A 57,671-nucleotide genomic window follows, 5' to 3' on the forward strand; every position below is an offset into this window, starting at 1 on the left:
TTCTAGTAGATCACATTCTAGTACAATACCTAACTCTAAAAAAAGAAGCTGAAATCCTATTTTCCCCACTATTGTGCAAGAATGTGAAGCAGTTTTTGATAAAATCAAGAAATTTAGGTAATTCTGGTAGGACTCTTGCTCAAAAAACAGTTATGCATTTACACACCATATCATTAATAGCAAGCTGAGGTTTCCATAGTCCATTCTAATACAGTTCAATTGATCAAAAAATCCACAGAGAACATGCTAGTAAGGAACTTTTACATAATTCCAGAGAAACTCACTGAGTGTAAAATCGAACTAAGGATGAGTACATAATAAAGCACTATTGCAATATTATGTGAATTGATATGCTATATAAGTTACCTAAACACTATCTTTAAAAAAGCAAAGCGATTGTGGGTGATTATAGAAATTTTGATGCCTACATCTAATACACACTTCAGTTACTATAATATCCAATTTTTGATCGTGCTTTTCCACTGGCAAATCTTTGTAGTACTGTTTCTCGTAAGCAATACCTATGAATATTTTTCCAAGAGGCTGTAATTCTCTTATTACAGCATCATACCAACCACTACCAAAACCCAATCTATTAAAATGATCATCGAAAGCAATAACAGGAGTGATTATTGCATCAGGAACTATGTTTTTATCCTCTTTACTCCACTCTTTAAATCTTAGTAGTTTATTTTTATCAGGAATTGCTATTTTATAGCCTAAGTTAAGCAAATTATACATTAATGGTATAACATTTATTTCTTGATCAATTGGAATATAAGCTGCAATTGTTCTACCTCTAACATAGTTCAAGCTATAACGAAAGAGATTAATAAGAAAATTCGCTGCATAGCTAGAATAATTAGCATCAGTATTTTTTCTTATAGCCCTATACTGCTCTCTTATTTCCTTCTTCCGTTGTTTAACATCTTTGAACATGTTCTACCCACTTTGCAGTAAGTTTTTCTTGCAAACTGTTTTGCATCAAACGCTCGCTTAAAAAATCAAAATCAACAAACTCCATATTCTGGTCTTGATTACTGCAACTATAAATGAAACTTTCTTTTCCTGTTTCCGTATTTATATGCCTTTGCACGCATTGAGCACAAATTTCTTTCATCATACACTGCATAGGAGAATTAACTGACGATATTGCCACATGGCTGCACTTCAGATATGGCATTAAAACTGTTTTCCTGGCCTCATTTACAGCCTTCATCATTTTATCAGAACCAATAACAATAATTTTATCTATGTTACCTAAATTAATTACAGTATTGCCTAACATTCCACGTTGATAAGAAATGATTGCGTCAACTATATTGCCATGAAAGGATCTGTCTTGGTCTCTTCTTATTTTTATCAATCCCTCTTCACACGCCCAAACTACTATACTTGATGCAAGCTCTACAAGTGCTTGCTTAAATACATCATTTAATTTTTTATAGCCAGCAAAGTATAAAACCTTATTCTTCTTTTCAAGAAATGCCTTCCCTATCGAAAACAACACAGCATTTCCAACCCCTCCACCGATTAGCATTATGCTTTTCATATTTTTACTTCCACTTTCTTACACATATGTAACCCGGAAAAGGAGGGATTCGAACCCCCGACATATTTTTATATGTGCACGCTTTCCAAGCGTGTGCTTTAGACCACTCAGCCACTCTTCCATATTATTATATAATAAATACTGAAAATTATATCACCAAACAAATTTGGTCATAAAAAGCAGGTATATTCACCCAAAATCTGCCATCACGTTATAGATATAGATATTTTGTTACCGCAACTAGCACATCAAATATTTACCTTTGATGAAAATTAAGTATAGAGGCAAAGTAAATAATAAATTACTTTATCTTCATACTATTTCATTATAGCATCAGGTTCCATGTATTTTACTCACTACAAGAATTTAAATAACTATGTCATAATAGCATTACCACTAATTAAACCAGTATCTTCAAATCTTTTTTCATTTGTCGCTTTAATAATTACTTGTTTTATTAAACCATTAGCGTTAGCTTCACACATGTCACAGTAACTGCGTTCTGTATGAAAATGCAACTGGGTACCTACCCAATCCCAGTAACAACTAACTGTTCGCAGCACTTTAGAGATACCTGACTTAGGACTCATCGTTTTATTACTAAAACCTTTGTGATTCATAAAAATATCTCTCTACTTGCAGAGTTACACCTCTTTGATAAAAGACTTTCCCCTTTTATGCAATATACCACTGCTATTTAATACCTACTCAGCTTCCAACCATAAGTTTATCATTATACTACTGCCATAAACCTACTTAAAAACTTAGAAAGTAGATTACCAATACTCAAGTTTTCATCACAATCAATTTAGCTCACTATTTTTCGCTAACATTATCAATTTTTGATACGTAGTAATACTAATAGCTCCTAGCTAAGTGGTTTTTCAAGGAGTTTATGTGGAACTCCATTATAATAGGTAAAATTTGAAAATGACAGTAAATAAGGTGCTACTCGTAACACAAAACCATATAAACTCTACTGTAGAGGTAGCATATTAAATACCACATAGTTTAACAAAAAAGGTCACTGTAAAGAAATGGAATAGTGTAGTAACATAAAAGTATAAGAAAGTTAAATATCAATATTATGTACATTGAGTGCATTTTTCTTGATAAAATCACGTCGGGGTTCAACCATATCACCCATTAACACTGAGAATATACTATCTGCTTCTTCACAATCTTTTATTTTAACTTTCAATAAAGTCCTGGTCTCTGGGTTGAGGGTAGTTTCCCAAAGTTGATCAGCATTCATTTCTCCAAGTCCTTTAAACCTTTGTAGAGTTATGCCCCTTTTCCCATGATCCATCATTGTTTTTACAAATGTACTAGGAGATTGAATCTTTATTTCAGTTTCTTGCGATTTTAAGAATGTATCACCATTAAATAAATCAATTATATCATCAAGAGAACTCAATATACTAAGTATTTCTTTGCTTTCAAGCAAGCTAAGTGGGAATATATATTTGTCTGCTAACCCTTGAAATAATCTACAAATACGAATTTCTTTACACTTTACTTCTACTTCCCAAGTATATTTGCTATAAATCAACTCTAAATATTTTACTATCTCATTAGTAGATGATAAAGCATTTCTTTTGCTTAAAATTAGCAGAGATTCCAACAGATTTTGTGGTATCTCCCTGCCATAATTTCTGCTAATATTTGAAATACTAAGACATTTATTCAGAATAAAGCGCAAATCCCTATTTACACCTCTTAACGTTAATCTTTTTATTGCTGAATTTATTATATATTCTTCAAAAGTTTTATCATCCTTAATATAAGTATCTCTATCATTTTTTGTAACCTTGTAAAGAGGTGGTTGTGCTATATATAAGTAGCCACTTTCAATTATCTTACGCATATATCGGAAGAAAAATGTCAAGAGCAAAGTCCTAATATGTGAACCGTCAACGTCTGCATCTGTCATAATAATAATCTTATGGTATCTAGTTTTTTCAACATTAAAATTCTCATTCCCCACTCCAGCACCAATTGCTGTAACCAATGAACCAATTTCTGCAGACGAAAAGATACGATCAAGTCCTACACGCTCTACATTCAAAATCTTTCCTTTTAAAGCAAGTACTGCTTGCGTCTTTCGGTTACGACCCTGCTTTGCAGAGCCACCTGCAGAATTACCCTCTACTATAAATAATTCCGATAACTCAGGAATCTTTTCTTGACAATCTGCAAGTTTTCCAGGTAGAGTTGCAATTTCGATGCTGTTTTTATTTCTAACTAACTCTCGTGCTCTCCTTGCAGCTTCTCTACCTTTTGCCGATCTAATAACCCTTTCTACTATGCTTGCTGCCAATTTCGGATCAGTTTCAAGCATTGAACTCAATTTATCAAAAACTATGTTCTCTACAACTGTACGAGCCTCAGAACTGACTAACTTATCTTTTGTCTGTGAAGAAAACTTAGGATCAGGCATCTTGAGAGATAAAACGCAAGTTAACCCCTCTCTGATATCTTCTCCAGTTAGATTCACCTTTGCTTTTTTCAAAAATCCTTCATTGTTTGCATAGTTATTAATACACCTAGTTAATGCCGATCTAAGCCCAGCTAAATGGGTACCACCACTACGTTGTTTTATGTTATTTGTAAAGCATAGCATATTCTCGTAGTAAGAGTCATTCCACTCCATTGAAACCTCTACATTGATACCTAGATCTTTTGCATCACCCTTTATACTGGCAATCTCGGTAACACGTGTCTTGTTTTTATCTAAATACTTTACAAAATTTGCTGTGCCAAAATTACCTTCAGATTGCTTACTGCAGTTAAAATGAAATTCCATGTGTGGACTACTTCGTAAGTCGCGTAAAGTAATTTTGATGCTCGAATTTAAAAAGGCCAATTCTCTAATACGGCCTTCAAGAACAAGATAACTAAAATTAATGTTACTAAAAATTTCCGTTGATGGCATAAATGTTATCCTAGTTCCTCTTTTATTTATGTTTTCGCCTACTATCTTTAATGGTCTAACAGACTTGCCACCTTCAAAGCGCATAAAATACTCTTTCTTGTTGCGCCAGATAGTTAAATCTAGCCAGACAGATAATGCATTGACAACTGAAACTCCTACACCATGTAATCCTCCAGAAACTTTATAGCTATTGCTGTCAAACTTACCACCCGCATGTAGGTGGGTCATTATTACCTCTGCCGCTGATATTCCTTCCTCTTCATGAATATCAGTTGGAATGCCACGACCATTATCAGTCACGGATACTGAACCATCACTATTTATAGTGATTTCAATTTCATCACAATACCCTACTAAAGACTCATCTATCGCGTTGTCAATAACCTCATACACCATGTGATGCAGACCAGATCCATCATCAGTATCACCAATATACATACCAGGACGCTTTCTTACAGCATCAAGACCTCTTAGAATTTTTATCGTATCAGCATTATAGTTACTTTCCATAGAATTACTTTATTTATAAATTAATAATACATCTTTACATACCAATTGGCAACATTTTTGGAAGTGAAAGTAAGATCTTCAATCGCAGTAGATAAGCAAAACATACTAAATCATCTATATAAAATGATTTTATATATTATTCTAACATACAACGTTGATAAAATATTTCATCATATCCAAAAGCAAATGGCTAAAGAAAAATATAACTTACCTCGCCATTTTATTTTACTCTCCTTATTCTCCTAGCTTTACATAGAATAAATTACTCATATGCCTCTTAACTGCAATGCATGTCCCTCGCACCACCACTTAATGTGAAGTTAACTTTTCGCACTTTTCTGAAGTTTTTATATACTTGATCATATAAAGTGTGCTTCATGAAATAATTCTACAACTATTAGAACTCTTCTAATTCCTTGCTTAAAGAAACTACTAAGATTTTCTTAGCTATTCTAGAAACACTTTGCGTAATCACCACTTTTGTAATTCTCCTAATCTCCTATTGGTAAAATCAATGCAACCAATAAATGCAAATTAAACAAGCACTCAGAGAGTTTATTATAGTCGTTCTATAAAAATCTTAATCTTACGCTTTTCACTAACAGTATTGCCTTTTGACTTTCACTTTGTTAAGAACACTATTTGACTTTGATCCAGTATCTTACTTTCGACCTGATTGTAAACATCAGTATTTTGATAGTTTTCACATTTTTACCATCAATTGTGACACACAAGACATCAATTTCATCTCTATTTTATGACCAGTGAGAAGTTCCTAACTTAATCTTATTCTAAAGACTTTTGTATATATTCATTAAAAAATTTTATCTATTTCTTAGGAAAGCTACTAGCAGCAAGAAAGAATACTATAACATGATTAGTTATCAATTTATAAATTGAAGCACATCTACAAAAATTGTGTGTAGTCCATAAAATTAACACTACGTATGATTTTAATTCCCACGCTAGCATTTGATATGCTATTTTACTTTCAATTTTACTATTCCGCTAATTTTTTATCCAAGCAGCAATAAGCAAGAATCCACTTCTAAAATGCAGCTAAATTTCAGCTTATCACTTAAAATCACACCCTCAGCTGAGCTGTTCTAGCTAAACTTACCTATCTTTCACTTTGCTATAATATCAGGAAGTAAATTTAATATATAATTCACCAAGTTCACACTTAACCTTTATTAAGTTTTATAGCACCATTCCAACAAAAAATAAAGCTCAAGAGTTAAATAAACTAGGTTAAAATGAACTACTGCTTAGAGCTATACAGTGGATAAAACTCTTTAATAGTTCTAAATAAAATTTCCAGTGAATGGATATCAGACATGTTATGTCCTGCTGATTTTGTTAAGTGTACCTCAACATCAAGTGAATCAATTTTTTTAGCTATGTCTAATGAAGTGTTATAAGGGACATTTTTATCATTAATGCTATGCAACAAGCGCACAGGAGAATTTATACTTATTCTTTCTTTCTTTAAAAGAAGGTTCTTTCTACCATCTTCTATCAAATTCTTGGTTATTTTGTATGTACAACCCCCTGAAGTAAAATTAACAATACCTTTAGAGTCTAGCTCTTTCTTTTGCCTGTTAGATAATCGCTCGAATATTAAATTTTCAGTGAAATCAGGAGCAGTTGATATGCCAATCAACGCTGCAATTTTTTCTGGAAATTGGAGGACAGTAAGTAACATCATCCACCCTCCCATACTTGAACCTATAACTATTTGCTTACCGTTAGTTAACTCATGAATAACCCTAGCACAATTTTTTCGCCAATCACTTATTGTGTAGTCAATAAAATTACCACTTGAACAACCGTGACCAAAATAATCGAACAGTACAAGCGCTATATTGTTTTCTTGGCAAAATTTATAAATAGCAGTTGCCTTAGCTCCATTCATACTGGATGCAAACCCACCAAAAAATACTATAGAAGCCTTTTCCCCTTGCAACTTCCTGTACGCTATATACTTACCATCCTCATAGAAAAGTTTGCAGTAAGTCATGTTACTTTGGTAAATCAATCGGATCATCACTTAATTGCCGTAAATAGCTAATTAAATCAGCAATTTCCTCTGGATCAGAAATGCCAGCAAATGCCATGCGTGTACCTTTTATATAAGCTTTTGGACTTTTTAGAAAGGCAAACAGCTCACTATACCCCCATTTTCCACCTTTTTCAAGCATTGCTTTTGAATAATTAAATGAGTTATCAAAATGCGCTTTTTTACTTCCAACTATATTCCACAAGTTTGGCCCTACCTTATTAAACCCATTCTTTTCAAAACTATGACAAGCTATGCATTTCTTTGCAACTGATTTCCCCTTTTCAAAGCTAGCATTCTTCATGAGCATCTCAATATCAAGCGCTACCTGCTCTATTTTTTGCTGAAGTTCACTGCTGCCAGTAGTTACTATTGCTTCGTGTTCTGCCTTATATCCTTCTGGCTTGTAAAGCATGTCAACTACATTGCTAATTACTATAATCATCAGCCCAGAAAATAAAATAGATGCTGCAATTTTATTAAGTTCCATAGTTAATTTTCATCAACCGTTATTATTTATAATGCAAATATTTCTGCAAACAGCAAGTAATTAATTGAAAAATAGACTACTTGCCTTTTATTAATGAATGGAGCTAAATAGAAAATTCTGATAAAGTAATCTTGTTTATAAAAAAATATGCTACTTGACACTGAAAAGCGCAGCATAACAAACGCACTATGGAAGCTAGAAAAAGTAGATCAAAGGGAAGTCTTAGCTCTTGCTCAGAAATTTAAATTACCAGAAATCCTTGCAAGAATACTTGTTGCCCGTGATATCAATACAAAAAATGCAGGCAGCTTTTTATACCCGTTAATCAGGTCACTATTACCAGATCCATTTCACCTCCTCGAAATGGATAAAGCCGTTTATCGTATAATACAGGCAATAATTAACAATGAAAACATAGCAATATTCGGGGACTATGACGTTGATGGTGCAACGTCATCAGCATTGATTAAAAGGTACCTAAAGATGATTGGTATTCACTCTATAATTTATATTCCAGATCGTGTTAATGAGGGTTATGGGTTAAATTCAAGTAGTCTATTTCAACTTAAAAAGGAAGGTATTGACCTATGTATTTCTGTTGATTGTGGCACGCTTGCATATCAGCCAGTGAAAGATGCCAAAAATTTTGGCCTTGATATTATAGTTATTGACCACCATCTTAGTATAGAAAAGCTACCAAGTGCTGTAGCAATTATTAACCCAAATCGGCTAGATGAGAGTTCTTCTTATAGAAACCTTGCAGCAGTTGGTGTATCATTTCTATTGATTGTTGCTCTTAACAAAAGAATACGTGAACATGGGTTTTTCGCTAACATAAAAGAACCAAATTTATTTGACCTTCTTGATCTAGTTGCTCTTGGCACCGTTTGTGATGCTATGCAGATTACTGGCCTTAACAGGGCATTTGTTTTGCAAGGATTAAAAGTTATGTCAACAAGAAAAAATATCGGGTTGCGTGTCTTGTCCGATATGTTAAGAATTCTTGAAAAGCCAAATACTTCTCGTCTGAGTTTTAATATTGGACCATGTATAAATGCTGGAGGAAGAATTGGAGAAGCATCGCTCGGTGCAAGGCTGCTCTCTACAGATGTGGAAGAAGAAGCATATTCCATCGCATCAAAACTGATAAATTTAAATAATGCAAGAAAGATGATGGAAAATGAGGCCCTCTCGGAAGCTATAATACAAGCAAAAAATTTTTCTCAGTCAGATAGAAATTTTATAATAGTAAGTGGTAACTGGCACCAAGGAATAATTGGCATAATTGCATCTAGGCTGAAAGAGCAGTTTCACTTGCCTACAATAGTAATATCTATAAAAAATGGAATGGGAAAAGCAAGCTGCAGATCAATTCCTGGAGTTAATATCGGTGCTGCAATCCTTTCCGCAAAGTATATGAACTTAATTATTGAAGGTGGTGGCCATAGTATGGCAGCAGGATTTTCAATCAAGGAAGATAGAATAAATGACCTACAACACTTTTTTGCTAAGATATTTACAAACTACTCCATAAATGAAAAAGCTTTGAAAGCCGATGGTATAGTGACTGTTAAAGCAATAAACTTATCCCTGTGGAGTCAATTGCAACGCTTAGAGCCATTCGGTATTGGTAACCCTGAACCAAGATTCATTATCCAAGGAGTAAGGATTAAAAAACCTGAAATTGTAGGTGGAGATCACATAAAGTGTTTCATTACTGACAATGATGCTATAGTAAGAGCTATTGCATTCCGTTCTGTAAATACTCATCTTGGTTCTGCTATTATACATGGGAATATCGAATCTATTTTAGGCAAAATCTCAGTAAATTACTGGAATGGTAATGAATTTGTACAGTTTTTAATAGAAGATGCATTGACTATTAGCTAAGTTTTCATATAAAATTATGACCTAGCCTTTTCAGATTTGGGCAGTAAAATAAATACTTAAAATGAATTAAGCAATAGCTAGCTCTTAAATTACCTATAGCTCTACTAATGCATTCCCATATTGTAAACTAAGAAATCAACTGATAACTTATCAACCTTTTTGTCCTAAAAATAGGCTAATCTGTGGGATAGAATAATTGAAGTATCAAGGTGTTTAACTTGCTATGTACCATTTACAATATTCTTAGACCTACCTATAAGCTAAAATTTATTTGCAAAGCTTCTAAGGTAGTACAGAGAAGTAATCCAACAAGGCTAGAGTTTATCTACAACTTTCATGATTTTTTGTATTTTCCCATTTGGCTAGTAAGCTTTTCCTAATATTTATAGCCAAAATAATTTAAGGCGAACAGTATTCAAGAAATTGCAGCATTTTATAGAGCAAGTATCTTTTCCTCCTGTCTAAGTTGGATCATGCGAAAAACTAATACAGCAAGCCAAGTGGTTTGTTATAGCCCAAATTCATCATTGATTTTATCAACTATTTCTTGTGGTGGATTTTCTCCCCACCCTGAGTATAAAATTTCTCCATAATCCGCAACATCCATGGAACCAGTTCTACTCTTTACAAGAAATATTTCTTTCTTGTCCTTATCAACTAATATATAGTGCCATGCTGATATTCCACGATCTTTGCCACGGACTAAGTATATCAGATCTGACCTGCTTCTTCTTGTTGCATCAGCAAAAGATCTCTCATTGAGAGCTCTACTCTTGCTTTTTATGCTACAACTTCCAGAAAAAGCTTCTTTAGATTCAGTTTTTTTACTCACTAATTCATAGATTTTCCCCCTTTCCACTAATGCACATTCCCTTGTGTTCCGAGATGAATATTTATCAGAAAAACTTCCTCTTACATTACTAGAAGTCCTATTTGCAAAACGTTTAGTAAACGAATTATTACCGTTGTCTTCTGTCATAAAAGCCTCCAAATTTTAGATTATAGAATCCAAATTTTTACTATACTTTATCATACGTTAATTAAATTAATATAAATGAGAGATAGTATAGTAATTATTACAGGAATTACAGCTTCAGGTAAATCAGAATTATGCAATAATCTAGTAAAAGAGCATTTGAATATTAGCATAATAAACTGTGACTCAAAGCAGATATACAAAGAAATTCCTATAATTACTGCTCAGCCACCAAAGCAAGGAAAACAATATAAATTGTATGGATATGTTTCAGCAAAAAAAAACTACTCCGTTAGCCTATGGGTAGAAGATTTGAAGAAGGAAATCAATAATGCACTAAAAAACTCACAGATACCAATCATTACTGGAGGAAGTGGACTTTATATCAGTAGCCTAATCAAAGGCTTATCACCAATCCCACAAATAAGCCAGGAAGTAAAAAGAAATGTAAGCAAGTTCAAGAAAAATTTAACTAAAGAGGAATTCTATAAATTAGTGCTGAGCAAAGATCCAAAAATTCAAGGGAAAATATTCATGAATGATTTATATCGCCTCTCAAGAGCATTTGAAGTTGTTACTGAAACTGGCAAGTCGATTTTCATATGGCAAGAAAATAGAAAGCCGCCTTTGTTGAATAATTTTAAGATATATACAATTTTACCTAAGCGCGAGGACGTATATCAAAAAATAAACTCTCGTTTTATTACAATGGTCAGGAATGGAGCAATTGATGAGGTAAAGAATTTACTTAACATGAATTTATCCCAACACCTGCCAGCTATGAAAGCACATGGAGTACCAGAAATTACAAAGTACTTAAGAGGTGAGATCACTTTAAATAAAGCAATACAAATTGCCCAAACAAATACAAGACATTATGCAAAGCGCCAGTATACCTGGTTTAAAACCCAACTTCCAAATTCTAAAGTAATTAAATGTACAGAAGAATTTTCACTTTTTTGACCTGGTAGTCTTTTTTACTTTTTTTACCACCTTATCTTGCATAGTAACATCAATGCTATAATAATATTGATTTATAAAACCTGATATTCCTTTTATGCCTGCTTATTATCCTGATAGCTAAGCAAAAGCTCATATATTAGAATCAACTTTCCTTCTTTATCATTTCTATATTATTAGTGCGACCACAGAAACAAGTTAATCAACTAAGGAAAGTTCTTTAGATAAGATCAAAATAAACTTTTACTTTGTTATATTGCCTTAATAACAGACAGTGCCCTAATTACAAACAATATTTTTCGATAATTGGAATGATGGGTAAAAAGTTAACCAAGAAACAGAAAATCAAGTCATATCCATCTCGAAAAGAGATGAACTTTCTTTTCTGCAACCACATAATAGAAGTTAACATACATGTGTTAGAATGTACCTTATGATCACAGAAAATATAGAGCATAACCCAACCAGAGATTGGTGCTTACAACAGCATGAGATAGAGCAGCACAAAGATAAACAACCTTTTAGGTGATATTATGGTGATAACGTAATTAAAGTCTCATCTCTAAAGTTAAATATCAGTGTAAGTTACAAGGTAGACTTTCCTCGCAGAGGACATGATACAAGAGATATTAGAGATATTTTAGACATGAACAGTTATGATATACGAAATTTAGACTTGCTAACTTATAGCAATAGCTTCTTGAAAGAAATCTTGCCTGTGTAAGAAGTGCAAATAATAAAAAATTGTTATATATAAATTTTTGATGTAAGATTATGTTATAGATAATGTATATCAACTTATAGCAAAATGTGAGAAAATATTTAGTAGTTGTGGTTTATACTGAGTTAGCACTAGGCAATATGCCTATAAGAAAATTAACTGGTATAGTTTAGTATTGGAATATAATTATCGGGATATAAGGTAGCTCTACTCTGTAAAGCTGCACAAATAATACTGATAATGGAAAATTCCGTCTAAAAATTGAAGTTGGAAATTAAAAGTTAAACAACTTCTTTCTTTTTGTATGATCTTAAAAGGCTTTCTATGTATAGAATAAAAAGGGCTTTAATATCAGTGTATGATAAGACTAATATAGTTGATCTTGCATTATTTTTAACGCAGAAACAAATAGAAATTCTCTCAACAGGGAATACTTATAGGATACTATCTGATGCTGGAATAAAAACGCAAGAAGTATCGGATTATATACAATATCCAGAGATACTAGGTGGTAGAGTAAAAACTTTACATCCTAAAATTCACGGAGGAATACTATATAATCGGAAAGAGCATAAAGAGGAAATACAAGATCTAGGAATTGAGCCTATAGATCTTCTTGTAATTAACCTATATCCATTTTGGGAAACTGTAGGTGTTATAGCAAATGATAAACAAATTATAGAGCAGATTGATATTGGAGGAGTATCCCTGATTAGGGCTGCAGCAAAAAATTTTCATTTTACCTCAGTCATTTCTAGCATTAGAGACTATGAAACATTAAAGATTGAAATGATTAGGAACGAAAATAAAACAACGTTAGAATATAGAAAACATCTAGCAACTAAAGCATTTGCTCTTACTTCATGTTATGATTCTAATATTTACAGTTGGTTTTTGTCAAAGGGTAAGAATGATGACTTACCTAAGTTTTTTACTCTATACGGATATAAAGTACAAGAACTAAGGTATGGAGAAAATCCACATCAAAAATCTGCGTTTTATAGTAATCAGTTTAGAAAGTACCCGTTGGAGAAAATATATGGTAAAGAGTTAAGTTATAATAATATAGTAGATATAGAATCTGCGCTTGACATACTCTCTGAGTTTAAAGAACCTATGGCAGTAATAATCAAGCATAATAATCCTTGTGGTGCTGCTGTTGGCAATAGTGCTTTGGAGGCGTATGAAAAGGCTTTGTCATGCGATAAAATAAGTAGTTTTGGTGGAATAGTAGCTTTAAATCGAGAGATAGACTTAAAGCTAGCGGAGAAACTAAGTGAGATATTTCTAGAAGTAGTTGTAATACCTTCAATAAATGAAGAAGCATTGAAAATTTTGCAAAAAAAGAAAAATTTAAGGGTTGTCATTTATGATCCATTTCAAAAAAATAGGAAATATCAAATCAAAAACGCTTTCGGTGGATTTTTAGTACAGGAAAGTGATAATAGCGGAATAGAAGTAGAAAAAATGAGACAAGTAACGAGTTGTACTGCAACAAAGAAAGAGAGAGAAGATCTAATTTTTGCTTGGAGAATATGCAAGCATGTAAAGTCCAATGCAATAGTTATAGCAAAAAACGGGTGTACGATTGGCATCGGCTCAGGACAGTCAAGTAGAATAGATAGTGTAAACATTGCAGTAAAAAAGGCAAATGAAAGATGTAGAGGTGCTGTGCTTGCTTCAGATGGATTTTTCCCGTTCCCAGATAGCATAGTAGAAAGTGCAAAACATGGAATTACATCAATAATCCAGCCTGGTGGCTCCCTAAAAGATCAAGATGTAATAGCAGCTGCAAATGAGAGTAAGATCTCTATGTTTTTTACCGGTATTCGTAACTTCTTCCATTGAGTTTATGTCTTATAACTAGAAATTTTGAAGCATTGCAACTTTGTAAATGTGTGTAGATTATCACAACACCAATAATACAGAGCTATAAAAAAATCTACCATTTAAAAAATGCAGCGTCTTCTATACTCAAATATGTTGTAGAGATTTGAAGGATTTATCAAATGTTGGGCTTTTCCCGTTGCTGTGTGTGAAATTAAGTAGTTCTGTATCTGCTATCTTTCATATCTTTCTGTATCACAATCAACAGCATAAATTACTTCTACTATTGATGTGCTATTAATAATATGCTAAGAATTAATTATCGAACTTTTTACTTTTAATGAGACTCTATTCTTCATCTCCAAAATCAAATAAGCTAAAGCTTATTATATTTTTAATTCTCCATTATGTCATATCTAGAAATATCAGAACTTGTATGTAGTATTAACTAATTCAATGGCTAAAAATAAAAGATAGACCCAATCAGTTTCTTACCAGGAACTTACAGATACAGCAACAGAATCAAAAATATTAGCAAGGAGTTTGATGTAAAAAGCATAAAACCACTTCAAGCACTACCTGCTAAAATTAAGTGGCTTATAAATTTACCATCTCTCCCACTTTCACTATTTTTTCAAATTCTTCCTCAGTAAGCAGCTCTAGCTTCGTTGCTGCTTCTTTGAGAGTGATATTCTCTTCGTGGGCAAGCCTAGCTACCTTTGCTGCGTTGTCATATCCTATATGTGTATTCAATACAGTTACTAGCATTAACGAACGATCTAGCAAATCCTTTATTCTCCTTTCGTTTGCTTTAATACCAAACACACATTTTTCTGCAAAATTTAAACTTGCGTCAGATAAAAGTCTTATGGATTGTAAAACATTATAGACTATTACCGGCTTAAATACATTCAACTCAAAATGACCATTTGAACCACCAATCGTTACAGCAACATGGTTCCCCATAACTTGAGTACACACCATTGTTACTGCTTCACATTGAGTCGGATTTACCTTACCTGGCATAATTGAAGAACCAGGCTCATTTTCCGGTAATGTTATTTCTCCAATTCCACACTTAGGACCAGAGCCAAGCAATCTTATATCATTTGCAATTTTCATTAAACTAACTGCCACTGTATTAAGTGCCCCGCTCAACTCAACTAGGGCATCATTTGCTGCTAGCGCTTCAAATTTATTTTTTGCAGAAGTAAAAGGAAGACCAGTGATTTTTGCTATTTCTTCAGCAAAATTTTGAGCAAAGCCTCGCCTGACATTCAATCCTGTACCTACTGCAGTACCACCTTGCGCAAGCTCATACACATTAATAAGAGTTGACTTTATTCTTCCTATTCCCTTTTCAACTTGAGATACATAGCCAGAAAACTCTTGCCCAAGTGTTAGAGGAGTTGCATCTTGTAAATGAGTACGTCCTACTTTTATTATGTTTTTAAATTGATGAGCCTTATTATTTAGTGCTTTGCAAAGCCATTTAAGACTTGGAATAAGAGAATGATTTATTTGCTTTGCTACTGCTATATGCATTGCTGTTGGAAAAGCATCGTTGGATGATTGACTACAATTTACATGATCGTTTGGATGTACTGGAAATTTGCTACCTAATTCTCCGCCTAAAATTTCTATCGCACGGTTACTGATTACCTCATTCATATTCATATTAGTATGAGTCCCAGAACCAGTTTGCCATACAAGAAGTGGAAACTCGTCCTTAAATTTGCCGTCTATTACCTCTTGCGCAGCTATGCAAATTGTATTTCCTATTTTCTCGTCCAGAGTACCATGTTTCATGTTTACGCGCGTTGCTGCAAGTTTTACTACTCCTAACGCCCTAATTAGTGGCTCTGGCATTTTTTCTATTCCTATCTTAAAATTCTCTAAGGAACGTTGAGTTTGTGCTCCCCAGTAATGTTTACTGGGCACCCTCACCTCACCTAAACTATCTGATTCTATTCTAATCCTTTTACCCATATTTCCATTCATATTATGAAGCTCAAACAAGAGCTTTACTGTACAACTTCTTATAAATAACCTTGCCTTTTATTCATTAAACTACCACCAGACTAAAGTGTCAAGTATACTGATATTATGGTTTTATAAATAACAAATACTTCCTCATCACAGAACAGTCCAAGTACCATAGCATGATACCTCTTTGGATTTCTAATCATCTATCTATATAATAAATAATTATAGCATGAAAAATCGAACAAGAAACGTTAGATATTTAAGTATTACATCATTGACCTAATCCAGAGATTAAAAAGATAAATAGCTCTAGTATTAATAGAAGAAACTAATTAAGGTTATCAAGTAATATGTGCACTTGTAAGTGAAAAAGGTTGTACTTTAAAGTGCACGTTTGATAGCACTATCTATAAGAAAAATTGTATTATCTATACCATAAAGCTTGATGAAAGACCCTATTTTAGGGCCAGTTTTTTGACCAAGTAGTGTCATATACAATAACTGAAACCAATCTCGTAAATTGCTATAATTATGCTTTTTCCCAACTAAAAAAACCTGAGATTGAATTTGTTCAGCAGTAGTACTAACAGGTAGAGAATACAAAGCATTCTTTAAATCTACTAACTCTTCTTTTTCTTTTTCGTTAGGAGCTTTATATACTTTTTCTGGCTTAACAAAATTAAGATAATACTTAACTGCAAAATTTAAGAGCCTGTCTAGAATCTTATCATTCTCTGGTATAATATCCGACATATAAGTGGATATAAAACCTAAAAGAATCTCTTTATTTTCAGCATTACAAGCTGATGCCAAGTTTAAGAGTAACGAGAAGTTTATACCTGAGATTTTTACCTCTGGAACATTGCCATAGTGGATATGCCACACGGGACTGTCCACATATTTTTCTTTACTCTCATTATAACTCTTAACAAGCTCTAAATATTTATCAGTTGATTTTGGTATGATATCGAAATATAAACGCTTAGCTTTCTTTGGATTTTGAAAAATATATAACGCTAAACTCTCTGCTGGTGCATAAGTGATCCACTCCTCAAGGGAGATGCCATTTCCTTTTGATTTTGATATCTTCTTTCCTTTCTCATCGAGGAAAAATTCATAGCAAAACAGAAGTGGTGGTTTCTCTCCAAGAATTTCACATATCTGACTTGAAAGTACAGCAGATGTAGCTAAATCTTTCCCGTGAGCTTCATAATTGACTCCAAATGTAGCCCATCTCATTCCCCAATCTGGTTTCCATTGCAATTTACACCTTCCTCTTGTTACAGGAATTTCTATTCTTCCCCCATCTATGTCTTTATATGTCACTGTTCCCTTATTGGTATCTCTTTCAATTATTGGGACTTGTAAAAGTTGAGAAGTTTTTGGACATATTGGCAAGAACGGACTATAGGTCAGTTGCCTTTCTTTACGGAATGACGGAAGCATTACATTCATTACTTTATCATAATTTCCCAATAAAAGTAGAAGCTTTTCATCGTAAATGCCTGATCTATAGCACTCTGTAGCGCTTCTAAATTCATATTCAAACCCAAATAAATCAAGAAACCTACACAACAGTGAATTCATGTGGTGGCCGTAACTTTCATGAGTACCAAATGGATCTGGTATCATGGTCAACGGCTTATCCAAATGTTTTCTTAACATTTCCTTATTCGGTACATTATTTGGTATTCTTCGCAGGCCATCCATGTCATCAGAAACAGCAATGATTCTAGTCCTTATATTAGGAGCTATTTCCTTTAACGCATTTGCAACAACTGCAGTACGGAAAACTTCTCCAAAAGTACCAATATGTGGGAAACCTGAAGGTCCATAGCCAGTTTCAAATATTATCTCCTTCTTATTAGGAAACCTCTGTAATATTTTTTCTGCTTCTTGAAATGGCCAGCTTGTCATTATTGGATCTAAATTATTTATCTTACCTAAAAATCTACTCATTTCAATGGATTTTTAATTAATGATGGAGTATTAGTGTTACACACTTATAATTATAAAGCAGGTTACACAAGTTTAAAATGTCTACAGGCAGCATACAAATAAACCAACTTTTTAAAGGTCTTACAAGACCTGCAATGCTTTTTGGTGTGAGTTACACGTTTGCAATATTAAATGTCCTAATTTGCATGCTAATTTTTATTAATACAAACGATCTTAGAACCTTTTTAGTACTATTTGCAATACACGGACTTGGTTACATAGCTTCCGCAAAAGAACCATTGTTCATTGAATTGTTTATGGTAAAATTAAGAAAATGCTCAAGGTGCTTGAACCGCTTTTACTATGGAGCCAATTCTTACGACATTACTTAATTCTACACAATGCTGAGATTTAGAACTATTCATTCGAAGAATAAATCTATTTTAGCCAGAGAAGTTCATACCGCTGAGTTTATACCATACTCTTGCTATTGGAATAGCACGACTTTAATAACAAAGCAAAATTGGTTAGTCAAGTTCATAAAATTAAATGGATTCGCGTTCGAAACAGCAGATGATGAAGACTTGGTAATACAGAATAACATCAGAAATCAGATGCTAAGAAGCATTTCTTCTCCAGCATTTGGGTTATACTTTCACACTATCAGGCGTAAGAAAAATATTTTTTCCAATGAATCTGCAAGTCAAAAATTACCAAATTTCTTTGCTAACTATGTAAATCTAAAATGGAGAGCAAAACACTTGACAAGGCAATCATTCATTAATGACCTATATATCACTATTATCCGTAGAGCAAACACAAAAGGAGTAGAATTTTTATCATATCTGTTAAAAAAATTCGGACATGTAACTTCAAAATATGCTTGGGAAAGCGATATGCATGCTACCTATGAAGATTTAGAAGACACAACAAATCGTATAGTAACAAGCCTTAGAAATTATTCACCTAAGATTCTTGGGGTAAAAGAAACCAAAAATGGCTTATTTTGTGAAATAATGGAATTTTTATCTAGGATTGTAAATTGTGGATTCATTACAAATACGCTTTTTCCTTTAAAGACAGAAATATCCAAATACTTACCAGTACATAGGCTGTTCTTTGGTCGTAAGATTATACAGGTTGTGACCCATAATGATAGTAAATATGCTGGAATAGTAAGTATTAAAGAATATGGAAATAACACTTTTGCAGGGATGCTCGATCATTTTTTACAACTTCCATATGAGTTTATCATTACACAGTCTTTCCAATTTGCAAATAGACAAATAGCAATCGCAAAAATGCAAATACAACAAAATAGGATGATACAATCTGCAGATAAAGCTATTTCCCAAATAGCAGAAATCTCGCATGCCCTTGATGATGCGATGAGTGGGAAGATTGTGTTTGGTGAACACCACTTAACTATCCTATGTATAGAAAAAAGCCCTAAGTCACTGGATAATGCCTTGTCGCTGGTAGAATCAGAGCTTTCTAACTGTGGTGTTTACCCTATTCGAGAAAAAGTCAATCTTGAACCAGCATTTTGGGCGCAAATTCCTGGCAACTTTGATTATATAGTAAGAAAAGGTACAATAAGCAGTCTTAATTTAGCTGGCTTTGCATCTCAACATAATTATCCTACTGGTAACAAATTCAATAATCACTGGGGAAGTGCTGTTACAGTTTTCGACACAACATCTGGTACACCGTTTTTTTTTAACTTTCATATAAGAGATGTCGGACACACTATGATAATTGGCCCAACTGGTGCTGGGAAAACTGTTCTAATGAACTTCTTATGCGCTCAAGCAATGAAATTTTCCCCAAGGATATTCTTTTTTGATAAAGATCGTGGTGCTGAAATCTTTTTAAGAGCTCTTGGTGGTATTTATACCATAATAGAACCAAGAACTAAGACAAATTTCAACCCTTTACAACTTGATGATACCTCAAGTAATAGAACATTTCTGATGGAGTGGATAAAGTCTTTAATCTGCGTGTACAATGATAAATTTACTTCAGAAGATATTTCTCGAATTAATGATGCAATCGAAGGAAATTTTAAACTAAAAAGAGAAGATAGATTGTTAAGCAATCTTGTACCATTTTTAGGTCTTGCAGGGCCTGGTACTCTTGCTGGAGCAATATCTATGTGGTACGGCAATGGTTCTCACGCTGCAATATTTGACAATAAAGAAGATTTACTAGATTTTTCAAAAGCAAGGGTGTTTGGCTTTGAAATGGCTAGCTTGCTTAAAGATCCTGTCGCCCTTGGTCCTGTCTTAATTTATTTGTTTCATAGAATAGGTACATCTCTTGATGGCACTCCATCCATTATCGTTCTTGACGAGGCGTGGGCATTAATAGATAACCCATTCTTTGCGCCTAAGATAAAAGACTGGTTGAAAGTACTAAGAAAGTTAAATGCTTTTGTTATCTTTGCTACTCAGAGCGTTGAAGATGCAAGCAAAAGCACTATTAGTGACACACTTGTACAACAAACAGCAACACAGATTTTTTTACCAAATTTAAAAGCTACTAGTGTCTATCGCGATGTTTTTATGTTAACTGAGCGTGAATATGTGCTAATTAAGCACACAGATCCAAGCACTAGGTTCTTTTTGGTAAAACAAGGAACTAATGCTGTTGTGGCTAGAATAGATCTAAAAGACTTAGACGATATAGTTAACGTGTTATCTGGACGTGCAGAAAGTACTATATTACTACAAGATATATTGAAAGAAGTCGGAGATGACCCAAAGGAGTGGTTGCCTATCTTCTACCAGAAGGTAAAAAATGTCTAATGCAAAACTACTGTTACTGCTAATTGCAATATTTTTACTGAATACAGATTTTTTGCTCTCATACCCAGCTTTTGCAGATGTAGTAAGTGGTACTGATGGAACAGAATTTACTAGCAGATTTAATTTTACTGGTAACTTTAGCCGCGCTTCTAATCCTGACTGTGGAGCATTTAGAACAGCTTCAGCACTTGCTGGAATAGCAATCGCTGTTGGTACAATATTCACTGGTGTTATTTTGATCATTTCCTCTGCTGGTTTATCCACTGGTCTTGTTATTATTGCAATGATAGCAGTAATCGTTGGAGTTTGGAAGGCAATAGGAGGGCTTGTCATCTGTGAGCATAGTTTTGTTAGGCACCCAGTTGCTCGCGATTATAACGGGGATTACAAAGATTTTACGCTAAGGGACACAAATTACACTACACTTATAAATAAAAATTTTCAAACAGAAGACGAATACCTTTCTTTATTAAAAGAAAAATCTGGGAAAGATGGAAAACAAACAGAAAAAGAAGTCTTAGATTTTAACAACTGGGAAGTTGTGAGTGTTGATAGAGAACATTATTACTGGCCTAAAAATGGTGTGCAGTATAGTGAATATATAGAAGTATGTCACCGTAACCCTTTAACTTTTGGTAACCTTTTTAAGATAAATAATTTTGATTCCAGAGAAAAATTTGGGTACATAGACTTCGATGTCAGGGAAAAAGATATTGGATATGTAGATGGGTCGTGGTCACCAAAAGTTGATGGAGGCCTAAAATGTGAAGTTCTTAAGGTTGGGCAGAGTAAAACCATACATGGATCAACATTTAAAGCAGTAGGGAAAGCTAGTAGGTTATGTGTGGAGCTAGCTGAGATTAACACACTTGGTATTAAAATGACCCCATGGCCGCAAGGGGTTGATATTGGGTGCACAGAATTGCCCCCAGATCCGATTGCTCCTATGTGTGATAAATCTATGATAAAGTTCAGCACTGGCAATCCTGTTGCTATTGGTCCAGATGAGGATTATAAGGCTATTATAAAAAATAGTGAAAAAGAGGGAAAAATCTTTATAGGCTACGACAACAAAGGTTGTTTTCAAGATTACATTTCACAAGCTTGTTATAACCAAGCTGGAAGTAAATCATTAGTTCCTATCCCTATAACTTCTATGGTAGTACAGTGCATTAAGGAATCATTAGATAACTTAGTTGCAGGTAGAGGCCTACCAAATAGTGAAAGCTTTATATCTTTAGCGCAAAAAAAGATGAAAAATGCTGTAACTGCTGTTTTAGTTTTAGCTTTAATGCTGTTCTCTGTAAAAGCAATATCTGGTGAAGTACGCAGTTTGCAAGAAATATACATACTGATTATCAAATTTGCTCTAGTGATCTACTTCACAACAGGTAGTACTATGTCTCATTATTACAGAGAGTTAACAGTACTCTCGGACAGCTTATCTGAGATAGTATTAAAAGCATCATCTGAAAGTAAAAATATATGCAATTATAAACCAGAAAAATATGGAGAAAGTGCTTATCTCGCCCCATGGGATAGGCTTGATTGTAGAATTCTATTTTACTTAGGGGCCCCTTTAGATGGGATCACTGGAAAAGTTGGCACAGGAGGTGTAGGAATATTATCTGTTTTACTTGGTGCTGCCCCTGTTTTATTAATATCAGGTTCAATAATTGGCATTATCCTTGCTGGTGGTCAAATTTTAACAGCCCTTGTATGCATATTTATGGCTGTCATGATGATGATAATTGTTTTATGGATGTGCTATATATTTATTTTATCTCTGATTGCCTTAAGTGTAATCATAATTTTATCACCATTGTTTATTCCTATGGTTCTGTTTCAGCACACTAAAGGATACTTTGACGGGTGGCTGAAAGAGCTAATTACTTATAGTTTATACCCAGTTATGCTTTTTACATTTTTATCATTTATGTTCATAGCATGCGATAAAACCTATTTTAAAAACTTGAACTTTGAAAAAGAAGAAATTACAATATTAAACAATAAAAAACAGTGGTTTAAATTAAGAGATAGAGAATGTGATAGAAATAAAGACACACTTGCTTGTATGATGCAAAACTATAGCTTTAAAAAAAATAGCATACTTGGATTATTCGATTTTACATACATAGAGTTTAGCACCTCTCTCATCGGAGAGTTACTAAAATTAGCTCTAATACTATTCCTATTTTATCACTTTTTAAATATTCTTCCTAATATGGCTGCAGAACTTGCTGGTAATCCAAGATCAGCACTTGGCTCTGGAGCCATACCTGAAAAAATGATGTCAAAAGCCTTTTCTGCAACTAAAGCTGTTGTTGGAGCTATCAGTAAAGCTCAATTTGGAGATGTTGCTAGAATTCCTGAGCAAGGCAAAAAAAGTACAGAAAGCACAATGTCTCGTGTTGATGATCAAAATATCAGCAGACCTACTCTCGCAAACGATGGTGCTAATATTGCTGAAAGCATTGGCAAAGACATCACTGACACTGTAAAATAATATGTAGCTCCTAGCTAGGAGCTAAAGTAAGCAATAGATATCTTAACATTTAAGTAACCAAAGCTTGGGTAGGTTGTGCGTAAGTTTTTGTTAATAGCAACATTCTTTTTACTGTCTGGTTGTGATAATCACTGCATCAAGCCAGAAAGTTTATTGGATTTGCATGAAAGATCACATGTAGTCTCAACCCAACAAAGATGGTCTGACTCTAATGTTCACATTTCAAGTGGGATAAAAGTAACAGAAATTAGCATAGTACCTAGCAAAATCAGTTTTTGTCAAGAGCATGAAGATTTTACAATAAGGCCAGGGGTAAAAGAGGTTACATTGTCAAAATTTGTACTTAAAGCTGGCGATTCAATAAACTTTAGTGTTATTGGAAGTAAAGTATGTAAAGATAAGGAAAATAAGACAATCAGGTACATAAGTATTGACAAAAAATGCAATAATAGAGAAAAGGAATATTTCGCACGTATTTTAAATCAAAATGAATGTCAGATATGGAAGGATGAAAAAGATCAGTATACAATATGTCCTAACAAGTATATAACAAGCAATAAGGTTAAATGGTTAAATGGGAAAGAGTACTGGGATCCAAATTTTCCAAAATTGGATCAAGATAAGAAGAGAGAAAGAATTAAGAGCATTATTAACTCTGCAAAAAAAGAAGAGATAAATTGTACTAATCTTTCAGATAGTCAAATAAGCAAAATAGATACGCACGTTTTAAACTTACTCTGTGGTCGCATATGTAGATTCCATTCCAGTAACAAAAACACAGATTGTACACACATTGAACTCAATAGTATAGAAGGTAAGGTGCCACAATCTTTGGATGAAGTTAATATTATGGAAGGGAAGCAAGTGAGAACTGATATTACATCTCTAAGAGTCTATATGGATGGTGAGAATTTTGAATACATTTCAAACAGCGGTTTATGTACTAATTGCGATTATAAGATGAATAATGACCATCAAATACCGAATTTAACTTTTAGTTTGTGTAATAGAAACTATGAAAGATGCTACGATAAAAATGATAAAGGTGGTTTCAACATAAGGGTAACAAGAGTTCCTAATTTAGAAAAGAGCTTATACATACGTGTTTCTGATGAATATCCTAAAAACAATCCTGGGGAAAATAAGGAAGATATACCTGTTGATATTAGCAAAGTTTATGACACTCAAGAAATGGAAAAATTGAAAGAAAAGCTGAAAGGTCAAAGTGGCACTATATACTACGGAATAAGAGATTATGGGTGCGATTATGGAAAGAATGAAGGCTATCTTAGTATTAAGATAACAACTAAAGGGCTGCCTATTAGAGTTTCTAGCGCGATATACAATTTTTTTGATGAGAAGATAAAAACTGCACTTTTCGGCTCCAGCTACAACAATCATGATGTGATTCATTCTAATACAAGCACTGCAAAGTCTCTCTACGAGAGTTTCATAAAATCAAGCAGAACAAATACTATTAGGTCTACAATAGTATCACTCCTAGTATTACATATAGTTCTGTATACTCTTTATTACCTCCTTGGGTTAAGCAATGTTTCTATATATAAATTCTTGATTGCGTGTGCGAAGATAGGGATTATCACCCAGATATTACGGGATGATAGTTGGAATTTTTTCTATAATAATGCATTCTCTATCTTTATTAATATTCCAAAACAGTTAATAGAAGCAGCAAACTTCAGAGGTACAGCATCAAATGTTTTTGAATTTCTAGATTTGCCATTAAATAGATTTTTTTTACCGAACTCTATATTATTAATGATATCCCTTGTATTTTCTAGCCCTTTAGGTATTGTAGCCTTTTGTTTGATGATTTGGGGTTTTATAAAAGTAGTATTGTCTGTTTTTAACGCATTATTTTCTCTTATTACATCCATAGCAATAGTTGCATTACTACTCTCTTTAGCACCAATTTTTATTATTTGCATTCTGTTTACATACACTAGACATTTATTTTACAACTGGGTCAAGAATTTAGCAAGATTTGCAGTCCATCCAGCAGTGCTTTTAATTTTTGTATCCTTGATAAGCCAAATTATGGATTACATCATATACTCAATGTTTGATTTTGAAGCTTGTCCTACTTGCATACTTAGCATTAATCTAAGAATTTTTAACCCTTGCATTTTTTATGGATACACTTCAAAGTATGCGCCCAATATTTCTGCTATGATGATTTTTGTCATTTTAGGCTATGCCATGGAAGCTTTGACTGAAGCTTCTTCGAAAATATCTGATTCATTGTTCGGTGTTTATGTAATAGGTGAACCTGAGAGACAATATCAACAAAGTCTAATGGAAGCAATTGGATTAGGTGAAGGAAGCACTCAAATAAGAGCAAGTGCTGCACAACATTCAGATATATTGAGAAAAAGACTGATACCACAAGGAGCTCAAAGCTCAATATTTCAGATGCCACAGTCTCCAGGAAAACCACAATCATGAACAAAAGGTCACTATTATTGACACTATATTTTGCAATCACTGGCTGTACTATAGATTGTGTTGAGCCAGGATTACATAGCAGAGATATTAGTGTTAATGTAGATGTTCCAGTTCATAAGGCTAACGAAGGAGTTAAGATTCACTGGGTTGATTCCGGTCAAGTAATTACTCAAGGTGAAAAAATAAAATTTACTATTAACGGATCAGTAAATTTCTGTCCTTTTAAGGAAGGGAAAACACAAAAAAAAGTACTTGTACCTGCTGTATTTTGTGCTAATGGTTCAATACCAAGTTATAGTAGCAAACCTACTAATAACTCTGGTCTTGATGAACAAGAAGTGTGTAAGAACATAGGGTTTGGGGATAGCAAATTTTATAGTAAGAGACGCTACGTTGACACTGGAATTAAAGTAAATCCTGGCGACAAATTAAGCTTCAGCTTAATTCCCAGAGAGATAGTAATTGACCATAACAATCTAGAAGGGGAAAATATTAGTTTTGATAACAATTGTTATAAAACAAGAGAAGGAAATAAAAAAGTTACGATACAAGATACACTCAATGGAGGAACGTTCTTTTGTGGAGACAATAGCAACAGAACTGAGATAAAATTCCCTCAGCTTAGTAAAGAAAACTTTAAAAAAGGAACAGTGCTAGTTGGTAACGGCTATACCCCATATGATAATAAGGTACATTTCAATAGAAATTATATCCAAAATGAAAGCCCATGGATAAATGGCGCATTGTTAGACCTACGATGGACTAAGATAGGACTTGACAAACTATGTAACGGAAGAGACTGCAGCCTTAATGAAATAAAAAAATACAGCTCTTATAACCTTAACTGTTACTACCAGAATATATGTTATACTAAAGATGGAATATTCAATGCGAATTTACATAAAAATGGATATAGGAATTGCGTCTCTTCTATAAGATATCAAAAATATCATAAAAGCAATCAATGTGATATATATTCTCACCTCAAAAGAGTTGAAGATAAGCTTGAAGAAGCTAAAAACATAAAGAATTTTGGTTATATTGATGTTATTAATTTTACACCAGGCAATGACACTAAAGATATTTCCTGGGCTGAAGCTCTCGTTGCAAAAATAAGTGATCCTAGTGATATAAGTATTCCAGAAAGTAGGCGTAAAGACATGAAAGACACTGCTCAAGGTACTCAATGTCTCCCAGAAAAAAAAGGAGGAGGTAATGTATGTTCACAAATTAGTAATAATTTCAAGGACTTTTCTTTGAAATTAAATAACGACTACTTAGTGCATGACAATGTAAAATCTAGCAGTAGTGTAATGCTCGCTATTGCAGATTATGGCCATTATTATCTTAATAGAGGTGGGTATCATGTCAAAACGACTAAGTCTTGTGAATACACTGATGGCAAAAAATTATATATTTATCTAGGTAATAAACTACCAAAAAATACATCCATTACAAACAATGATAGCTTTAAAGAGGTGGTAGAATTAACTCACGTAGGTGATAGCACAAAATATTATGAAATAGATGGAAACCATTTAGAAAACGACAAATCCAAAAAAATTTATTTTGGTATTGATGTAAGCAATGTAGAGAGGAATGATATTATAGATAAAAATGGCAAATATTATGAAAATAATAAGTATGGTGTGACCATGTTTGTCAAAAAAAAAATCAACGATTTTATTTCATTAAGTGTAAATAAGATACTTTCTTTTATAAAAGAAGAAGTAATTGGAGACAGTATTAAGGATTTATATAAAGGATACGCAAAAGGTCTTTTTCAAGGAGTGAGAGCGTTGCTTATTCTATACGTTATATTCACTACTACTGGTTATATGCTTGGAATAACACAGCTAAGCAAATTTGACTTCATTATAAAGATGATGAAGATAGCATTTATAGCTTTTGCCTTTAGTGATAGAAGCTGGGAACTCTTTGGTACAACCTTATCAAAGCTTTTTATTGACAGCAGCGCTCATTTAATTGACAGTTTTTCTGGACATATAGGAGAAGGTAATAGAAAATTTTCGTTCTTAGACTTAACAACAGGAATATTCTTCACAAAAGAAACTTGGTTGAAGTTTTTATCATTAATGCTTGCTGGTCCTTTTGGCTTTATTGCTTTTTTTACAATACTCTATGCTAGTTTTATATCTTTAAAATGCATTATTAGTGCTATACTCAGGTATATGATATCTACTTTTCTAGTGGCACTTTTACTCTCATTAACACCTTTATTTATCGTGTTTATTTTATTTCAACAGACCAAATCCATATTTGAAAATTGGATAAGGACATTAGCTCATGTTGCAATACAACCAATCATTTTACTTTCATCATTATCTATTTTGAGCCCACTTTTATACTCAGTTTTATACAACCTTACAAACTTCTCTGCATGCTATCAATGTTTAATTAGCATAAGTTTTTTATCCCATGATCTTTGCATCATGAAATCTGTACTGCCTCTTGGATATAGTCCAAGCACTAGTATTGATACTATACTTAGCACTGGAGAAAGAACTGGTGGACACTTTGCAGCATTGCCTATAGATCTAATCCAAGCATTTATATACCTCATTGTTGCTAGTGCAATGGAAGTGTTTGTTTCTGCATCAGAAACTATGTCACAAGCAATATTTAGTACTGGTTGGGGAATTATGGGTAGTATCAGCACAGTTACTGGCAGTGCATCACAATCTATACTATCAATTGTAGGACTTGACAACAAAACTCAAAACCTGATACAGGAAATCAGGCAGAAAACTAGCAATGATCGGCCAGAAATTGAGTTTAAATCTAATCAGCACAAATTACCCCATACAGGTAATGGTAATAATAAGCAACCAAACTTACCAGATGGAAAAGGGAGGAGTGCCTAAAAAACAAAAAAAGATACAGGAAAAAGAAGATAATCAATTACCTGATAGTTAAGGAAAGATTAAGAAGTAGAAGCACAAGATTGCTATGGAGCAACTAATTAAAAAGACATTTTAGATAAAATTTATTCCTACATTCAAGGAAAGTTTAAGTATGAAGTTATGCTTAGGTAAGTTTTGTTTTAGATTACTGCTCCTTGCATCTTATGTATTAATAACAGGTTGTGAAAAAAACGATATGCCCTTTCCAAGATGTATATCTGCTGACTATTTTGGTCCCGAACCTATTACAGTAGATGCCCACTTTTCAGATGATCACGATGCTTTGATTTCTAATGATGAAGAAATAACTGACCCTAATATTGGAGAATCTAATAATGGTCACTATCCTAACAAAGCAGTTAAATGGAAAGACACAGGACTTGAAACTAACGGAGACGATTTAGTAGTACGAGTTAATGGTGCATGGACATCTTGGAGTAATAATGGTGAAAAACTGAAAAGCACCTATAGCTTGCAAAAATTGGAACAAATGAAATATACAACTAAATTTGAAGGCAAACAAGGTGATAACAGTTTACCTGGTTTTCACTTAGCTTGTAATGATTACTCTGATATACAGAGATTTTCAAGTAACCTTAATGGAAATTGTACTGTGAACTGTAAGTGCATTAATAAAAATAGCAGCAGCAATACAGTATTACTTAGCACACCATGCTGGTTCACTAACGGTCATGGAGCTTATTTCCTGTTCAGGAGATCTAACACAAATGCTAGTGGCAGGAAAGAATTTATAGATCCCAACCCTAATGATAATTTAGAGTTAATTCTTAATCCTCAATCTCCTACTATACATCTAGGTTATAATTCCATAGCAGAAGGCAGAAGTGGGCTTTTTATCTTGAAAAAGGGTGATAGGACTAAGTTAAAGGATAAAAATTGTAATGCGCTGAAGTTAGAAAAAGGGTGGAAAATATATGTAAAAATATTGGATAGATATTACTCAGATAATGCAGGTGGATATTCCTTTGAATTTCTGAGCGGAGTACAAAAACCTGGTATTGTTGGACTTTTCGATTACACCTATAACTATCTAAAATGTGCATTATTGATTAATGAAAACTGTAAAAAGCATTTTAATAGTGACTGTCCTACAGCTGCACAAGCTATATTCGAAAATATAGCAGAAAAAAGTACGAGCTTTCATAATCTTGTTCTTTCCTTACTTGTGCTGTTTATAACAATCTCATCACTCCTTTATCTTTTTGGAATGATACGAGAGACTAAGCATGATTTGCTTATCAGAATAATGAAAATCACTCTGGTAGTAGTACTTACATCTCCTGGAAGTTTTAGGTTTTTCTATGATCATTTTCTTGCTTTATTTGTCAAAGGTCTTGAACACTTGATAAGTATAATTACCAATTTTGCTCCTAACATGGATACAGGAAGTATTCCTCGAGGAAGCGAAACTCATATTAAGTTGTTTAATTTTATGGAAGAAATGTTCGATAAATTTTTTGCTTACTCTGTTTGGAAAAAACTTGCAGCGCTTTTTCATTATCAAATGTGGACAAGCATCTTTATTGTACCTCCTATCCTTATAGGAATTGTTTTATATTTCCTGCTATGTGTATATGCTTACATAATATTCCTTTTTGGCTTTGTAGGTACAGCTTTCCTTATAGCTATAATGCCACTGTTTCTCATTTCTATTTTATTTTCACCACTGAAAAGTCTATTTGAAGGTTGGATAAAATTCTGTATCAGCCTTTGTTTACAATCGATCATGATATTTGCCTTACTGTCATTGTTAGCCTCAATTATAATGAACACTTTTTACAGACAGCTAGGGTTCACTGTATGTTACAATAAGTGGCTTGAAGTAAAATTGTGTGCTCCAAGATGGGTACTTGGAGGGTTTTGCATTATTGATAAACAGTACTTTGGTTGGACTCCAGGACAAATTTTTATACCCTACTCTCTTGGAGAGAGAGCTTCATTGAAAGTGGATAAAAGTGTAGAGGATACAGAAAAATTAAGCAGAGTAAGTAGTACAGTAAAATTTACTGGTGGTGCTCACTATATTCATCTTCCCCCAAATTATATCGAAGAGGGTTTCCGTTATATAGATTATCCTTTCCTTAACCCCATTACAAGTACTAAAGATAATCCAGCAGATCACTATATCACTGAAAGTGATATAGTAGTTGACAAGAACTGTAGTGCCAAAGACTTGGTACGTTTAATAAACAGTTTATCTCATGCTACAGAAAAAGACGATGTTTTACTGTTAATCAAAAATATAGAAAAAAAAATAGACAACATAGATAATGAACTCGCAGAGCGTTACTGCCATCTTCAAAAAGATGAAGGTAAATGCAAAGATTACAAAAGAATAATAGAAGATTATAGGAGAGGCATTATTCAACCAAATTTAAAAAGTGAAATAAAATCCTTATCAGAAAGAATAATAGAAAGTCAGGGTTGTAGAGTAATAAAATTTCATGAACTAAATAAGAACCTTAACGATAAATTCTGCCAGAAATATGAAGATTACAATGATTGCAAAAATTATCAATTGATAAGTAGAGATTACCGAAGAGTACAAGACATACAAAAAGGCTATCTAATTGATATAGGAGAGGTTTTTATGTTATTTTTTCTTTCATTTTTAATGTTCTCCTTACGCGAGTTTGTACAACAGGTAGGGTCAAGTATCGCGAGCGGTGGCTTTAGTCTTTATAGTATATCTAATATATATTCAACATCACCTCTGATTAGAGTAATAGATGGATTCAAACACCAGTGGCAAAATTTTTCTGGTAGCAAACTAGAATCATTAGGAAGTTGGGCTACCCATTTACCAAATAGATTTGCCGGGGGGGCAGCTAACGTATTGAACAGGGTGCCAAAAGTTGGGAATGTGCTAAAATACACTATTGATGTGCCACGCAAACTTGTAAGTGCTGCTATTGAAGCAACAAAATTTGTAACATCATCTGAAAACAGTGTTGATAAGCTCGAAGAAAAAATTTATAAAGCATTTGGAATTGATAAAGAAGATATTCTACATAGAAGAATTGGCAGATATTTAGACTATTATAAAGTATATACTGGATCACACTTAGGTTATACAATAGAAGATGCCATAAGGTTTACTTGGAGGCATACTGTTGATTCTATAGGAAAGCATAGCTATAGCTGTAATTTACTCTATAGAACAAGATCTTATAGGAGAGAGTTCTTAGAAAAACTTCATGATTATACTATAGGACACATGAAAAAGCCAGAGAGGGATAAAGAAAATGATGAAAGTTAATAAAAAAAATTTTCAAGACTTTGACTACTATAAACTACGCCATGATAAGAATGGTCATATAAAGTTGAGTGATTATGATGACATTTTAAATGCACGTAGAGCACGATTAGACCTACTATTAGATAAAGTCAAGGAAGATGATATTAATCTTTCAAAGATTAATAGAGCTCTTAGTGAGAAACTTGCAGATAATAGGGAATTGTTGTCTGCATTTAATGACGTAGATCAAAAAACTGCACAAGAAGAACTTAAAGTGTTTAAAATTTTAAATAATCTTGACAATCTTGCAAATATAAAAAGTAAAGATCTACTAGAAGTTAGTTTACTGCTGTCAGATCTTAGCTTTATAGAAAGGAACATAGTAAATGCAAATTACGACTCTGGTTTAGAAGAACTTAAAAATTTTTTTGACGAAAAAAGAGTATCTGATAAAGAGTATAGCAATGAGGAATGTAAAAGTTTTCTCGATAATGCAGATAAAATTAATGCTCTAATTAAATTAGAACTGGAAAGCAGGATTAAAAAACTAATCCATGATGAAATAAGTGATTATAGTAGCTTACAAGATGAGATTAACTATGCTATTGGTATAGCAAATAAATCAAAAAAAAAGTAATTAGTATCTTATACCTTCAATTTTCTTTTACCAATAGATTTAAAGTAATATTTACATTAGTTATAAATTGTAAAATAATTATTTTGCAGATCTTTTAATATGCTGCGCATTATTGCCGGAAAGTATCGTGGGAGGAAAATAGCTACAGATGAGCACTTATCCATGCAACCAACCATGGGAGTTGTTAGAGAAGCAATATTTAATATACTTTCCTCAAAGAAACCAGTTTTTAACTTAAACGTGCTTGATTTGTTTTGTGGAAGTGGCTCATTTTCGTTTGAGGCACTTTCTCGAGGTGCTAAACATGCATTCATGGTAGACTCAAACTATTACAATTTGCAGTTACCTAAAAAAACAGCTAAATCTTTTAGCATTACAGAAAATATTACACTAATCTGTTGCAGTGCTAATCAGTTACCGAAAACTATTTCACAATGTGACCTAGTTTTTATAGATCCTCCTTACAATAGTAATCTGATTCACTCAACTTTAGATAGATTAGCTAACTCAGGTTGGCTAAGTGATGATGCATTGATAATTCTTGAAATTAGGAAAGATGAAGATTTTGAATATAAAAAAAACCTTAACGTGATTTTAGAACGTGCTTATGGCATAGCAAAAATAATTTTTTTTTCCTTACCAACTTAAGCTTGCATATTCTTTCCATGGTATAGGCTCAAGCCAACTTGGTTAAGTTTTAAAAGAGTTTGCTCACTTTATAACATTTGTCAAAATTTTTATTAAACCCGCAACTTACAAAATATTCGTGTGCATCACTAATAATTTATTCTCTTTCTTTTATATTTTATTTTACTCACACAATAGACTAAATAATCTTTGTGGTTAGCATGAATATTATTTCATCTTTTTCTAGTGCATTTCCTAAGCTAATAACAGATAAGCTTATCAAAAAAGCGCACATCATCGTTTTCTTCACCTCCATTAATATGGAGTATTTTTTATTTTATTTCACACAATATTATAGAAATTAAACTCAAGTTCACAATAAATAGACTAAAAATCCAATAACCTTATAAAAATGAATTCTATAATCATAGAAATCTCTTCAAAACTTCCAATGCAATTGGACTACAAGAGAATTGGTATATAAAATTATATCATTTACAAACGATATGTTTAACATTATCGTTCTGACTAAGCCAATTTGTTATCACTTGTTAAAAATTTATATAGTACTACAATCTTCTTTTCAAAGGAAACCATATAAAATATTCCTACATGCCTTTCCAGGCTCTTAGCTTATACATTCACCATCAAGTTTTTCCTATAGTATTTTATCCATTCATAATTAGACTCATTTTTAAACAAACTCCTTCTTAATAAAATCAAAATTTGTTCATAAGTATGGTATAAAAACATATTATGCTAGTATCAGCAATATCACTGATATGACAAAAGGCAACTCCATCTGAACACTTTTTACTTTAGTCTTTTGGTATGCTAAATAATGACACAACAGGAGCAATCTACAATATTGCAGAGCACAACACGACGATATTATTCTTTATTAAATGTAACCTTTTGCTTTTTATATGCATCTTTATTTAGTGCATTAGCATAATACCACAATACAAACAAATAACTTCTATTTTATCACTAGTGGATATTTAGCTCTTTTAACATGAAAGTTTAGAAAATCAAGTTAATCTTGTAGTATAAGTATAAAATAGCAGCATAGCAAAAAATTTACAAGAAACTCTCTATACTTTCTTTTAAATGTCATTTATGAAAGATCCTAAATAGTCATCAAAAAAAATACTACCCTAAAAATTCAGCCAATGTCATCCATTTTATGGGGTAGTGAAATCTATCAACTGACTTCAAATACTATAGTCATGGCAATAGTTTTATGAAGAATGGGCAACCAACTTAACAGAGTATCTGTTTCCTTTGGTAAGGCAGAAAATTGCAAAACACTTTTTAGAACCTTTGCCACTTAATTTAGCCTAGTTTAAAAGACATGCATGACAGCCAACCAACATTCTTATTGTATATATATTAAAATTTCCTCTTTTAGCTCATATTTTGTTAACCTTTGCTACATAGTGTGCCTGAGACTTTTAAACATTCCATAAAATGCTTCACCACGTTCTTCAAAATTTTCCCATTGGTCAAAAGAAGCACATGCAGGAGAAAGTAATATAGTTATTTCCTCCTTACTGTTTATAGCTTCTTCGAAAGCTAGTTCAAATGCACTTGCCAAATTGTAACACTTCACAAAATCTACTTCATTTTCCATAGTTTTTGCAAAAACTTCAGTTGATTCGCCAATAAGAAAAGCTTTTCTAACATTTAGAAAATGCCTTCTTAGCGACTCTATACCGCCTTCTTTACTTCTTCCACCAACAATCCAATATATGTTTTTATGAGACAAAATTGCTCTTTCGCTTGATTTAGCATTAGTAGCTTTGCTATCATTCACAAAAAGAACATTTGCTATTTTACCAAGAAATTCATTTCTATGCCTTAACCAGGAAAAGGATTTGATCCCATTGATAATAGCCTTTTTATCCACTTTAAGCAGATTACACACAACATATGCAGCTGCTATATTTTCCGAGTTAGATATTAAGTTAATCTTCACCTCATCTACACAGTTCTCTAATTCTAGTTGTGTTCCAGTATCTGAGCACTGAAACGACAAAAAAGGTAGTTGAAATAGCACCGAAGATAAGATAGGAATTTTATTTCCAGTAAATCTATTAAATATATCAGCAGTAATCTTATCATCACACCCTATAGCAGCAACCACACTTCCATTTACTAGCTTTGATTTTATCGATATGTAATTCTCCATACTTCCATGCCTATCTATATGGTCTTGTGTAATATTGAGTAATACTGCAATATCTAAATTAATTTCATCAATTAGCTCTAATTGAAAAGAAGAAAATTCAATTACATAAATTTCTGCATTCCTGCTCAAGTCTAAAACCGGAACACCTAAATTCCCACCAACAGCTACCTTTTTTCCTGCAGACTTTAATATGTGCCATATTAGTGATGTAGTAGTTGATTTCCCATTCGTTCCAGTAACACCTATTACTTTCTGGCTTATAGCTTTATTTTCAAGAAATATCTCGATATCTGACTTTATCTTGCATCTGAAGTCTCTTGCAAGTTTTACGACCCAATGTGGTGCAGGATATGAAATCGGTATCCCAGGGCTTAAGATCAGTATTCTTATCTCATGCCAATTATACTCCTTGGGATGGATGAAACTGCACTCCTTACATATCGCACTTGCATTTGCAATCTTCTCTTTATCATCATCCCATGCATACGTTCTTGCACCCCAATTTACTAGGGTATTAATAACAGACAAACCAGTTTTACCAAGACCAAAAACTGCAACACTTTGATTTTTATACTTCCTAAGCTGCATTACCTATTCTAGTTAAAAAATATTACATAAGTTATTAATAGGATAAACTTAAGAGTTTGCAAATGTTAACTGTCACATGTAAAATACAAAGTTGGTAAGGATTTAATGGGAGAATGATATGCCATTTGTCACTTTTATTTTACCTGATGGAAGTAAGAAAATCTATGAGGCTATAGAGGGAGAAACTTTACTCAATTTAGCTCACAGAAAGGATCCAAATTTACTTGAAGGCGCGTGTGAAGGTTCTCTTGCTTGCTCTACATGCCATGTAGTTATTGATCCAAAACTTTACGATATTGTAGAAATACATAATCCAATATCTGATGAAGAAAACGATATGTTAGACCTAGTCTTCGGGTTGACAGAAACATCAAGGCTTGGATGTCAAATAAAAGTTACAAAAGATATCGAAAGTTTATGTGTAACCATACCAAGGAGTACAAGAAATATATCAATAGATAAATATTAGAGCTATGCGCAAAGTTTTTACCCATGTTATAGTTTCTTTACTCTTGTTTATTCCTGCTACATATAGTGGGTTTTGGTATTTTTCTACGTTTAAAATAAAAAATCTTTTGGCTGAGATAATGTTATATATTAGTAGCAAAAAGCCTGATGTTTCATCAGATTTTAGCGGATTTCCTTCTAGTCTAATTTTCCATATAATAAACCCCAAATTCTCCAATGAAGAATTAACCATATCTTCTGATTCCCTATTAATAAGAAATAGATTGTTTGATAAGTCGATATATATCTATGTGCCAAGCAATGAAGTCAGTATTATTATGCATGGTAATAAGAAAGGCAATATAAAGTGCCACACAAATAATAACAACCATTTTATTGTCAAGTTAAGTAATTCACCATCTTTATTGTGGTTCAATAAAAATATCAACATAATAGACTACATAGATAAGCTTCGCTACGAAGATTATGGTTTAAAATGTGATGCTTCACTTGATTTAGAAAATCAGCAAAGTATTACAACTGAGGTAAATGGCAAAAGTAATTATATTCAACTTCATATCAACAAGGAACCAAGTAAAAATAATAAGCTGAAGTTTGATTTTTATATTCACAGGTATAAAGACTCTACAAATCCTGAAAGCTACCTTAGTATTGATACTAAATTCGATTACGAGTTTATAAACCAGATCTCAGCTACAAGAATTAATTTTAACATAGAAAAGTTTCTAATTCAGAATAACAATTTTTCCATTACTGCAGATGGTATGCTAAATAATTACAATATGGTTACATCTTCATTTAAAAATGCAATTAATGTGTCTATACTAAACTATAGAGAATTAATTTCCTTTATAACTAGAAATCCAAAAACTTCAGGTAGACTCGAAAAATTAATATCTTCTTTATCAGAAAGAACGACTGATAACAGTATTCACTTTTCAATAAAATATAACGAAAATACAGGATCAAGCTCTATTGGTAAATTACATATTACTGACCTTATAGATCAATTAGACAAAATTTCTGAGCTAGATAAAAATGAGAACGATAGTTAACTTACTTTTTACATTAATATTTTGGTTCAATACCAGTGCCTTTACTCTAGATGATGAGCTTAGTGACAAAAGCATGGAGAAACGTGCAACTAATTTATTTGAGATAATAAAGTGTCCAATATGTTCTGGTGAATTGCTATCTGAATCTGAATCTCAAGTTGCACTTAACATACGCAAAGCAATTCGCAAAAAAATCGTCAATCAGTACACAGATGAGCAAATAATTTCAGAGCTGAAAAACTTCTATGGGAACTCAATTATCACCATTCCTCCTGTAAAAGCAAGCACTTATATCTTATGGTTTGCTCCATTTATAATCATAGTAATAGGGTACTTCTTAATACAAAAATGCATTAATAATAAGCTTTAACTTCTATGATTTTACGTGGTATATTTAATTTTTGTCCTAGCAATCATCAAAAAATCAATTTTGCGCATCCCACATATAAGAGACCATAAATACTATTTATCTACAACATTACTGAAAATCTTGCACATCTCCTTATAACTATGTTGTAATGAAAAGAAATTTCCTTAGCCTTACTGCTTCGTGAATAACATATTATATTAGTTTAGTTAGAACAATATAAATAAAAAATTAGAAAACTTAGATATCATAAAATCTATTTAGTTAAGTACATATCCACCCACCACCAATAACCTGCTCACCTCTGTATACTACACAAGCTTGACCTGGACTAACACCAAAGTAATCATCACTTAAAACAACATAAGATTTATCATGTTCTCCAGTTGGATATATTGTTGCTAAACTTCCAGCATGCGATGACCTGAGCTTCACAACTACTTCCATACCTTCTCTTGGCTGTTCTAACCAATTTACCCATCTAACTAGTACTTTTCTTTGCATTAGCGCATTAACTGGTCCAACTACAACTTCATTGTTTCTTCTGTCAATCCTTATCACATAAAGAGGTTCATTACATGAGATACCTAAACCCCTTCTCTGACCGACTGTAAAATTCACTATACCATTATGCTCCCCTAGTACTTTCCCATTTATATCTATGATTTTTCCTTTCTGCATAGATTGTGGTGCTAACTCAGCTATTGTTCTGCTATAGTTTTTGGGAACGAAGCATATATCTTGACTGTCTGGCTTTTCAGAGATTCTCAAATCAAAATACTTTGCTAACTTTCTTACATCATTCTTATAGAACCAACCAAGAGGAAATCTTAAAAACTTAAGTTGCTCTCTTGTAGTAGCGAACAAGAAGTAACTTTGATCTTTACTTTTATCGATGCTCTTGCATAAGATTATCTTGCCACCTTCCTCTAATCTTCTTACATAATGTCCTGTGACTAACACATCTGTACCAAGATTCTTCGCAACTTGTAATAGATCACGAAATTTCACTGTTTGATTACATTTTATACATGGTATAGGAGTTTCTCCACGCATATAGGTATCCGCAAAATCCTTTATTACTTCTTCTTTAAAGATTTCCTCGAAGTTTAAGATATAATGAGGAAATCCAGCATTTTCGGCTATGCGCTTTGCATCATAAACGTCTTGCCCAGCGCAGCATGTTCCTTTTCTCAAATCACTATCACCACTATACAGCTGAAGCGTCACACCTACTACTTGATATCCAAGATAATGGAGTAACACTGCAACAACAGAACTATCAACTCCACCAGACATTGCAATCATAGCCTTAGTTTGATGTGGAGCTTTATTTCTTAACAAAGGTTCAATTTTAAATTCCTTTAGCACAATTTTAAACTCACTAAATACAGTTAATAGACCTGACTTCTCTATATTATTATCATTCTTAGCATAAATTTTACTAATAAGTAAAATAACAATTCTTATTATTGAATCATAGTAAATCTAGATTATTTAGCTATGTATTATACAGAGCAATAAAAAAAGTACCTTCTGGCAGTTTTAGAATTAAAAACCTCAACAATTAAAATCACAATTAATCTTGCTTAAACAAAACATGACTAAAATAATCCATATTTTCAAGCACTTTACCACTGCCAAGAGCTACGCAACAAAGAGGATCATCTGCAACACGTACTGGCAATTTTGTTGTTTCGCTGATTACTTTACCTAAATTACGTAATAATCCACCTCCGCCAGATAAAACTATTCCCCTATCAACTATATCAGAAGAGAGCTCAGGAGGAGTGCTTTCTAACGCTGTTCTAATAGAAGAAATTATTTGATGCACGGACTCTATTAAACTTTCTGCAACCTGATGCTCTGACAAAAGCATTTCTTTCGGCATACCACTAACTAAGTCCCTGCCTTTTACTACCATTCTCTCTTTATTATTTTCAGTTGGAAGACTAGCAGAACCTACACTTTTTTTAATTTTTTCAGCTGTCATCTCACCAATTAACAGCTTATGATTTTCACGAATGTATGACTTTATTGCTTCATCCATAATGTCGCCGCCTACTCTGGCAGAACGTGAATAAACAATTCCTCCCAAAGAAATAATTGCAACCTCAGTTGTACCACCACCTATGTCAACAACCATAGAACCTTCAGGTTCCGTAACAGGAAGTCCAGCTCCAATTGCTGCAGCCATTGGCTCTTCAATCAAAAATACTTCATTTGCACCAGCACTTTCTGCTGCATCTTGTATAGCACGCCTTTCAACTGGAGTAGATCCAGAAGGAACACATATTATAATGTCAGGTTTATTAATAGTAAGTTTTGTATTCGCACTGCGTATAAAATATTTTAGCATCTCTTCTGCACTTTTAAAATCAGCGATAACACCGTCCTTTAATGGTCTAATTGCTTCTATTTCCCCAGGAGTTTTCCCTAGCATCATTTTAGCCTTTTTGCCAAAGGCATAAGGAACATAACTGCCCTTTTCCTTTACTCTTGCTACAACTGAAGGTTCATCAAGTATTATCCCTTGGTTCTTTTGGTAAACTACAGTATTTGCAGTCCCAAGATCTATAGCAATATCGCTAGCAAATAAACCCTTCAAAGGGGAAAGACTACAAAATTTACCGATTAATTTTTGAAAAAACTGCATGCACAATTAAAAAACATTCTATTGGGATAAATCATATTTTTCGGACAAATAGCTAGTACAGCATTCAGCATCTAACCACTTACCTGTTACTTTTTTTAGCAAATCAAAAGAACCACACCTTGTGTTATATATATTTTGATATAACCAATTAATAAGTAAGCTAAAGTTTCCCTTTATTATAGGACTCAGAATTTCATAATGATTCTTTTTTATAAAAGAAAAAATCTGCGTAGCAGTAATTAAAGCCATTCCCTTAATAGGGAAATACCCAATAATTCCGCTTGTCCAATACTCATCTTGAAAACAAGTGTCTAACTCATTTTCAGCTTCAACAGGAATTTTATAGTGCTTCATGCCTTCTAACCAAGCATCGTGTAAATCTTCTACCTCTAAAGTACCGTTTATCATATTCTGTTCTAATCTAGTTCTGAGCATAATGTGAGCTAATAGACTGAATTCATCTGCATTTTTTAAAGATGAAGAAAGATCAACTCTATTAAAAATCAAATACAAATTTTCAACGCTACTGACTTTTGTACTCCTTTTACCTCTTATAGTAAACTTCTCCCTTATGTACGGTTGAATAAACTCAATAAATTCCCTAGACGTTCCAATCATCCTCTCCATAAATAACCCTTGTGTTTCATATACAACATGCCTTGCAACAAAGTTGGTTATAGAATTTTGTGCTAAATACTTTTGATAAATTTCGTAACCACTATTCCGCAAAAGCAAAAACAAACCATAACAAAAGTTAAACTCCTTATAATCTATAGGGTCATAATAATAAGGAGTATGACATAATGTGCTACCTATTTGCTGTAGACATAACATACCAAGTTCAATTTGCTTCCTAGTAGCAACTTTTCTAATATTAACAACCTTATCCTTTTTCTGCTTTTCAATTACCTTATTTATATTTTCACTAAAAAACTTTCCAACTCTAGGGAATATTTTCTTTATGCTTTTCTCTGTAATATCAAAATCATAGTCAGCAAGCAATGCATCATATTTTAAACATTTTAAGTGCTGCGACTTTATAGAAGCTACTTCGCGAATGAGCTTAATTAAGTCAGCAAAATGCCTTTTTAATTTTTCTAGGTTACTAGCCTCAGACTTAGACAATCTCCACAAACTTTGGCACTCAATTTTAGCTTTGGATAAAGATCTTACTAAATCAATAGAAATAGCAGAACTGCTTTCATGCATTCTCTCTATGAATTTTAGTAGCCAATTGTCAGAACTCTTCTCACTATCAAAAGCACCTGCTTTTACCAATAACTCTTTTACTAAGTTGTGAGAGATAATTTCGTGCCTAATTTCTTCTAGAAAACCCATTTGCTCAACTTTATCCTCCACATTCAATTGACTTTGGCTTAGCACTCTCAGTGTATTTTCAATATTTCCTACCTTATATAGTACTTCCTCTAAGGGCTTATAAGATTTCATATCTGCTCAATTATTTCTAGAAAAATTTTGTCTAACATCACTAGATTAACAATAAAGTTAAAAGTATATTTATTCAAAGTACAATAAAAAATTGCGCATTATGCCTTTACCAGCTTTTTCTGTAAAAGCACAAGCATCTTATTAGAAAATTAAATGCAAGATTATAGAAAAGTGTTTAGTGTTTTATTTTTCTTGACTATACTACAGTATAGAGTGATTAACAAAAGTTAAACCATACACTATTTTAAAAATGGAGGTTAGTAATGTGGAGTAGATTGATTTTGATGTGTTGTTCTTGTTTTTTGCTTACTGGTGTAAGCTCTTGCCAAAAGAAAGGTGGGATTACAATAGATAAAACAGATTTTGTTGTCAAACAGATAAGTGAAAAAAGAGTTTTCTTCGATTATGATAAATCTAATATTAATGAAGTAGGAGCAGGTGTATTGCTCGATGTAATAGAGGTATTACAAAATAACCCTGATATAAAGGTTACTGTAATTGGACATACTGATAATCGTGGTTCCTATGAATACAATGTTGCATTAGGTGAAAGAAGAGCAGACACAGCTAAAAAGTTTATGGTTAATTGTGCACCTTACCTAGAAAATAGAATAAAAACTGCTTCTAGGGGCGAAACTGAACCTATAGTTTATGTACAAGATGACTCTAAAAACTCCAAGTATGAAAGGCAGCATGCTAAAAACCGCAGGGTGGAGTTTTTATTCTCTAAAATAAATAAATAATTTCTCGCTTAGAAACTAGATCCCAGTGTTAAAACACTGGGAATTGTATGAAGAAGCAATAGAAATTCTAGTATTAAAAAAGAGACACTAGAGATTACAAGATAATCTACTAGAGTATGATTATGAGAATCCAATAATCCTCACTTATTTGGTGGTTAATTTTATGAAGCAAATCTTCAAGGAGTAATAATGGAATTAGAATCATTGTTTCAAAATATAATTAAGAATTTCGTCATACATAATAACAAAGTTGCAGTTGCAGTTTCAGGAGGTATTGATAGCATAACATTGCTACATTTAATGGTTAGTTGGACAAAGAGAATACAGTATTCACTTCCTGTATCACTAACAGTGAACCATGGTTTGCGTTCAGAATCAAAAGAAGAAGCTGAATTTGTCCTAGGTTATGCAAAAAAACTTGGAGTAAAGGAATCATTTATACTGAACTGGGAAAAGCAAAATATCAAAGGCAACGTTCAGTTACAAGCGCGGACAGCACGATATAATCTGCTAACAGAATGGTGCAGCAACAATGGTATTAAGTACCTGCTTACTGCCCACCATAAAGATGATCAAGCAGAAACATTTCTGCTTAGGCTTGAACGCGGTAGTGGGATGGATGGTTTATCATCCATGGATTGCAAATTTTTTTTTAATGGCATACATATATTAAGGCCAATGTTAAATTTTAGTCGTGATGAAGTAAAGAAATATGCAAATTTTTACCAGTTAAAGTGGATTGAAGATAAAAGTAATCAGTACTTAGGATACAAGCGTACACTATACCGTAATTTACTTAAAGCAAGTGATAATCAGCGGATTTTAACGGAGCGAATATGCCTTACAGCTTTTCACATAAAAAGAGCCGTAAAAGCACTAATGTACTATACGCGTCTTGCATTTAATGAATGTGTTGATATTCATGATCTTGGGTATATTGAAATAAGACTAAGTGAATTTTATAAATTGCCAGAGGAAATAGCCTTAAGACTTCTTCTTTATTCCATAATGGTAATTAGCAGTAAATACTATAAACCAAGATACAAGAGTCTTATAGCAATCTTTAATAAAATATTTCAAAAGGATGCCAATATTAATTGTATGATTTCTGAGTGCAAAATAAGAAAGCATAAGGAAAACATATTAGTAATTAGGGAGTCATCAAAAATACAAGAAGTATCCGTAAGTTTGCCATTAAATGGTCCTATTAAATGGGATAACAGATTTAGTTGCACAATACTTGGAGATCAGGAGCATTCAGTAACTATCATCCCGCTAAAAAAAATAAAAAAGATTCCTAAATTTTTTAAAGATTATAATTGTTGCTTTGAAGTTTTTTACTCTTTACCTGTAGTACAAAAAGATGGAAATGTACTGGCGTACCCATACATAAATTACGATGGAGAAAATATTAATAACAATAAGATCCAATTCATTGCTAATAGTATAGTAAAACAAAATCTGGTAAGCTTAATTGATGTCTAGTTAAAAGTAATAATGAAAAAGTTTCTAGAAGGCTTATTGATTTGGTTAGTAATAGTTGTACTTATTTCTATTGCTTATATTCAATTCAGTGGAAATATAGGTATAGGTAAAAGTAAAATAACTATACCTTTTTCAGAGTTTTTAACCAGACTGGAAAATGATGACATAGAAAATGTTGTCATAAGAAATCAGAGCATTGAAGGAAGGTTCAGAGATGGATCAAGCTTCAATTCAAGTAGTATTATATACAGTGACTTAATAAAAAACTTACATGACAAAAAAGTTAGATTCTCCTTTTCAACTGGAGATTCTGCAATGAGTATAATTGGTGGATTATTCATTCAATGGATTCCAACATTCATCTTTATTGGATTATTGCTCTTTCTCTTAAAACAAACACAAGTAGGAGGCAACAGAACCATAAGCTTTGGTAAATCAAAAGCCAGGCTCATGACTAGTGGGAAAAAAGTAACGTTCGATGATGTCGCTGGAATCGATGAGGCAAAAGAAGAGCTAGTAGAAATTGTTGACTTTCTTAAACATAGGCACAAATTTCAGGTATTGGGTGGGAAAATACCAAAAGGGTGTCTTCTAATTGGCTCTCCTGGAACTGGTAAAACCCTACTCGCTCGTGCGATTGCAGGAGAAGCCAATGTACCGTTTTTTAGTATCTCTGGATCTGATTTCGTTGAAATGTTTGTTGGCGTTGGTGCAAGCCGTGTTCGTGATATGTTTGATCAAGGAAAAAAAAATGCTCCTTGTATAATTTTCATAGATGAGATAGATGCAGTAGGCAGACATCGTGGCATTGGCCTTGGTGGCGGCAACGATGAGAGAGAACAAACATTAAATCAGTTACTAGTCGAAATGGATGGATTTGAATCTAATGAGGGTGTAATAATAGTTGCAGCAACTAATCGCCCTGATGTTTTAGACCCAGCATTGCTTAGACCAGGACGTTTTGATAGACAAATTACCATCTCTTTACCTGATATAAATGGACGAGAAAAGATATTAAATACTCATATAAGAAAGATATCTATAGCACCAGATGTAAACGTAAAAACAGTTGCAAGAGGAACACCTGGGTTTTCAGGAGCTGATCTGGCAAATCTAGTAAATGAATCTGCACTTATTGCTGCAAGAAGGAATAAGAAAATTGTTACCATGGATGATTTTGAATATGCACGTGATAAAGTTATGATGGGCGTGGAAAGGAGGTCCTTAGTTATGACAGAAGAGGAGAGAAAACTCACTGCGTACCACGAAGCTGGTCATGCAATAACTGCTGTTAACATGTCTGCTTCTGATCCAATACACAAAGCAACTATTATCCCAAGAGGTAGGGCTCTAGGTTTAGTTATGAGATTACCAGAAACAGATAGGGTATCTCACACAAGAGAAAAAATGATAGCAGATATCACAGTTGCCATGGGTGGAAGAGTGGCAGAAGAGCTGATTTTTGGTTACGACAAAGTCACAAGCGGTGCATCTTCTGATATAAAACAAGCATCTGATTTATCACGTGCTATGGTGACAAAATGGGGGATGAGTGATAAAATAGGACCTATATATCACAACCGTGAACAAAATGTATATGTGTCTGATATAATTTCAGAAGATACTATGAAGCTTATAGATGAGGAGGTAAAAAGAATTATATCTTTATGTTATGAGAAGGCAAAGGATATCTTAATCAAATGTCGCAAAGACCTAGAACTAATTGCTGAAAACTTACTAGAATTTGAGACTTTAACTGGGGATGAAATCAAAGATATTCTAAATGGGAAAAAGATCACAAAAAGCGAAAATGAATGTAAAGAAAAAGTCAGGAAATCATCTCTATAAAAAGTAGGAATCAAGTTCATAGACTTCATTTTACCTCGCATGGATAAAAAATAAAAATTTTAGAATTTTAATTGAATTAAGGTAAGCTTTTGAATCAGACTTAGCATTCTACTATAAATGACATAGACATAATAAATTAATCTTTTTTATTAGTTAATCAATCATAGCTAGTAGCATGATCTAAAAAAGTTTCTTTATCACTAACATATGGTATTTAAGTATAATGTGATGAAAGGCTCACTAATCTTCAAACACATAGAAATATCTAGCTCATCTCATTTATGATATAAGCTCAATCTTTGTATCTGAACTGCTCTGCTGAGCTGCATAGATCAATACTGTAGCTCAAAAAAGTCTACAGAAATATTCCCTGTTCTTAATAAAGAAGCTCCACAAGAACATGTAATTAACCTTGATTTAATAGCATAAATATCACATTACTTTAGCTAGATTGCCTTATTATACTATGCTCAGTTTTAATCTAAGATCCAGGTTGTTAGCTAATCTCCCTATGTCTCTTAAGAATTCTCATAGTAATAAAATTATGAATAGAGTTTCTTAAAATAAATTATTTTTGTTGACTTTTTACTTTTCAAGGTAGGAAGTATTCAAGTAAGAATGTATCATATAAAGTATGAAGCTTCAAAATATTCTAACCACTGTTGCTTGGTTGTATGAGAAGTGCTAAATCTTAAGTGAAGGGTATATTAATGATCCATCATACTTAATCTGTATGCAACTTTAGGAAGTATTATGCTTTATTAATACTTTTAGTCGAAAACAAATAGTTCAATATAAGCTTGAATGCAATGTAGAAAATTCAATGGATATATGTTAAGTAAGTAACTTATGATACATACCATACTCAAGGATTGGAATTAGTAGATAACCATCATCTGCTATCTGTTTTACCTTTCAAAGGAAGTTTCTGAACATCAAGGTAACTTACATATTGCACTTCAGTCTTTACATTAAGTACTGTTATTCTAGTATATAACTAGAATCATATTTCTTTTTTCCTAAATTCCCTACATTTATAACTTGAATTACTACATTCACTGATAAATCACCTGCAATGCAATATGTATACGATATTTATCAACTTTTGGGAGAATACTTGTTTTGTCTATAATATGCTATATACACAATTAACCAAATCAAGAGAAGTGAAAACCAAGTCACTGCGTATTCCAAGTGTTTTACTGGCTGTATAGTTAATCTATAGCCAAAGTCTTTTTGCCAAAGCATACACTTCTCAAATTTAATACCAAGTTCATCGGATATTTCTTCTGGACTTAAAGTAAACCACGTGTTCAAAGTAGTATCATTCTTAATTAGCCAACCTTTGCTTTTACTACTATCGCAATGCAAAATGCCGCTTACAGACACCTTTCCCACTTTTGGCATCTCCTTTTTTTTCTCTTTAATCACTCCTTTATTTACTAACATGTAGTGTCCAGTAGTGAGCAGCATTGGAGATAATACGTAATAGCCACGCTGTCCTGCAAAAACATATAATTCTATATTACTTAGAATCCCACCAATTTTGACATGCCTATAATTAAATTCTGTGAGATCCTCACTGGACAATAGATAAACAACCGGAAGGCTCATATTATTGATAATATTATTTTTCCAGCATAATCTGAATAATTGCCATAATCCTAAAGAGAAAAGAAGAATACATGGTATGACTAAAATAAATATCACTTTTTTTAACATTTTATATTCTCTTAAGAGATTTTTAATATCTATAAGCTTAACAAGGATAATCTACTTTTTAATTGATTGAATGTGAATATTCCTACCATTTTTCAACAGCTCCTTTATTGCATTATCCCAATAGGATCCTTCTTTTTAAGTGAAAATTGCCTCTTTGCAGTCTTACAAACCTTCCCATAACTTTAAATTACTTCTTAAAATTTTTCTCATTATCTACTTGGGAACTTTTCCATCATATCTTAAAACCTTATTCAAGCATCGAAAGTATTGCATATATAAACAAGAAGTTATTCAGCTTACTTATAAGTATAAGTTCTTTTTAAACTTATTTTTTATCTTTTCTATATACTAATTCTATTATCTTATAGAAGTATAAAATATAAAAAGCACTTATACACAGGAGTCAATTAACCGGTTTGTACTTATCAAATACTTCACTATTTCTTTGCTAGCAACCTTTCTTTAGTTATATTTAGCAATATAATCTACATGATATTAAATCATGTCATTCATTTCATATTCCCTTTTACAACAATTGTACCAAACAGCATATCATGGCATGTCTGTTTCTTTTTAGAAAAACAAGCTACCAAATACCAACAAAAGGTAAGTAGTATTATAACTACTTCCAGAAAGTTTAAGAAATTCACTAATGCTTCCTGATCTTTAAAAAGCTCGATTAGGATAATTATTACATTGTTTAATAATGGAAGGAAAAACTGAGAGATGCTTTTATCAAACGCCAAGCTTAAGTCTATCTTAGAACCGTCTAAGCTTATGGTATATATGTTCATTAACTTCTGACCTGGAGTTGCTTGAGTTGCAGAAGATATAAAATATGTAAAATAACTGCAATTTATACATATATATAGCAAGTATAAAATTAATGGAAAATCCTTTAACAAAAGAACAATCAACAATGTTGGGACTAGCAAAATTATTATATCCAGTAAATATGCGCAAAAGCGCCTTTGTATACTAGCAATCTCTGTAATGGTGTTCATTACCTATCTTTTAAATATTTGATTATGAAATCTGTAAGTTTATCAAAATGTTGAAAACATAACAAATCTTCGTATCCACTTATTGATTGGCCATATATGATTGGTAGACAATTCGCATTTTGTGCACACAAAATATCCGTGATACTATCTCCAACAAAAAATACATTTTCCCTGCTTACATGTAAAACATTTTCTTCCAGCGCAAACAGTAACGGGGTTGCAGACGGCTTATCTTCTGCAGTGTCAGATGAACCTACTACTTTTTTAAAGTAAGAGTCCAGCCTAAAATAGGCAACTTCTTTGCGTAGATTAATATTCTTCTTATTACTAACTATTGCTAGATAAATATTATTACTCTTCAATTTCTGCAGCATTTCCCCTACTCCTTGGTTTAGGGTAATATTCTGCAACAGTGCATTGTCTAAGTATTGCTGGTATATCTGATCTGCTTTTTTCCACTGACTGCCAAATAAGTTGACCATGTAGTTCTTTCTTGGTTCATGAAAATTCCTATTAGCTGCTTTATTACTATACCCCATTGAGTCTAAAGTATGCTTAATAGCATTGGAAATATTGTCTTTGGTGTCAACCAAGGTATTATCCCAGTCAAATACCACTGCTAATGAGTTATTTTTCATCTCCACATTGTTACGTAATTTGAGTTAACAAGTAAACAACATTTTGATAAAAGAGTATAAATAGTACCTCCATTGGTGAGAGTAAGAAATACTATTTGTTATAAGCTATATTAACTAGCCATATATAATAAGCTAACGTGCTAGCTTTACACCCTTTACTTAGTGAAAACAAGATGATTAAGTTGAAGATATGCTTTTAATAAAAATATTGAAACGAGATTTAAAGATGCTCTCTGAAGTCTCTAAATATATCTCCAATGGTTCCGTAATAAGAGAAAGCTAATATCTTAAATAAGTCAATAAAAATACTATAAAGTTTTAAATGTAAAGGTCTTGCAAATAAAATGAAGAATTTAAAGAATAGGTAAACCTGGTAATCAACATATAGTGAGAAAAGAACTTTGCTATATTACTACAAGTAAAAGAAGTAGATTTAACAGCAATAACAAGTTACTGAAGCTTCTATACAGGTATATAAACTCTACCTCACTATGTTTTTAGTCCAGCATCTTTGCAAGAATCTCGAAAGAAATAAATCAAATAATGAAAAGCTTTTTAGTTCTCTAATACACTTTCCGAAGAAAATATTAGAAAAACAACTTTTTGATCAGGTAAAAATGATGAAAGAACATTTCTAGTATTAAGACAGTAGCTCAAAACATACCAAATGATAACGATATAATAGATAAGAATAGATCAAACCATCTTTATAAATCCTCAATAGGAAAGAAATGAAACTTAGCGTCAGAAAGCATTTCTAATTGTCAGAGTAAAGCTCTTAATACCAGTGTACATACAAAATCTTTAGCACAAGATGTAACTTCTCCAAACATTGCTAATAGTGATATTAACTTTAACGCTAAAGGTCTCGCTTAAGAATTAGCTGTGCAGATCCAATCCACCAAACAAAAGCAAGCATTTTGTAAAGTTCTCCAGTCAAGGACAAAGCATAAACAAAGTCTAAACGAGCAGGAAATAAAACAATAAACAAGTGAATGTATATCAGTACTCTCTCTAAAGTAAATGAGGTAAACAATAGACATTGAAAGACAATTCGCTTTAAGTATTTATAAAAAAGCACTTGATTACACAACTATGATACCTAAACTAGTAGAATAGTAAGATAGATCTATTAATTTTGATGTATATGAAACCTTGAAAGATTGCAGTGTAATACTTAGATCATTAAGTAATAGGTAATAATGGAGTTTAAGGTGCAGAACGTACAAGAAACTGAAAATTTAAAATTTGATGCTGAGATAGAGAAAGTACTAAATATAGTAATTCATTCACTCTACACTAACAAGGGTATCTTTCTGCGTGAATTGATATCAAACGCATCAGATGCATGTGATAAATTACGCTACGAATCTCAATTAGATCCTAATTTATTAGGTTCAAATGATGAATTAAAAATTACCATTAGTGTTAATAAAGATAAGAATGAGCTATACATAACTGATAACGGTATTGGAATGAATCGGCAGGACTTAATAGATAACCTTGGTACAATTGCTAGTTCTGGCACACAAAAGTTTCTGGAAGCAATCAAAAATAATAAAGACTCAAAAAAAACTATAGAACTAATTGGAAAGTTTGGTGTAGGCTTCTACTCAAGTTTCATGGTTGCCTCACAAGTGAAAGTTGAATCTCGAAAAGCAGGAGAAAAAGAATCTTGGGTTTGGGAATCCAAAGGAGATGGAAAATATTCAATCAGTAAATCAAATGATCCCATTGTTCGTGGGACTAAAATTACCTTAGTAATACGTCCTGAGGAGGATGAATTTTTAGATAAATTTCGTATAGAAAATATTGTCACTACTTACTCTGATCACATAAATTCTCCTGTTGAATTTATAGACGAGGAAGGCAAAAGTGAAAAATTAAACAGTAAGGCTGCAATTTGGACTAGACCTAAAAATGAAGTTACTCAAGAAAAGCACAATGATTTCTTTCGGAGTGTTGCACATGTTGGTGGCGAGCCTTGGATGATATTGCATAACAAAAATGAAGGAGCAATAGAATACACAAATCTGCTTTACATTCCCTCTATCAAGCCTTTTGATCTATTCCATCCAGACAGGCGTTGTTCTGTAAAATTATACGTAAACAAAGTATTTATTACTGAAGATAATGTGCAAATTATACCGCAGTATCTACGGTTTTTAAAAGGTATTGTTGACTCTCCTGATTTACCTCTCAATATCAGCAGAGAGACGCTACAGAATAATCGCATTGTTGAGCAAATCAGAAAATCTCTTACTAAACGGGTGATATCTGAACTTAGCAAAAAGGCAAAAAAAAACTTAGAGGAGTATACAAAGTTCTGGACTAATTTCGGCGCAGTATTAAAAGAGGGCCTTTGTGAAGCTATGCCAACTGACGAGAGAGAAGCACTGCTCTCAATTTGTAGGTTCCATAGTACTGCTGATGATAAAATAGTCAGCGTTGATGACTATATAAGTAGAATGCAGCCTGAGCAAGAATATATTTATTACCTCACAGGAAATAACTTAGATTCTGTAAAAAACAGTCCACAACTTGAAGGATTTGTTAGCAAAGGTTTAGAAGTTCTTCTGCTAATTGATCCAGTGGATGATTTCTGGACTAGTGTAGTTCACGAATATAGAGAGCAAAAATTTAAATCTGTAACCCGCTCAGATGTCGATTTGGAAAGATTTTCTTCAAGGAAACAAAACCAGGAAAATAAATTAGATGAAAAAAAGAGCGAAGAAGAGAATATAGATTCTATATTACAATATTTCACTAAAGTTCTTACTAACTTAGTAAAAAGTGTAAAAGTTTCTAAGAAGCTAATTGACAGTCCTGTGTGTTTAGCAGTTGATGAGGGTGCTATGGATCTGAGAATGGAACGGTTTTTGCGTGAACAAAAACAATTGAATTACCGCACACCAAAGGTATTTGAAATTAATGTCAAGCACCCAGTAATAAAAAACATAATCAAATCTTACGCTAAAAAAGGTGAAACTCAGATATTAGAAGATATGGTTTTCTTATTGTTCTACCAAGCCTGCATTGTGGAAGGTGAAGAGATGGATAATGCAAATCTATTTGCTAAGAGACTGAATAACTTGCTTGATAAAGTCCCTATCTAGCTCTCCCCAATCAAGGAGAAAATGTGAAGCAGATTTACCTAGTTATTTTTACCATGAAAATGGTATCAGTGATGAAAATAATTTCAAGGCTTATATATTCAAGAAGAAATTCAGGTTCTAGAACTAGGAATTAAGGAATGCCAGTTACCTTCAGGCAAATTCTGGGACTCTTCATGTAGAAACCTTGAAAGCAGCATCTCAAAGTTACTTAGTTCTAATTTACGTAGAATATATTAACAAAGCCTATATTTTCATTATATTTTATAGTACTAAAGATCTGATGTTATTATAACTAAAATAGATGGTATATTTGCCTAAAACCCTCACCTAGAAGCGAAAAATGCATATTAGTTCTTCAATAAATTTTATAGTTTCTTCTTACACTGATAAAATATTGTACGTACATACTAAGAAGTTAAATCAAAGATTTTAGAATTACTCTATATAACTATTTAATTTTACATATAGTGTACCTCGTTATCACTTTCAAGACTAGCTTAAATATAGGATAACATATATCTTATAAAAAGCAATGATATTTATCAGCAATTTTATCAAAATATTAAAATAATCTACTTATGATATATACTCTTGATAACATTACTGTTGGCTGGGAAAATATTTAATCATTATATAATTAGCACATTAATAAGAAAAGATTAAAATTTTCATATTCTCGGTATTGCTACTTTTAGTAGCAGCTATTACTTCAATAGTAGAACACATGTTAAACAGGTTATTTGCATAAAAATGTATCTATTAAAAGAACATAATTTAATTGATGTAAAATTATTAAGTACAGGCATATCTAGGTAAAAAAATACTGTAGACAACAGAAAAAATATCCTAAATAATGAAGAAGCTTCAATACAGAAGCTATTAGCAATAATTACAAGGGAGTGAAATGTGTAAAAGCAAAAAGAAAAAGAATCATAATAGTAACACACCTAGTACTCAAGAACAAGAAGTTCCTGAAACTCAATTTTCAGGACAAATAGACATTACTCAAAGTGAAAGAGCTTCTTCAAGCACACAGAAGCCTCAGCAGGGTAAGTGTACTACTAATGTTTTAACGTTTGTTAATGATAATGAGAAAAAACAAATATATAACCAATTTGCTGAGCATATAGCACCGCAAATTAAAGATGAACGAGAGCTTGAAAATAAAGACGATCAGCCAGATTCACCACCACATTCACCAGAAAGTTTTATGAATAGTGATTTAAGCCATAGTAGTAGTTCTTTTAGTGCAGTTGATGTACCAAGCGATAACGGTGGCTCTCCATTTGAAAATATAGATAAAGGTGAAAATGTTTCTATTCCTGAAAGGAGTAGCTTGCGAGGTATACAAATAAAAAAACAGATCCAACACAACCAACATCTTCAGAATCACAATCAGTCCCACTGCCATACAATAGTAACTAACAAAGTATCTGAGCAAGCAGATGAAAGTCTTTTACAAAATACGAAAAGCAATAATCTATATACCATAGTTGCTTACGTATTAGCAACATCTGGAGTTGCTCTAGGAGTGGCTACTGCAGTCCATTTAGAAGTGTCAGCAGTTGGGATAGCGGTTGGAGCATGTTGCCTTGCTGCCGCTGTAATTACATACTATTGTATGCCTAAAAAGTTAATTGAGAATAGCAAGATCGAATGGGTCAATATAAATAAAGAGCCACTGCTGTGCTGTAAATAAATGTAGTAGTCTGCCATTAAATAATTTATTATAGTTTTATTAGTCATTAATAGATAAAAACTTGGTAGACTACGAAGGGATATTTCTAAATAAAATCAAAGATATAAAGGAAGAGGGTCGCTATCGTGAGTTTATGCATTTTGCATCATTGCCTGGTAGGTTCCCCTATGTTATGGATTACGAAAGAAATAGGGAAGTGATTGTTTGGTGCAGTAATAATTATTTAGGAATGTCACAAAACGAAAGCGTAATTGCTGCTATCCAAAATTCCTCAGTTGGAGCAGGAGGAACAAGAAATATATCTGGTACAACAAAAGAAGTTGTCGAACTCGAAAAATCTTTAGCTTGTTTGCATAATAAAAAAGCTGCCTTAACTTTTGCTTGCGGGTACCTTGCTAATCAGACAACACTGAGTACTTTATCATCAGTCATTCCTGACGTAGTGTTTTTTTCAGATGAGAAAAACCATTCCTCAATGATAGAGGGCATAAAATCAGGAAAAAGGCCGAAATACATATTTAAACATAATAACGTCGATCACTTAGAGCAGTTATTAAAGTCTGTAGACAGAAAAGTGCCAAAGATAATAGCGTTTGAATCCATATATTCAATGGATGGTGACATAGCACCACTGAGAGAAATATGTGACTTGGCAGAGGAATATAACGCAATTACATATTCAGATGAAGTGCATGCAGTTGGCATGTATGGTTCACATGGTGGAGGAATCGCAGAAAGAGAAGGTCTAATGGATAGAGTAACCATCATTCAGGGTACATTATCAAAAGCTTTTGGAGTTATGGGCGGATATATAGCATCCTCAAAAAGCTTAGTAGATGTAATAAGAAGTTCTGCTCCAGGATTCATTTTCACTACTGCTATTTCGCCTGCTCTAGCAGCAGCAGCAAAAGCAAGCATTGATTATCTAAAATCAAGTAACATTGAGAGGGAGAAACAAAAACAAGTTGTCAAAAAAGTAAAAAACTTACTAAAAAATGCAAGAATTAACCTTATCCCCACAAAAACTCATATAATTCCAATAATAATTGGAGATCCAGAGCTATCTAAAAAGGCATCAAGATTACTATTTGATGAATATGGAATATATGTTCAACACATAAATTATCCTACTGTTCCAAGAGGAACAGAGCGGTTCCGTATTACTCCTACACCATACCATACCGATGAAATGATGGAACATTTAACTGAATCTCTTGTAAAAGTTTTTGAAAAGTTATCTATCCCTATAGCTTACTTATGCTAACCTAATATTACCTGCAATAACTAACCCATCATCTTCTACTAACAGTCCACCACTTTCTTGAAGAAAAAGTCTACCAAGTAAGGTTTTATATTTATTAACTCCAGAGTAAACTATTCCCCTATGTCTTCCTGCAGCAAGGTATGCAAAACCTAAAACTGTTGATCCTATGGAACGTACATTACTATTATCAGGTAGCAACTTATTCAATAAATTAGCACTTACATCTATCAAACCTCCATCACGACTTTTCATCCTCATCCTTACATGACGAAACCTAGAGTCCTGAAGGAAAGCACCTTTCTTTTCCTCTGCCCAAAAAGTTTCTCTGAGAGCAGGAACGTCAATTACAGCTGCTATAACCTTATTCTTGTGAATTAAGCAAACTGATACTGCAAAATAAACCATACAATTAGAAAAATTTTCTTTGCTTTCTATAGGCATAATAAACCAGGTATAAGTGTCTTCCTTCACTTTCTGGTCAACATTATCTTCAAAAAGAAAGCCATAGCTTTGTTTATAATTGTATAAGCAACCGCATATAGTTTGCTTGGATTTTGAATAAGTTTTATTAACAAAATCATCTGACTTAACACTAGAGATTTGCAATTCATTAAAATCTCGCATAAGTTGTTTAGAAGCACCACGCACAGAATCAAGCATCACATTAATCCTTGGTGACGAAATAGACATCCCTTTTTTATTCTTTTACTCTTTCATAATAGCTATCGTTAGGAGTATATATTACAACTTTATCTTCTTCTCTTATAAACTGAGGAACATTAACACGCATTCCGTTCTCTAAAACTGCAGGCTTATAAGAAGAAGTAACAGTTTGCCCCTTAATAACAGACTCTGTTTCTTTTACAGTCAACACTACATAGTCAGGCACGTGCGTGGAAACTATTTTATCTTGATAGGTTATAATTTTTATTTTCATGTTATCCTTCAAATAAATCTTTTTTTCTCCCAATAAATCTAAACTTAAAGTAATCTGCTCATAATTACTTGGGTGCATAAGATACATAGTTCTTCTCTCAGTAAAGAGATAGATATATTCCTCCTCATCTAAAATAGCTCTCCTGATTATTGCGTCAGAGCGAAACCTTTCATAATATTTTGCCCCAGTTTTAATATTTTTCATCTTTGTTTGTATGTATGCCCCACCTTTACCAGGTTGGGTGTGCATGATATCTATAACCAAAAATAATCCACCGTTGTGTTCTAATATCTGACCTGGTCTAATGTCATTAGCTTTTTCTACCATTAATCCAACTTAAAGTTTAATTTTATAATTATAAAAAGCTTCTATGCAAATATCAAAGTCTTTATTAATCAACAAACTCTGGCATACTAAGAACTATATATTTTTCCTCTATGTTAATATCTGGAAATATTTCTCTAGTAAAAGAGAGCATAATGCTCTTTTTTGTACTCACAACTGAAATTTCTAATATATCTCCTGAACCAAAATTACATATAGATTTTACGTATCCATATGGATTACTATCCTTTAGCCTTACCTTCATACCTATAAGATCACTTTGATAAAATTCGTTTTTGTTCTCATTATCTAATCTTGGTAGCATGCTTCTTTCTATGTATAACTTCTTATTTCTTAAAAGCTCTGCTTTATTGCGAGAATCTATTCCATCTATTGAAGCTATTATCAAATTATCATTTATAACAAGCATAGAATCTATTTTATAATTTTCACCATTACTTATTAGCCTGCCATACAAGGAAATATTCTCAGGTTTTTCAGTAAAAGTTTTTATTTTAATAGCTCCATTAACTCCATGAGGAGAAATAACTACACCTAAGCATACTAGATTATTATCCATACTAACAGTAACAAGGTTCTCTAGGTATACTGTCTGAGAACTTCAGTGTTTTCATAAATTTCATCTTTAGTAACACCTATGGAGATAAAGTACTAACAATATCACATAATATTACCAATAGAAAGTAATCTATGCTGATTTAGTTCTTCTGTAAACTTTTATTCACTCTTATTTCATCCCAGACAATAAATCATTTTCTTTTCACTTCTTCTTTCATTTAGAAACTTATTCACTGGGCTTTCTAATCCATTTTTAGACATTCACCACCTCATCTAAATACCTTCTAAGGGTTAGGCTTGGTATTTTAAACAGCACTACATCAAATCATAAACTAATCTTCTAACAAGAAGCACAAATTTAACCACATTTGCAGTACACATATGTCTTACTTTACTCCTATTATTCTCATATATGAATGATATCTATCTCACCAGTATCTGGTTGTATGCAATTAAAAGTTGTGCAAT

39 protein-coding genes and 1 tRNA gene are annotated in these 57,671 nt (G+C 32.8%); 20 read left to right on the forward strand and 20 right to left on the reverse strand.

Annotated elements, in window-relative coordinates:
- Window positions 1-366: 366 nt before the first annotated feature.
- From GOY13_RS00005 to GOY13_RS00035, 7 genes are all read right to left on the reverse strand, one after another.
- Entirely contained in the window at window positions 367-939 is a 573-nt protein-coding gene (locus GOY13_RS00005; protein ID WP_175813831.1) for a 5-formyltetrahydrofolate cyclo-ligase, read from the reverse strand.
- Entirely contained in the window at window positions 923-1,552 is a 630-nt protein-coding gene (locus GOY13_RS00010; RefSeq protein WP_175813832.1) for a ferredoxin reductase domain-containing protein, read from the reverse strand. Before GOY13_RS00010 ends, GOY13_RS00005 begins: the two co-directional genes overlap by 17 nt.
- Window positions 1,553-1,586: 34 nt before the next feature.
- Window positions 1,587-1,673, reverse strand: a tRNA-Ser gene (locus GOY13_RS00015).
- Between the two features lie 253 nt (window positions 1,674-1,926).
- Window positions 1,927-2,172: a hypothetical protein gene (locus GOY13_RS00020; RefSeq protein ID WP_175813833.1), complete on the reverse strand. Its 246-nt coding sequence runs from the start codon at window positions 2,170-2,172 to the stop codon at window positions 1,927-1,929.
- 452 nt (window positions 2,173-2,624) lie between these two features.
- The gene (gene gyrB / locus GOY13_RS00025; RefSeq protein WP_175813834.1) at window positions 2,625-4,997 is read right to left on the reverse strand and encodes a DNA topoisomerase (ATP-hydrolyzing) subunit B; all 2,373 of its coding nucleotides are present in this window, start codon (window positions 4,995-4,997) and stop codon (window positions 2,625-2,627) included.
- 1,261 nt (window positions 4,998-6,258) lie between these two features.
- The gene (locus GOY13_RS00030) at window positions 6,259-7,017 is read right to left on the reverse strand and encodes an alpha/beta hydrolase (protein WP_175813835.1); all 759 of its coding nucleotides are present in this window, start codon (window positions 7,015-7,017) and stop codon (window positions 6,259-6,261) included.
- A gap of 1 nt (window position 7,018) precedes the next feature.
- Window positions 7,019-7,546 carry a c-type cytochrome gene (locus GOY13_RS00035; RefSeq protein WP_175813836.1) on the reverse strand — a complete coding sequence of 176 codons (528 nt, stop codon included), beginning with the start codon at window positions 7,544-7,546 and terminating at the stop codon, window positions 7,019-7,021.
- A gap of 147 nt (window positions 7,547-7,693) precedes the next feature.
- On the opposite strand from GOY13_RS00035, the gene recJ reads away from it, so the two are divergent.
- Complete coding sequence (recJ, locus tag GOY13_RS00040) at window positions 7,694-9,436, forward strand: single-stranded-DNA-specific exonuclease RecJ (protein ID WP_175813837.1); 1,743 nt, start codon at window positions 7,694-7,696, stop codon at window positions 9,434-9,436.
- A gap of 508 nt (window positions 9,437-9,944) precedes the next feature.
- On the opposite strand, the gene GOY13_RS00045 is transcribed toward recJ, so the two are convergent.
- Window positions 9,945-10,415 (reverse strand): hypothetical protein, encoded by a 471-nt coding sequence (locus GOY13_RS00045; protein ID WP_175813838.1) that lies wholly within the window; start codon window positions 10,413-10,415, stop codon window positions 9,945-9,947.
- A gap of 75 nt (window positions 10,416-10,490) precedes the next feature.
- Between GOY13_RS00045 and miaA the strand changes: the two genes are divergently transcribed.
- Window positions 10,491-11,375 (forward strand): tRNA (adenosine(37)-N6)-dimethylallyltransferase MiaA, encoded by an 885-nt coding sequence (miaA, locus tag GOY13_RS00050; RefSeq protein ID WP_175813839.1) that lies wholly within the window; start codon window positions 10,491-10,493, stop codon window positions 11,373-11,375.
- A 1,042-nt stretch (window positions 11,376-12,417) separates the two neighbouring features.
- The gene (gene purH / locus GOY13_RS00055; RefSeq protein WP_175813840.1) at window positions 12,418-13,941 is read left to right on the forward strand and encodes a bifunctional phosphoribosylaminoimidazolecarboxamide formyltransferase/IMP cyclohydrolase; all 1,524 of its coding nucleotides are present in this window, start codon (window positions 12,418-12,420) and stop codon (window positions 13,939-13,941) included.
- Between the two features lie 576 nt (window positions 13,942-14,517).
- On the opposite strand, the gene fumC is transcribed toward purH, so the two are convergent.
- Together fumC and GOY13_RS00065 are read right to left on the reverse strand one after the other, a co-directional pair.
- The gene (gene fumC, locus GOY13_RS00060) at window positions 14,518-15,909 is read right to left on the reverse strand and encodes a class II fumarate hydratase (RefSeq protein WP_175814398.1); all 1,392 of its coding nucleotides are present in this window, start codon (window positions 15,907-15,909) and stop codon (window positions 14,518-14,520) included.
- Window positions 15,910-16,287: 378 nt separating this feature from the next.
- A complete protein-coding gene (locus GOY13_RS00065) occupies window positions 16,288-17,865 on the reverse strand; it encodes a lysine--tRNA ligase (protein ID WP_175813841.1) in 1,578 nt (525 codons plus the stop codon).
- A gap of 77 nt (window positions 17,866-17,942) precedes the next feature.
- Between GOY13_RS00065 and GOY13_RS00070 the strand changes: the two genes are divergently transcribed.
- The 8 genes from GOY13_RS00070 to rsmD all read left to right on the forward strand — a co-directional run bounded on the left by GOY13_RS00070 (window position 17,943) and on the right by rsmD (window position 33,091).
- Window positions 17,943-18,236, forward strand: a complete 294-nt coding sequence (locus tag GOY13_RS00070; RefSeq protein WP_175813842.1) for a type IV secretion system protein VirB3 — start codon at window positions 17,943-17,945, stop codon at window positions 18,234-18,236.
- A 9-nt stretch (window positions 18,237-18,245) separates the two neighbouring features.
- Window positions 18,246-20,651 carry a VirB4 family type IV secretion/conjugal transfer ATPase gene (locus GOY13_RS00075; protein ID WP_175813843.1) on the forward strand — a complete coding sequence of 802 codons (2,406 nt, stop codon included), beginning with the start codon at window positions 18,246-18,248 and terminating at the stop codon, window positions 20,649-20,651.
- A complete protein-coding gene (locus GOY13_RS00080) occupies window positions 20,644-23,157 on the forward strand; it encodes a TrbL/VirB6 family protein (RefSeq protein ID WP_175813844.1) in 2,514 nt (837 codons plus the stop codon). Before GOY13_RS00075 ends, GOY13_RS00080 begins: the two co-directional genes overlap by 8 nt.
- Window positions 23,158-23,232: 75 nt before the next feature.
- Window positions 23,233-25,623 (forward strand): TrbL/VirB6 family protein, encoded by a 2,391-nt coding sequence (locus GOY13_RS00085; protein WP_175813845.1) that lies wholly within the window; start codon window positions 23,233-23,235, stop codon window positions 25,621-25,623.
- A complete protein-coding gene (locus tag GOY13_RS00090; RefSeq protein WP_246214304.1) occupies window positions 25,620-28,508 on the forward strand; it encodes a TrbL/VirB6 family protein in 2,889 nt (962 codons plus the stop codon). Before GOY13_RS00085 ends, GOY13_RS00090 begins: the two co-directional genes overlap by 4 nt.
- Window positions 28,509-28,659: 151 nt before the next feature.
- On the forward strand, window positions 28,660-31,827 hold the full coding sequence (locus GOY13_RS00095; protein ID WP_175813846.1) for a TrbL/VirB6 family protein: 3,168 nt from the start codon (window positions 28,660-28,662) through the stop codon (window positions 31,825-31,827).
- A complete protein-coding gene (locus GOY13_RS00100; protein ID WP_175814400.1) occupies window positions 31,817-32,443 on the forward strand; it encodes a WD_0853 family protein in 627 nt (208 codons plus the stop codon). Before GOY13_RS00095 ends, GOY13_RS00100 begins: the two co-directional genes overlap by 11 nt.
- A gap of 99 nt (window positions 32,444-32,542) precedes the next feature.
- Window positions 32,543-33,091 (forward strand): 16S rRNA (guanine(966)-N(2))-methyltransferase RsmD, encoded by a 549-nt coding sequence (gene rsmD / locus GOY13_RS00105; RefSeq protein WP_175813847.1) that lies wholly within the window; start codon window positions 32,543-32,545, stop codon window positions 33,089-33,091.
- 1,411 nt (window positions 33,092-34,502) lie between these two features.
- Here rsmD and murD read toward each other — a convergent pair.
- Window positions 34,503-35,849 (reverse strand): UDP-N-acetylmuramoyl-L-alanine--D-glutamate ligase, encoded by a 1,347-nt coding sequence (murD, locus tag GOY13_RS00110; protein ID WP_175813848.1) that lies wholly within the window; start codon window positions 35,847-35,849, stop codon window positions 34,503-34,505.
- A gap of 118 nt (window positions 35,850-35,967) precedes the next feature.
- Here murD and GOY13_RS00115 point away from each other — a divergent pair, with 118 nt between their 5' ends.
- From GOY13_RS00115 to GOY13_RS00125, 3 genes are read left to right on the forward strand one after another with little or no spacing between them, the layout of a single operon-like run.
- The gene (locus GOY13_RS00115; protein ID WP_175813849.1) at window positions 35,968-36,318 is read left to right on the forward strand and encodes a ferredoxin family 2Fe-2S iron-sulfur cluster binding protein; all 351 of its coding nucleotides are present in this window, start codon (window positions 35,968-35,970) and stop codon (window positions 36,316-36,318) included.
- A gap of 4 nt (window positions 36,319-36,322) precedes the next feature.
- Window positions 36,323-37,372 carry a hypothetical protein gene (locus GOY13_RS00120; protein ID WP_175813850.1) on the forward strand — a complete coding sequence of 350 codons (1,050 nt, stop codon included), beginning with the start codon at window positions 36,323-36,325 and terminating at the stop codon, window positions 37,370-37,372.
- On the forward strand, window positions 37,356-37,742 hold the full coding sequence (locus GOY13_RS00125) for a cytochrome c-type biogenesis protein (RefSeq protein ID WP_175813851.1): 387 nt from the start codon (window positions 37,356-37,358) through the stop codon (window positions 37,740-37,742). Before GOY13_RS00120 ends, GOY13_RS00125 begins: the two co-directional genes overlap by 17 nt.
- A 261-nt stretch (window positions 37,743-38,003) precedes the next feature.
- Here the strand turns inward: GOY13_RS00125 and mnmA are convergent, their stop codons facing one another.
- From mnmA to GOY13_RS00140, 3 genes are all read right to left on the reverse strand, one after another.
- On the reverse strand, window positions 38,004-39,110 hold the full coding sequence (mnmA, locus tag GOY13_RS00130; protein WP_175813852.1) for a tRNA 2-thiouridine(34) synthase MnmA: 1,107 nt from the start codon (window positions 39,108-39,110) through the stop codon (window positions 38,004-38,006).
- A gap of 208 nt (window positions 39,111-39,318) precedes the next feature.
- The gene (locus GOY13_RS00135) at window positions 39,319-40,395 is read right to left on the reverse strand and encodes a rod shape-determining protein (RefSeq protein ID WP_175813853.1); all 1,077 of its coding nucleotides are present in this window, start codon (window positions 40,393-40,395) and stop codon (window positions 39,319-39,321) included.
- Between the two features lie 18 nt (window positions 40,396-40,413).
- Window positions 40,414-41,844 (reverse strand): gluzincin family metallopeptidase, encoded by a 1,431-nt coding sequence (locus GOY13_RS00140; RefSeq protein ID WP_175813854.1) that lies wholly within the window; start codon window positions 41,842-41,844, stop codon window positions 40,414-40,416.
- 263 nt (window positions 41,845-42,107) lie between these two features.
- Here GOY13_RS00140 and GOY13_RS00145 point away from each other — a divergent pair, with 263 nt between their 5' ends.
- The 3 genes from GOY13_RS00145 (at window position 42,108) to ftsH (ending at window position 45,920) form a co-directional block, all read left to right on the forward strand.
- On the forward strand, window positions 42,108-42,587 hold the full coding sequence (locus tag GOY13_RS00145; protein ID WP_175813855.1) for an OmpA family protein: 480 nt from the start codon (window positions 42,108-42,110) through the stop codon (window positions 42,585-42,587).
- A 189-nt stretch (window positions 42,588-42,776) separates the two neighbouring features.
- Window positions 42,777-44,072, forward strand: a complete 1,296-nt coding sequence (tilS, locus tag GOY13_RS00150; RefSeq protein WP_175813856.1) for a tRNA lysidine(34) synthetase TilS — start codon at window positions 42,777-42,779, stop codon at window positions 44,070-44,072.
- Between the two features lie 12 nt (window positions 44,073-44,084).
- Window positions 44,085-45,920 carry an ATP-dependent zinc metalloprotease FtsH gene (gene ftsH, locus GOY13_RS00155; protein WP_175813857.1) on the forward strand — a complete coding sequence of 612 codons (1,836 nt, stop codon included), beginning with the start codon at window positions 44,085-44,087 and terminating at the stop codon, window positions 45,918-45,920.
- A 1,098-nt stretch (window positions 45,921-47,018) separates the two neighbouring features.
- Here ftsH and GOY13_RS00160 read toward each other — a convergent pair.
- The 3 genes from GOY13_RS00160 to GOY13_RS00170 form a co-directional block, all read right to left on the reverse strand.
- Entirely contained in the window at window positions 47,019-47,642 is a 624-nt protein-coding gene (locus tag GOY13_RS00160) for an SURF1 family protein (protein ID WP_175813858.1), read from the reverse strand.
- 509 nt (window positions 47,643-48,151) lie between these two features.
- The gene (locus GOY13_RS00165; protein WP_175814401.1) at window positions 48,152-48,637 is read right to left on the reverse strand and encodes an RDD family protein; all 486 of its coding nucleotides are present in this window, start codon (window positions 48,635-48,637) and stop codon (window positions 48,152-48,154) included.
- An 8-nt stretch (window positions 48,638-48,645) separates the two neighbouring features.
- Complete coding sequence (locus tag GOY13_RS00170; RefSeq protein WP_175813859.1) at window positions 48,646-49,284, reverse strand: HAD family hydrolase; 639 nt, start codon at window positions 49,282-49,284, stop codon at window positions 48,646-48,648.
- 1,214 nt (window positions 49,285-50,498) lie between these two features.
- Between GOY13_RS00170 and htpG the strand changes: the two genes are divergently transcribed.
- The 3 genes from htpG (at window position 50,499) to hemA (ending at window position 55,363) form a co-directional block, all read left to right on the forward strand.
- Window positions 50,499-52,400, forward strand: coding sequence for a molecular chaperone HtpG (gene htpG / locus GOY13_RS00175; protein WP_175814402.1), 1,902 nt, complete (start codon window positions 50,499-50,501; stop codon window positions 52,398-52,400).
- Between the two features lie 904 nt (window positions 52,401-53,304).
- On the forward strand, window positions 53,305-54,099 hold the full coding sequence (locus GOY13_RS00180; RefSeq protein ID WP_175813860.1) for a TomO hydrophobic C-terminal domain-containing protein: 795 nt from the start codon (window positions 53,305-53,307) through the stop codon (window positions 54,097-54,099).
- A 61-nt stretch (window positions 54,100-54,160) separates the two neighbouring features.
- Window positions 54,161-55,363 (forward strand): 5-aminolevulinate synthase, encoded by a 1,203-nt coding sequence (hemA, locus tag GOY13_RS00185; protein ID WP_175813861.1) that lies wholly within the window; start codon window positions 54,161-54,163, stop codon window positions 55,361-55,363.
- On the opposite strand, the gene GOY13_RS00190 is transcribed toward hemA, so the two are convergent.
- From GOY13_RS00190 to rimM, 3 genes are all read right to left on the reverse strand, one after another.
- On the reverse strand, window positions 55,355-56,053 hold the full coding sequence (locus tag GOY13_RS00190) for an inositol monophosphatase family protein (RefSeq protein ID WP_175813862.1): 699 nt from the start codon (window positions 56,051-56,053) through the stop codon (window positions 55,355-55,357). The two genes, hemA and GOY13_RS00190, sit on opposite strands and share 9 nt — an antisense overlap.
- A 7-nt stretch (window positions 56,054-56,060) precedes the next feature.
- Window positions 56,061-56,627 (reverse strand): elongation factor P, encoded by a 567-nt coding sequence (efp, locus tag GOY13_RS00195; protein WP_175813863.1) that lies wholly within the window; start codon window positions 56,625-56,627, stop codon window positions 56,061-56,063.
- A 64-nt stretch (window positions 56,628-56,691) separates the two neighbouring features.
- A complete protein-coding gene (rimM, locus tag GOY13_RS00200) occupies window positions 56,692-57,204 on the reverse strand; it encodes a ribosome maturation factor RimM (protein ID WP_175813864.1) in 513 nt (170 codons plus the stop codon).
- Window positions 57,205-57,671 lie beyond the last annotated feature (467 nt).

Origin of the sequence: Wolbachia endosymbiont of Cruorifilaria tuberocauda (assembly GCF_013365475.1) — a bacterium.
GTDB lineage: Bacteria > Pseudomonadota > Alphaproteobacteria > Rickettsiales > Anaplasmataceae > Wolbachia.

Excerpts from the sequence above, each read along its gene's own strand:
- GOY13_RS00005 (WP_175813831.1), bottom strand. The coding sequence starts at position 939 with ATGTTCAAAGATGTTAAACAACGGAAGAAGGAAATAAGAGAGCAGTAT.
- GOY13_RS00010 (WP_175813832.1), bottom strand. The coding sequence starts at position 1,552 with ATGAAAAGCATAATGCTAATCGGTGGAGGGGTTGGAAATGCTGTGTTG.
- GOY13_RS00020 (WP_175813833.1), bottom strand. The coding sequence starts at position 2,172 with ATGAATCACAAAGGTTTTAGTAATAAAACGATGAGTCCTAAGTCAGGT.
- gyrB (WP_175813834.1), bottom strand. The coding sequence starts at position 4,997 with ATGGAAAGTAACTATAATGCTGATACGATAAAAATTCTAAGAGGTCTT.
- GOY13_RS00030 (WP_175813835.1), bottom strand. The coding sequence starts at position 7,017 with ATGACTTACTGCAAACTTTTCTATGAGGATGGTAAGTATATAGCGTAC.
- GOY13_RS00035 (WP_175813836.1), bottom strand. The coding sequence starts at position 7,546 with ATGGAACTTAATAAAATTGCAGCATCTATTTTATTTTCTGGGCTGATG.
- recJ (WP_175813837.1), top strand. The coding sequence starts at position 7,694 with ATGCTACTTGACACTGAAAAGCGCAGCATAACAAACGCACTATGGAAG.
- GOY13_RS00045 (WP_175813838.1), bottom strand. The coding sequence starts at position 10,415 with ATGACAGAAGACAACGGTAATAATTCGTTTACTAAACGTTTTGCAAAT.
- miaA (WP_175813839.1), top strand. The coding sequence starts at position 10,491 with ATGAGAGATAGTATAGTAATTATTACAGGAATTACAGCTTCAGGTAAA.
- purH (WP_175813840.1), top strand. The coding sequence starts at position 12,418 with ATGTATAGAATAAAAAGGGCTTTAATATCAGTGTATGATAAGACTAAT.
- fumC (WP_175814398.1), bottom strand. The coding sequence starts at position 15,909 with ATGGGTAAAAGGATTAGAATAGAATCAGATAGTTTAGGTGAGGTGAGG.
- GOY13_RS00065 (WP_175813841.1), bottom strand. The coding sequence starts at position 17,865 with ATGAGTAGATTTTTAGGTAAGATAAATAATTTAGATCCAATAATGACA.
- GOY13_RS00070 (WP_175813842.1), top strand. The coding sequence starts at position 17,943 with ATGTCTACAGGCAGCATACAAATAAACCAACTTTTTAAAGGTCTTACA.
- GOY13_RS00075 (WP_175813843.1), top strand. The coding sequence starts at position 18,246 with ATGCTGAGATTTAGAACTATTCATTCGAAGAATAAATCTATTTTAGCC.
- GOY13_RS00080 (WP_175813844.1), top strand. The coding sequence starts at position 20,644 with ATGTCTAATGCAAAACTACTGTTACTGCTAATTGCAATATTTTTACTG.
- GOY13_RS00090 (WP_246214304.1), top strand. The coding sequence starts at position 25,620 with ATGAACAAAAGGTCACTATTATTGACACTATATTTTGCAATCACTGGC.
- GOY13_RS00095 (WP_175813846.1), top strand. The coding sequence starts at position 28,660 with ATGAAGTTATGCTTAGGTAAGTTTTGTTTTAGATTACTGCTCCTTGCA.
- GOY13_RS00100 (WP_175814400.1), top strand. The coding sequence starts at position 31,817 with ATGAAAGTTAATAAAAAAAATTTTCAAGACTTTGACTACTATAAACTA.
- rsmD (WP_175813847.1), top strand. The coding sequence starts at position 32,543 with ATGCTGCGCATTATTGCCGGAAAGTATCGTGGGAGGAAAATAGCTACA.
- murD (WP_175813848.1), bottom strand. The coding sequence starts at position 35,849 with ATGCAGCTTAGGAAGTATAAAAATCAAAGTGTTGCAGTTTTTGGTCTT.
- GOY13_RS00115 (WP_175813849.1), top strand. The coding sequence starts at position 35,968 with ATGCCATTTGTCACTTTTATTTTACCTGATGGAAGTAAGAAAATCTAT.
- GOY13_RS00120 (WP_175813850.1), top strand. The coding sequence starts at position 36,323 with ATGCGCAAAGTTTTTACCCATGTTATAGTTTCTTTACTCTTGTTTATT.
- GOY13_RS00125 (WP_175813851.1), top strand. The coding sequence starts at position 37,356 with ATGAGAACGATAGTTAACTTACTTTTTACATTAATATTTTGGTTCAAT.
- GOY13_RS00135 (WP_175813853.1), bottom strand. The coding sequence starts at position 40,395 with ATGCAGTTTTTTCAAAAATTAATCGGTAAATTTTGTAGTCTTTCCCCT.
- GOY13_RS00140 (WP_175813854.1), bottom strand. The coding sequence starts at position 41,844 with ATGAAATCTTATAAGCCCTTAGAGGAAGTACTATATAAGGTAGGAAAT.
- GOY13_RS00145 (WP_175813855.1), top strand. The coding sequence starts at position 42,108 with ATGTGGAGTAGATTGATTTTGATGTGTTGTTCTTGTTTTTTGCTTACT.
- tilS (WP_175813856.1), top strand. The coding sequence starts at position 42,777 with ATGGAATTAGAATCATTGTTTCAAAATATAATTAAGAATTTCGTCATA.
- ftsH (WP_175813857.1), top strand. The coding sequence starts at position 44,085 with ATGAAAAAGTTTCTAGAAGGCTTATTGATTTGGTTAGTAATAGTTGTA.
- GOY13_RS00160 (WP_175813858.1), bottom strand. The coding sequence starts at position 47,642 with ATGTTAAAAAAAGTGATATTTATTTTAGTCATACCATGTATTCTTCTT.
- GOY13_RS00170 (WP_175813859.1), bottom strand. The coding sequence starts at position 49,284 with ATGAAAAATAACTCATTAGCAGTGGTATTTGACTGGGATAATACCTTG.
- GOY13_RS00180 (WP_175813860.1), top strand. The coding sequence starts at position 53,305 with ATGTGTAAAAGCAAAAAGAAAAAGAATCATAATAGTAACACACCTAGT.
- GOY13_RS00190 (WP_175813862.1), bottom strand. The coding sequence starts at position 56,053 with ATGTCTATTTCGTCACCAAGGATTAATGTGATGCTTGATTCTGTGCGT.
- efp (WP_175813863.1), bottom strand. The coding sequence starts at position 56,627 with ATGGTAGAAAAAGCTAATGACATTAGACCAGGTCAGATATTAGAACAC.
- rimM (WP_175813864.1), bottom strand. The coding sequence starts at position 57,204 with ATGGATAATAATCTAGTATGCTTAGGTGTAGTTATTTCTCCTCATGGA.